The sequence below is a fragment of the Halorubrum sp. CGM4_25_10-8A genome (assembly GCF_005435025.1).
GTDB lineage: Archaea > Halobacteriota > Halobacteria > Halobacteriales > Haloferacaceae > Halorubrum > Halorubrum ezzemoulense.
This window is the reverse complement of record NZ_SGTX01000008.1, coordinates 106,884-153,917: the sequence shown is the minus strand read 5'-3', so window position 1 is coordinate 153,917 and position 47,034 is coordinate 106,884. Positions and strand designations below refer to the sequence as shown.

General features: G+C 70.8%; 50 protein-coding genes and 1 tRNA gene. 25 read left to right on the top strand and 26 right to left on the bottom strand.

Annotation, left to right across the window (positions count from 1 at the left end):
* Positions 1–627, top strand: a 627-nt coding sequence (locus EXE52_RS10630; protein WP_137703721.1) for a DUF2891 family protein, incomplete at its 5' end; no start/stop codon positions are given.
* Here EXE52_RS10630 and uppS read toward each other — a convergent pair.
* Positions 624–1,619 (bottom strand): polyprenyl diphosphate synthase, encoded by a 996-nt coding sequence (uppS, locus tag EXE52_RS10625; RefSeq protein ID WP_049931053.1) that lies wholly within the window; start codon positions 1,617–1,619, stop codon positions 624–626. The genes EXE52_RS10630 and uppS overlap by 4 nt on opposite strands.
* Positions 1,620–1,681: 62 nt before the next feature.
* Here uppS and lwrS point away from each other — a divergent pair, with 62 nt between their 5' ends.
* From lwrS to EXE52_RS10605, 4 genes are all read left to right on the top strand, one after another.
* Complete coding sequence (gene lwrS / locus EXE52_RS10620) at positions 1,682–2,065, top strand: LWR-salt protein (RefSeq protein WP_086215366.1); 384 nt, start codon at positions 1,682–1,684, stop codon at positions 2,063–2,065.
* 109 nt (positions 2,066–2,174) lie between these two features.
* Positions 2,175–2,828 (top strand): HAD family hydrolase, encoded by a 654-nt coding sequence (locus EXE52_RS10615; protein ID WP_089308584.1) that lies wholly within the window; start codon positions 2,175–2,177, stop codon positions 2,826–2,828.
* 34 nt (positions 2,829–2,862) lie between these two features.
* Complete coding sequence (locus EXE52_RS10610) at positions 2,863–3,219, top strand: helix-turn-helix transcriptional regulator (RefSeq protein ID WP_049930878.1); 357 nt, start codon at positions 2,863–2,865, stop codon at positions 3,217–3,219.
* Positions 3,220–3,244: 25 nt separating this feature from the next.
* Positions 3,245–3,790: a CopG family ribbon-helix-helix protein gene (locus tag EXE52_RS10605; RefSeq protein ID WP_049930877.1), complete on the top strand. Its 546-nt coding sequence runs from the start codon at positions 3,245–3,247 to the stop codon at positions 3,788–3,790.
* A 36-nt stretch (positions 3,791–3,826) separates the two neighbouring features.
* Here the strand turns inward: EXE52_RS10605 and EXE52_RS10600 are convergent, their stop codons facing one another.
* From EXE52_RS10600 to EXE52_RS10590, 3 genes are all read right to left on the bottom strand, one after another.
* Positions 3,827–6,064, bottom strand: a complete 2,238-nt coding sequence (locus EXE52_RS10600) for an AAA family ATPase (protein WP_089308585.1) — start codon at positions 6,062–6,064, stop codon at positions 3,827–3,829.
* A gap of 188 nt (positions 6,065–6,252) precedes the next feature.
* Positions 6,253–7,134 carry a homoserine kinase gene (locus EXE52_RS10595; protein ID WP_049930873.1) on the bottom strand — a complete coding sequence of 294 codons (882 nt, stop codon included), beginning with the start codon at positions 7,132–7,134 and terminating at the stop codon, positions 6,253–6,255.
* Between the two features lie 153 nt (positions 7,135–7,287).
* Positions 7,288–7,536 (bottom strand): hypothetical protein, encoded by a 249-nt coding sequence (locus EXE52_RS10590; protein ID WP_049930871.1) that lies wholly within the window; start codon positions 7,534–7,536, stop codon positions 7,288–7,290.
* A 125-nt stretch (positions 7,537–7,661) separates the two neighbouring features.
* Here EXE52_RS10590 and EXE52_RS10585 point away from each other — a divergent pair, with 125 nt between their 5' ends.
* From EXE52_RS10585 to EXE52_RS10575, 3 genes are all read left to right on the top strand, one after another.
* Positions 7,662–8,936: a TIGR00341 family protein gene (locus tag EXE52_RS10585; protein ID WP_049931052.1), complete on the top strand. Its 1,275-nt coding sequence runs from the start codon at positions 7,662–7,664 to the stop codon at positions 8,934–8,936.
* 154 nt (positions 8,937–9,090) lie between these two features.
* Positions 9,091–11,175 carry a formate/nitrite transporter family protein gene (locus EXE52_RS10580; RefSeq protein WP_049930869.1) on the top strand — a complete coding sequence of 695 codons (2,085 nt, stop codon included), beginning with the start codon at positions 9,091–9,093 and terminating at the stop codon, positions 11,173–11,175.
* A gap of 60 nt (positions 11,176–11,235) precedes the next feature.
* Complete coding sequence (locus tag EXE52_RS10575) at positions 11,236–11,979, top strand: SIMPL domain-containing protein (RefSeq protein ID WP_086215369.1); 744 nt, start codon at positions 11,236–11,238, stop codon at positions 11,977–11,979.
* Positions 11,980–12,031: 52 nt separating this feature from the next.
* Here EXE52_RS10575 and EXE52_RS10570 read toward each other — a convergent pair whose 3' ends face one another.
* The gene (locus tag EXE52_RS10570; RefSeq protein ID WP_049930867.1) at positions 12,032–13,015 is read right to left on the bottom strand and encodes a GTPase; all 984 of its coding nucleotides are present in this window, start codon (positions 13,013–13,015) and stop codon (positions 12,032–12,034) included.
* Between the two features lie 193 nt (positions 13,016–13,208).
* Here EXE52_RS10570 and EXE52_RS10565 point away from each other — a divergent pair, with 193 nt between their 5' ends.
* The 3 genes from EXE52_RS10565 to EXE52_RS10555 all read left to right on the top strand — a co-directional run bounded on the left by EXE52_RS10565 (position 13,209) and on the right by EXE52_RS10555 (position 15,664).
* A complete protein-coding gene (locus EXE52_RS10565) occupies positions 13,209–14,666 on the top strand; it encodes a Na+/H+ antiporter NhaC family protein (RefSeq protein ID WP_089308586.1) in 1,458 nt (485 codons plus the stop codon).
* Positions 14,667–14,733: 67 nt separating this feature from the next.
* Positions 14,734–15,234: a DUF2240 family protein gene (locus tag EXE52_RS10560; RefSeq protein ID WP_199237886.1), complete on the top strand. Its 501-nt coding sequence runs from the start codon at positions 14,734–14,736 to the stop codon at positions 15,232–15,234.
* A 1-nt stretch (position 15,235) separates the two neighbouring features.
* Complete coding sequence (locus EXE52_RS10555; RefSeq protein WP_086219681.1) at positions 15,236–15,664, top strand: hypothetical protein; 429 nt, start codon at positions 15,236–15,238, stop codon at positions 15,662–15,664.
* A 44-nt stretch (positions 15,665–15,708) separates the two neighbouring features.
* On the opposite strand, the gene EXE52_RS10550 is transcribed toward EXE52_RS10555, so the two are convergent.
* Positions 15,709–17,616, bottom strand: a complete 1,908-nt coding sequence (locus EXE52_RS10550) for a methyl-accepting chemotaxis protein (RefSeq protein WP_049930862.1) — start codon at positions 17,614–17,616, stop codon at positions 15,709–15,711.
* Positions 17,617–17,954: 338 nt separating this feature from the next.
* On the opposite strand from EXE52_RS10550, the gene EXE52_RS10545 reads away from it, so the two are divergent.
* The gene (locus EXE52_RS10545) at positions 17,955–19,250 is read left to right on the top strand and encodes a DNA double-strand break repair nuclease NurA (protein WP_089308587.1); all 1,296 of its coding nucleotides are present in this window, start codon (positions 17,955–17,957) and stop codon (positions 19,248–19,250) included.
* An 11-nt stretch (positions 19,251–19,261) separates the two neighbouring features.
* Here EXE52_RS10545 and EXE52_RS10540 read toward each other — a convergent pair whose 3' ends face one another.
* The 9 genes from EXE52_RS10540 to EXE52_RS10500 form a co-directional block, all read right to left on the bottom strand.
* Entirely contained in the window at positions 19,262–19,996 is a 735-nt protein-coding gene (locus EXE52_RS10540) for a CPBP family intramembrane glutamic endopeptidase (RefSeq protein WP_089308588.1), read from the bottom strand.
* Positions 19,997–20,076: 80 nt separating this feature from the next.
* Positions 20,077–21,363 carry a glucose-6-phosphate isomerase gene (locus tag EXE52_RS10535; protein ID WP_089308589.1) on the bottom strand — a complete coding sequence of 429 codons (1,287 nt, stop codon included), beginning with the start codon at positions 21,361–21,363 and terminating at the stop codon, positions 20,077–20,079.
* A gap of 101 nt (positions 21,364–21,464) precedes the next feature.
* Complete coding sequence (locus EXE52_RS10530; RefSeq protein ID WP_089308590.1) at positions 21,465–22,565, bottom strand: DoxX family protein; 1,101 nt, start codon at positions 22,563–22,565, stop codon at positions 21,465–21,467.
* A gap of 97 nt (positions 22,566–22,662) precedes the next feature.
* The gene (locus EXE52_RS10525) at positions 22,663–23,220 is read right to left on the bottom strand and encodes a class I SAM-dependent methyltransferase (protein WP_089308591.1); all 558 of its coding nucleotides are present in this window, start codon (positions 23,218–23,220) and stop codon (positions 22,663–22,665) included.
* A gap of 105 nt (positions 23,221–23,325) precedes the next feature.
* Positions 23,326–24,468, bottom strand: a complete 1,143-nt coding sequence (locus tag EXE52_RS10520; RefSeq protein ID WP_049930852.1) for an aminotransferase class V-fold PLP-dependent enzyme — start codon at positions 24,466–24,468, stop codon at positions 23,326–23,328.
* A gap of 85 nt (positions 24,469–24,553) precedes the next feature.
* Positions 24,554–24,895 (bottom strand): thioredoxin, encoded by a 342-nt coding sequence (gene trxA, locus EXE52_RS10515; RefSeq protein ID WP_049930851.1) that lies wholly within the window; start codon positions 24,893–24,895, stop codon positions 24,554–24,556.
* A 295-nt stretch (positions 24,896–25,190) separates the two neighbouring features.
* Positions 25,191–25,475, bottom strand: a complete 285-nt coding sequence (locus EXE52_RS10510) for a translation initiation factor eIF-1A (RefSeq protein WP_049930850.1) — start codon at positions 25,473–25,475, stop codon at positions 25,191–25,193.
* A 105-nt stretch (positions 25,476–25,580) separates the two neighbouring features.
* Positions 25,581–26,327 (bottom strand): AAA family ATPase, encoded by a 747-nt coding sequence (locus tag EXE52_RS10505; protein ID WP_049930848.1) that lies wholly within the window; start codon positions 26,325–26,327, stop codon positions 25,581–25,583.
* Between the two features lie 533 nt (positions 26,328–26,860).
* Positions 26,861–26,935: transfer RNA gene (locus EXE52_RS10500), tRNA-Val, on the bottom strand.
* A gap of 233 nt (positions 26,936–27,168) precedes the next feature.
* Between EXE52_RS10500 and EXE52_RS10495 the strand changes: the two genes are divergently transcribed.
* Positions 27,169–28,311, top strand: coding sequence for a Xaa-Pro peptidase family protein (locus EXE52_RS10495; protein WP_089308592.1), 1,143 nt, complete (start codon positions 27,169–27,171; stop codon positions 28,309–28,311).
* A gap of 59 nt (positions 28,312–28,370) precedes the next feature.
* Here the strand turns inward: EXE52_RS10495 and EXE52_RS10490 are convergent, their stop codons facing one another.
* Entirely contained in the window at positions 28,371–29,759 is a 1,389-nt protein-coding gene (locus EXE52_RS10490) for an NAD(P)/FAD-dependent oxidoreductase (RefSeq protein ID WP_089308593.1), read from the bottom strand.
* 195 nt (positions 29,760–29,954) lie between these two features.
* On the opposite strand from EXE52_RS10490, the gene EXE52_RS10485 reads away from it, so the two are divergent.
* The gene (locus EXE52_RS10485) at positions 29,955–31,310 is read left to right on the top strand and encodes a sodium-dependent transporter (RefSeq protein WP_049930843.1); all 1,356 of its coding nucleotides are present in this window, start codon (positions 29,955–29,957) and stop codon (positions 31,308–31,310) included.
* A gap of 34 nt (positions 31,311–31,344) precedes the next feature.
* Here EXE52_RS10485 and EXE52_RS10480 read toward each other — a convergent pair whose 3' ends face one another.
* From EXE52_RS10480 to EXE52_RS10465, 4 genes are all read right to left on the bottom strand, one after another.
* Positions 31,345–31,998, bottom strand: a complete 654-nt coding sequence (locus EXE52_RS10480; RefSeq protein WP_049930842.1) for an AIM24 family protein — start codon at positions 31,996–31,998, stop codon at positions 31,345–31,347.
* Between the two features lie 123 nt (positions 31,999–32,121).
* A complete protein-coding gene (locus EXE52_RS10475) occupies positions 32,122–32,787 on the bottom strand; it encodes a cytochrome c biogenesis protein CcdA (RefSeq protein WP_089308594.1) in 666 nt (221 codons plus the stop codon).
* A 16-nt stretch (positions 32,788–32,803) separates the two neighbouring features.
* A complete protein-coding gene (locus EXE52_RS10470; protein ID WP_007345106.1) occupies positions 32,804–33,349 on the bottom strand; it encodes a TlpA disulfide reductase family protein in 546 nt (181 codons plus the stop codon).
* Positions 33,346–34,041: an SCO family protein gene (locus EXE52_RS10465; protein ID WP_089308595.1), complete on the bottom strand. Its 696-nt coding sequence runs from the start codon at positions 34,039–34,041 to the stop codon at positions 33,346–33,348. Before EXE52_RS10465 ends, EXE52_RS10470 begins: the two co-directional genes overlap by 4 nt.
* A 207-nt stretch (positions 34,042–34,248) precedes the next feature.
* On the opposite strand from EXE52_RS10465, the gene EXE52_RS10460 reads away from it, so the two are divergent.
* Both EXE52_RS10460 and radB read left to right on the top strand, forming a co-directional pair.
* Positions 34,249–34,455 carry a cold-shock protein gene (locus EXE52_RS10460; protein ID WP_004595330.1) on the top strand — a complete coding sequence of 69 codons (207 nt, stop codon included), beginning with the start codon at positions 34,249–34,251 and terminating at the stop codon, positions 34,453–34,455.
* Between the two features lie 215 nt (positions 34,456–34,670).
* Positions 34,671–35,378 carry a DNA repair and recombination protein RadB gene (gene radB, locus EXE52_RS10455; protein ID WP_086219108.1) on the top strand — a complete coding sequence of 236 codons (708 nt, stop codon included), beginning with the start codon at positions 34,671–34,673 and terminating at the stop codon, positions 35,376–35,378.
* A 126-nt stretch (positions 35,379–35,504) separates the two neighbouring features.
* Here the strand turns inward: radB and EXE52_RS10450 are convergent, their stop codons facing one another.
* Positions 35,505–36,644, bottom strand: coding sequence for a CBS domain-containing protein (locus tag EXE52_RS10450; protein ID WP_049930836.1), 1,140 nt, complete (start codon positions 36,642–36,644; stop codon positions 35,505–35,507).
* Between the two features lie 126 nt (positions 36,645–36,770).
* Between EXE52_RS10450 and EXE52_RS18510 the strand changes: the two genes are divergently transcribed.
* The 3 genes from EXE52_RS18510 (at position 36,771) to EXE52_RS10440 (ending at position 38,476) form a co-directional block, all read left to right on the top strand.
* Entirely contained in the window at positions 36,771–36,911 is a 141-nt protein-coding gene (locus EXE52_RS18510) for a hypothetical protein (RefSeq protein ID WP_167373089.1), read from the top strand.
* A 57-nt stretch (positions 36,912–36,968) separates the two neighbouring features.
* The gene (locus EXE52_RS10445; protein WP_049930835.1) at positions 36,969–37,652 is read left to right on the top strand and encodes an HAD family hydrolase; all 684 of its coding nucleotides are present in this window, start codon (positions 36,969–36,971) and stop codon (positions 37,650–37,652) included.
* Between the two features lie 68 nt (positions 37,653–37,720).
* Positions 37,721–38,476: a hypothetical protein gene (locus tag EXE52_RS10440; RefSeq protein WP_049930833.1), complete on the top strand. Its 756-nt coding sequence runs from the start codon at positions 37,721–37,723 to the stop codon at positions 38,474–38,476.
* Between the two features lie 34 nt (positions 38,477–38,510).
* Here the strand turns inward: EXE52_RS10440 and EXE52_RS18745 are convergent, their stop codons facing one another.
* Complete coding sequence (locus tag EXE52_RS18745) at positions 38,511–38,798, bottom strand: hypothetical protein (RefSeq protein ID WP_241988243.1); 288 nt, start codon at positions 38,796–38,798, stop codon at positions 38,511–38,513.
* Positions 38,799–39,200: 402 nt separating this feature from the next.
* Here EXE52_RS18745 and EXE52_RS10430 point away from each other — a divergent pair, with 402 nt between their 5' ends.
* Both EXE52_RS10430 and EXE52_RS10425 read left to right on the top strand, forming a co-directional pair.
* Positions 39,201–39,977, top strand: a complete 777-nt coding sequence (locus EXE52_RS10430) for an aldo/keto reductase (RefSeq protein WP_089308596.1) — start codon at positions 39,201–39,203, stop codon at positions 39,975–39,977.
* Positions 39,978–40,070: 93 nt separating this feature from the next.
* Complete coding sequence (locus tag EXE52_RS10425; protein WP_089308597.1) at positions 40,071–40,964, top strand: tetrahydrofolate dehydrogenase/cyclohydrolase catalytic domain-containing protein; 894 nt, start codon at positions 40,071–40,073, stop codon at positions 40,962–40,964.
* Between the two features lie 67 nt (positions 40,965–41,031).
* Here the strand turns inward: EXE52_RS10425 and EXE52_RS10420 are convergent, their stop codons facing one another.
* Positions 41,032–41,589: a diadenylate cyclase gene (locus EXE52_RS10420; protein ID WP_049930827.1), complete on the bottom strand. Its 558-nt coding sequence runs from the start codon at positions 41,587–41,589 to the stop codon at positions 41,032–41,034.
* 143 nt (positions 41,590–41,732) lie between these two features.
* Entirely contained in the window at positions 41,733–43,154 is a 1,422-nt protein-coding gene (locus EXE52_RS10415; protein ID WP_089308598.1) for a bifunctional UDP-sugar hydrolase/5'-nucleotidase, read from the bottom strand.
* 276 nt (positions 43,155–43,430) lie between these two features.
* Here EXE52_RS10415 and rpl7ae point away from each other — a divergent pair, with 276 nt between their 5' ends.
* Genes rpl7ae through ndk form a run of 4 tightly spaced genes read left to right on the top strand, consistent with a single transcriptional unit; the run spans position 43,431 to position 44,698 of the window.
* Positions 43,431–43,793, top strand: a complete 363-nt coding sequence (gene rpl7ae, locus EXE52_RS10410) for a 50S ribosomal protein L7Ae (RefSeq protein WP_006112392.1) — start codon at positions 43,431–43,433, stop codon at positions 43,791–43,793.
* Between the two features lie 6 nt (positions 43,794–43,799).
* The gene (locus EXE52_RS10405; protein ID WP_004595321.1) at positions 43,800–44,024 is read left to right on the top strand and encodes a 30S ribosomal protein S28e; all 225 of its coding nucleotides are present in this window, start codon (positions 43,800–43,802) and stop codon (positions 44,022–44,024) included.
* A gap of 3 nt (positions 44,025–44,027) precedes the next feature.
* Positions 44,028–44,222: a 50S ribosomal protein L24e gene (locus EXE52_RS10400; protein ID WP_049930824.1), complete on the top strand. Its 195-nt coding sequence runs from the start codon at positions 44,028–44,030 to the stop codon at positions 44,220–44,222.
* Positions 44,219–44,698, top strand: a complete 480-nt coding sequence (ndk, locus tag EXE52_RS10395; protein WP_049930823.1) for a nucleoside-diphosphate kinase — start codon at positions 44,219–44,221, stop codon at positions 44,696–44,698. The genes EXE52_RS10400 and ndk overlap by 4 nt, the downstream gene beginning before the upstream one ends.
* A gap of 170 nt (positions 44,699–44,868) precedes the next feature.
* Here ndk and EXE52_RS10390 read toward each other — a convergent pair whose 3' ends face one another.
* Together EXE52_RS10390 and EXE52_RS10385 are read right to left on the bottom strand one after the other, a co-directional pair.
* Positions 44,869–46,122 carry a PQQ-binding-like beta-propeller repeat protein gene (locus tag EXE52_RS10390; RefSeq protein ID WP_089308599.1) on the bottom strand — a complete coding sequence of 418 codons (1,254 nt, stop codon included), beginning with the start codon at positions 46,120–46,122 and terminating at the stop codon, positions 44,869–44,871.
* Between the two features lie 103 nt (positions 46,123–46,225).
* The gene (locus EXE52_RS10385; protein ID WP_089308600.1) at positions 46,226–46,963 is read right to left on the bottom strand and encodes a carbonic anhydrase; all 738 of its coding nucleotides are present in this window, start codon (positions 46,961–46,963) and stop codon (positions 46,226–46,228) included.
* Positions 46,964–47,034 lie beyond the last annotated feature (71 nt).

The following is a 47,034-nucleotide window of genomic DNA, read 5'->3' as shown; positions in this document are numbered from 1 at the left end:
GTCCGGGAGGGGGTCCGAGAGTCGTTCCTCGGGATCGACCGCGCTCACCGCGTCGGTACGCACGGCAACACCGCGTTCGCGCTCGCCGGCGTGCTCGACTACGCGCGGGTCGTCGGCGACGCCGACCTCGAACGCGAGGCCGCGGCTGCGGCGCGCCGCCTCTACGCGGACGACACCGCCGCGGTCGTCGGCGCGGAGCCGGTCGGTTGGGACTTCGTCTCGCCCGCGCTGACCGAGGCGGACCTCATGCGCCGCGTCCTCGACCCGGACCCGTTCGCGTCGTGGCTCGACGACTTCCTCCCGGACCTCGCCGCGCCGCCGCACGACGCGCTGTGTTCGCCGGTCGACGTGGAGCCCGACGAGGGCGACGGCGCCGCGATACACCTGATCGGGCTCAACGTCTCCCGGGCGTGGTGTCTCGCCGGACTGGCCGACGCGCTCGACGGGCGGGACGGCCCGGCCGCGGACCGGCTCCGGGAGCCCCTCGACGACGCGGCGCGCCGCCACGCGGAGGCCGGGGCCGCAGACGTGCTCACCGACGACTACGCGGGGTCGCACTGGCTCTCGTCGTTCGCGCTGTACCTGCTGACGCGGAACGAGGGCGGCGTCGCGCCCGGCGCCGCCTAGTCGGCTCCCGTCGACTCGGGCCCGTCGCCGTCGATCCGACCGGCGGACTCGCCGTCGGCCGGGCCGGCTGAGTCACCGTCGGCGATGTCGAGCGCGTCGTCGGAGAGGTCGCTGCCGTCGAGCCGGGGGATCCGCTCGCGGAGCCTGGCGGCGGCGGCGCGGGCTTCGGCGAACTCCACCTCGGCGAGCGCGCGCACCAATGCGACCGCGCGCTCGGCCCGTGCGCGCTGCCACGATTCCTCGCGCGACTCGTAGGTGCGGATCGCGCGCAGGAAGTCGACCTCGGAGAACTCAGGCCAGTAGGGGGCACAGAAGTAGACGGCGGCCTCGTTGCCGTTGGCGTGCCACGGGAGGAAGTTCGAGGTGCGCTCGTCGCCGCCGGTGCGGACGATCAGGTCAACGTCGCGGATCGGGCGGTCGTACAGGCGCGACTCGACGGTCTCGACGTCGACGTCCCCGGGAGCCATCTCGCCCGCGTCCACGTCGCGGGCGATGGCGCGCGCGGCGTCGAGCAGTTCGGTCCGGCCGCCGTACGCCAGCGCGACGTTGAGCGTGAACCGGTCGTTGCCGGCGGTGCGCCGCTCCGCGTACTCGACCGCGTCGCGGACGCGCGGCGGGAGCCGGGCCACGTCGCCGATGGCGCGGACGCGGACGCCCTCATCGTGGACGCGGTCGGCGTCGGCGAACTCGCGCAGCTTGCGTTCGAGCAGGTCGAAGAGGGGTTCCAGCTCCTCGTCCGGGCGCTCGAAGTTCTCGGTGGAGAAGGCGTAGAGGGTGAGCTCCGAGACGCCGAGGTCGGCGCACCAGTCGAGGACCTGTTCGGTGGTGTCCGCGCCGGCGCGGTGTCCCTCGGGAGCGTCGTCGCCCTGCTCGCGGGCGTACCGACGGTTCCCGTCCTGGATGACGGCGACGTGGTCGGGGACGTCGTCGATCTCGCGGCGGAGGTGCCGCCGGTACGCGCGCCCGGCGAGGCCGCGGAGACGCTGCCACATGACGGGGTCCACGACGCCGAACGGTATGTAGCTTTATGAATCGGTCCGGCGACGGTCGACGCATGGAGGCCGCCTACGTCTTCCGCGTCGCCGTCCGACTCGATCCCGCGGACGCCGCCGTCGACCCGGGCCGGTTCGAGACGACGATGGAACTCCCCGCGAGCGACCCCGGTGCCGACGGGTGGCTGTTCTTCCGCGACCGGCTGTGGCGCGGCGAGGTCGGCGACGAGCCGTCGTTCCGGCGGCTGGCCGCGGAGCGCCTCGGACTGGCGGACGCCGCGAGCCTCGAGGTCGCCGCCGCCGACTTCCGCGAACTCCGCACCGACGAGGCGTACCGCGACGCGCTGACGGACGCGATCGCCGCGGACCTCGGCCGCTTCAACGCCGACTCGGTCGACGAGGTCCTCCGCAAGTACCTCGGCTCGTCGGTCCACGTCCGGGGGTGACGCGAGGGGGGGGGGGGAAGCCGGCCGCCCGGACGGCTCCGGTCGGTGTGAGCAGGGATCCCGCGCACCCGCAACGCACTTGCCCGCCCCCGGCGTACGGGTGGACCGTATGGCCGTCACCGATTACGACTTCCACCTGTTCGACCTCGACGGGACCCTCGTCGACGCCGAGTGGGAGTACACCCGAGCGGTGTTCGACCGCGTCGGCGGCCGGCTGGGCCGCGAGTTCTCGGACCGGGAGGCGCGGGTCCTCTGGAGCGGTCTCGGCGGGTCTCGCGCGGAGACGCTCCGCGGGATGGGGGTCGACCCCGAGGCGTTCTGGCCCGCGTTTCACTCCGTCGAGGATCCGGTCGCCCGCGCGGAGGCGACGTACCTCCACGACGACGCCGCGCGGCTGCTCGACCGCGTCGAGGAGGTCGGCGGGCCGACGGGGCTCGTCACCCACTGTCAGGAGTTCCTCGCCGAGCCAGTCCTCGACCGCGTCGGCCTCGACGACCGCTTCGACGCCGTCGTCTGCTGCACCGAAGAGACGGGGTGGAAGCCGTCCCCCGACCCGATCGAGACCGCGATGAGAGACCTCGGCGTCGATCCGACCCGAGGTCGCGGCTACTACGTCGGCGACGGCGAGAGCGACGTGGCGGCCGCCTGGAACGCCGGCCTCGACGCGGTCCACGTCGAGCGCGTCGGCCACGACGAGCGCGGGCGGTGCGTGCTCGGGGACCGGCGCGTGCGCCGGCTCGACGAGCTTGTCGACGCGTCGTGAGCGATTTATGCCGCCGCGGGCCGACTCGCGACACATGACGAAGTGGTTCCACAGCGGCCGCCGCCGCGACCTCTGCGCGCTCCTGTACGAACACGGGGAGCTGCGCGCGCAGTCGCTGAAGAGCCGGCTCGAATCGCACTACGACGAGCGGATCGATCCGGGATCGTTCTACGGCACGCTCTCCGCGCTCGTCGAGGCCGGCCACCTCCGCCGGCGCACCGAGGGGATCGCGGACGTGTACGCGCTCACCGAGGCGGGCGAGGCAGCCCTACTCGACCACTACGCGTGGCTCGGCGAGCGGATCGCAGGCGGCGACAGCGAGGGGACCGGAGGAGGCGGCGACCGGCCCGAGCGAGAAGCGGAACGCGGCGGCCCGGACCTCAAGGATTAACAACTTCCGCGGTATGATTTAATATATGACAGTCGTCAGCGTGTCCATGCCGGAGGAGCTGCTAGAGCGCATCGACAACTTCTCCGACGAGCACGGGTACACCGGCCGCAGCGAGGTCGTCCGCGAGGCCTCCCGGAACCTCCTCGGCGAGTTCGAGGACGCGAAGCTCGAGGACCGCGACCTCATGGCCGTCGTGACGGTGCTTTTCAACTACGAGACGACGAACGTCGAGGAGCGGATGATGCGCCTGCGCCACGAGGACGAGGGGATCGTCGCCTCGAACTTCCACAGCCACGTGGGCTCGCAGTACTGCATGGAGCTGTTCGTGTTGGAGGGCGAGCTCGCGGAGATATCGACGTTCGTGGGCAAGGTCCGCGCGACGAAAGACACGCTCACGGTCGATTACAGCGTCACCCCGGTCGACGAGTTCGGTCCCGGCGCGCTCGGAGACGCCGGCGCGCACGGCGGACACGATCACGGCGAGTCCGACGACGGGGGAACGGAGGGCAGAGAGGTGGAAGAGAAGGGGACGGAGGACGGCGCGGCCGCCGAGTCGAGCGGAGACGACTGATCGGAGACGGGACCGGCCCGCGGGACCTCGGCGCCCTCAGACGCTCTCGGGCCGGACGGACTCGAGCGCCGCGTCGAAGTCTTCCCCGGTGATACCCACCTCGTCGGCGTGGTCGTTTGCGGCCTCGCCGTGCTCGTCGGCGACGCGCTCGATGGCGCGCATCGCCGCCGCCCGCGACAGCGAGGCGATCTCGGCCCCGGAGAACCCCTCCGTCTCGTCGGCGACGCGCTCCAGGTCGACCTCGTCCGTGAGGGGCTTCCCGCGGGTGTGGACCTCCAGGATCTTGCGGCGCGCCTCGCGGTCCGGCTCCGGCACCTCGACGTGCGTCTCGAGCCGGCCGGGGCGGAGCAGCGCGGGGTCGAGCGCGTCCCGCCGGTTGGTGGCCGCGAGGACGACGAGGTTCGGGTTGTCGCTGGCCCGGTCGAGCTCCGTCAGGAGCTGGGAGACGACGCGCTCGCTCACGCCCGAGCCGTCGCCGCCCGCCGCGTCCCGGTCGGTCGCGACCGCGTCGATCTCGTCGAAGAAGACGATCGCGGGGGCCGCCTGCCGCGCGCGGTCGAACAGCTCGCGGACCGCCTTCTCCGACTCCCCGACGTACCGGTCGAGCAGCTCCGGCCCGGCGACCTGGATGAAGTTGACGCCGCTCTCGCCGGCGATGGCGCGCGCGAGCAGCGTCTTCCCGGTGCCCGGCGGGCCGTACAGCAGGACGCCGGTCGGGGGGTCGGCGCCGGCGGCGTCGAACAGCGGCCCGTACGACAGCGGCCACGTCACGGCGCGTTCGAGCTCCCCCTTGGCGTCGTCGAGGCCGCCGACGTCCGCGAAGTCGGTGGTCGGCTGCTCGGCGACGTACTCGCGCATCGCGCTCGGCTCGACGTTGGCGTGCGCCGCCTCGAAGTCCGCCTTCGTGACGGTCACGTCGTTCAGCGCCCGTGAGTCCGACTCCCGGGCGCGACGGAGCGCGGTCATCGCCGCCTCCTGCGATAGCCCCTCGATGTCGGCGCCGACGAACCCGTGCGTCCGGCCCGCGATCCGGTCCAAGTCCACGTCGTCCGCGAGCGGCATCCGGCGCGTGTGGACGTCGAGGATCTGCCGCCGCCCCGACTCGCCGGGCACGCCGATCTCGATCTCGCGGTCGAAGCGCCCGCCGCGCCGGAGGGCGGGGTCGATGGTGTCGACGCGGTTCGTCGCGCCGATGACGATCACGTCGCCACGGGCGTCGAGCCCGTCCATCAGCGAGAGCAGCTGGCCGACGACGCGGTTCTCCACGTCGCCGCCGTCGTCGCGCTTGCCCGCGATCGAGTCGATCTCGTCGAAGAAAACGATCGCGGGGGCGTCGTCGCTCGCGCGCTCGAACACCTCCCGGAGCCGCTCCTCCGACTCGCCCTTGTACTTCGACATGATCTCCGGGCCGTCGACGGTGATGAACGTCGCGTCGACCTCGTTGGCGACGGCGCGGGCGATGAGCGTCTTCCCCGTCCCCGGCGGGCCGTGGAGGAGGACCCCCTTCGGCGGGTCGACGCCGAGCCGGGTGAACACCTCCGGCTCGGAGAGCGGGAGCTCGATGGTCTCCCGGACCAGCTCCAGCTCCTCGTCCAATCCGCCGATGTCCTCGTAGGTCGCGCCTGCGGTGTGTTCCTCGGGCGGCGACCCGCCCTTCGGACGGCCGTCGTCGCCGGGCGTCTCGGTCCCCGGATTCGCCGGCCCGCTGGCGCGGTCGCTCCCCGGCGCGGCCGACGCGTCGGCGTGGTCTCCGGCGGACCCGGCGCCGTCCTTGTACTCGACGGAGACGTCCGTCGAGGCCGTGATGCGGACGGTGCCCGCCGGGTCGGTCCGAGCGACCACGAACCGGAGCCCGCCCAGTCGCTCGACGTGGACGGCCTCGCCCTCGGTGACGGGGCGGTCGCGGAGCTCGCGGGAGAGCGCCCGCTCGACCACCTCGCGGCTCACGTCCACCTCGGCGAGCCGCCCGGGCGCGGCCAGCGTCACGCGGTCGGCGTCGGCGACGTCGACGGCCGCGATCGTGACAGTATCGCCGACCTTCACGCCGGCGTTCGCACGGGTGTCGGCGTCGATGAGGACGGAGCCCTCGGCGGCGTCGGGACCGCCCGGCCACACCTTCGCGACGGCGGTGCGCTCGCCGCGCACCTCGACCGTGTCGCCGCTGAGGAGGGCGAGCCGCTTGCGGGCCGACTCGGGGAGCCTGGCGATGCCCCGGCCCGCGTCCCGCTTCTCGGCGGCACGCACCGTGAGCCGGAGCCCTGCGGTGTCGTTCATACCACTAGTTCTCGCCGGCGGCTCTTTACGCTTGTCCGGTCGCGGCGGAGCCGCGCAGTCCGGCGTGTCCGTTGGGAGGGATGGGCCGGACGAGAGGGCGCGATCGACGGCGGCTCGTCACCGTCGACTTATCGGCCGGACCACGCGCCGACCGCGTGATCCGCTGCGAGCGGGACGGCCGCCCGGGCTCACTCGTCCAGCACGGTCGTACCGCGGCCGATGCGGGTCTGGTAGGCGCGCGCCTCGATCCCGGCGCCGGCGAAGGCGTCGAGCATCTCGGCCGCGACGGCCCGGCGGTCGCGCTCGCGGCAGGCCGCGATCACCGCCGGACCGGCGCCGCTGACGGTGACGCCCGTCGCGCCGGCGTCGAAGGCGCGTTCGCGCACGTCGTCGTAGCCGGTGATCAGGCGCGCGCGCTCGGGCGTGACCACCGGATCGGTCATGCCGAGGCCGACGAGGGCCGGGTCGGAGCGACACATCCCGACCGCGAGCGTCGCCGCGTTGCCGACCGTCTCCACGAGGTCCTCCATCGAGGCGGTCTCGGGGACGACCCGGCGTGCGTCGCGGGTCGAGACCGCCACGTCGGGGAGACAGACGACCAGGGGGACCGCGGCGTCGACCGAGTGCGTGCCCTGGGCGGTCGTCACGGTGAAGCCGCCGAGGATCGAGGGCGCCACGTTGTCCGCGTGCGCGACCCCGGAGACCACCGCCTCGCCCTCGGCGGCGATCGGGACCAGCTCCTCCCGGGAGCGGCCCCTGTCGTACAGTCGGTTGAGCGCCACGGCCGCGCCCGCGGCGCTCGCGGCGGAGGAGCCGAGCCCCGACGCCGGGCGCACCCCCTTGTCGATGTGGATGCGCGCGGGGGCGTCGAGGGCCTCGACGACGGCGCCGACCGTGTTCTTGTCGGGGTCTTCCGGAATGTACTGCGCGCCGACGCCGGTGACCTCGATCGTCGTCTCGGCCGCCTTCTCGACGGTGACGACGTCGGCCGGCCGCGAGAGGGCCGCCCCGAACACGTCGAAGCCGCTCCCTAAGTTCGCGCTCGTCGCGGGGGCCCGTACCGTTACCATGGCGGGGAGTGTCCCCGGTGGGGCAAAAAGGAGCGGGATCGAACAGAAGTCGAAACCGCGGGGGAGCCGACCGAGTCCGTCTAGGGGGTCGAGAGAGCTGAGAGGAAGAGAGTTCGGCCGCGCGCGCCGCTCGACGGTCAGTTGACGCGGTTCTCAGCGCGCCATCGTCCACAGCAGTGTGCCGACGAGGACGAGCGGGATGCCGAGGAGGATGAACGTCGGCGGCATCGTCGTGTACGGGGCCATCAGGAAGATGACTCCGAACACGGCCATGATCGACGCGAGGGCCTTCTGGGACTTCAGCGGCGCGACACCCAGAAGCGAGACGACGAGCCCGAACAGTAGGACGTGCCCGAGGTGGTAGTCGAGCAGGAACGTGTCGATGACCAGCGGCGAGATCATTCTTGTCCGGAGGTGCGAGCGATTCGCGCATTAAAGTTCCGTTTCTCGTGGCCCGGGCGGGCCGCTGCGTGCCGATCTTATAAGGGCTGTCGGCGCGACCGCCGATCGTGCGACTCGTTCAGGTCATGATTCCGGCGGGCAAGCGGGCCGCTGTCGTCCGCGCGCTCGACGACGAGGGGGTCGACTACGTCGTCACCGACGAGACGAGCGGCCGGGAGTACACCGCGGTCGCGACGTTCCCGCTGCCGACCGCCGCCGTCGAGCCGGTCCTCGACCGACTCCGGGAGGCGGGGATCGACGAGAGCACGTACACCGTGATCGTCGCGGCCGAAACGGTCATCTCGCGCCGGTTCGAGGCGCTCGAAGAAGAGTACGAGGCGGACGCCGAGCGGAGCGGCGACCGCATCTCGCGGGAGGAGCTCCAGGCGAAGGCGGACGACCTCGCCTCGGGGCTCGGCACGTACGTGCTGATGACCGTCATCTCGTCGGTGATCGCCACGGCGGGGCTGCTGCTCGACTCGCCCGCCACCGTGGTCGGCTCGATGGTGATCGCGCCGCTCATTGGGCCGGCGATGTCGGCGGCGATCGGCACCGTCGTCGACGACGAGGCACTGTTCCGGCGGGGAGTGCGGATGCAGGTGATCGGCGTCGCGGTCGCAGTTATCGCGGCGACGGCGTTCGCGTTCGCGCTGCGCTCGCTCGCCTTGGTTCCGCCCGGGCTGGACCCGCTCGAACTCGCGGAGGTGTCGGAGCGACTCGCGCCGAACGTCCTCGTGTTGGTCGTCGCGGTCGGGGCCGGGATCGCGGGCATCGTCTCGCTGATGACCGGCGTCTCCGCGACGCTCGTCGGCGTGATGATCGCGGTGGCGCTCATCCCGCCCGCGGCCGCGGTCGGCATCGGAATCGCCTTCCGGATCCCGCGGCTCGTGATCGGGGCGGGCGTCATCGTCGCGGTGAACGTCCTCTCGATCAACCTCTCGGCGCTCGTGATGCTATGGTACGAGGGGTACCGCCCGCAGCGGTGGTTCCGGGAGGACGAGGCACGCGCCGCGTTCCTCAAGCGCGCCGCCGTCCTCGCGGTCGCCATCGCGCTGCTGTCGGTGTTCCTCGGCGGCGTCACCTACGAGTCGTACGTCGCCTCGACCACCGAGGCCGACATCCGCGCCGCCGCGAGCGACGAGTTGACCGCGCTGGACGCGGAGTTCGAACTCCTCGATCTGACCGTCGAGCGGACGGGAACCGTCCCGCCGCTCGAGACCGACCGGGTCGTGATCCGGGTCGGCACGCCCCCCGGCGGCACCGTCGAGGGGCTCGCGCCCGCGCTCGACGACCGGATCGAGTCGGTCGTCGGCGGCGAGGTGGAGGTCGAGGTCCGCTCGGTGACCGTCGAGCGCGCCTGAGTCCGTCTCGTTCTCCCGACCGCCCTAAGTCCGTCTCGTTTCGCCCGACCGCCCCTGAACTCGTCTCGTTTCGCCCGTCGCTGCGGTCCGCCGGTTCGCGTCCGCGTGATCGGAAGAGCAAGGGCTTTTTACCGGGCCTCCGTGGGCTCGGCCAGTGACGGATCCCACGCAATCCGACGACGATTCCATGCGAGAGGTCGTCGAGCGGTCCCGGAGCGGCGCGCCCGCGGTCGGCGAGGCCGTCCGGGACCGGTTCTCCTCCGACGAGGTGTTCCAGCGGATCATCGCGGCCGCGGACGAGGAGGTGACCTCCGGGAGCCGCGAACTCTTCTTCAGCGGGCTCGCCGCCGGGCTGGCTATCACGATCACGTTCATGCTGTACGCGTCGCTGACCGCGGCGACCGACTCTCACCCGATACTGAGCGTCCTCCTCTACCCGCTCGGGTTCATCTACATCATCATCGGCGGGTACCAGCTGTACACCGAGAACACCCTGCCGCCGGTGGCCCTGACCTTGGAGCGGCTCGCGAGCCTCCCCACGCTCCTCCGGCACTGGACGATCGTCCTCGCGGGCAACTTCGTCGGCGGCGGGATCGGCGCGGCCGTCCTCTCGTACGGCGGCGTCTTCACGGGCGACACCGTCGACGCGGCGCGGTACATCTCCGAGGGGGGATTCGGCGTCCCGTTCGTGCCGCTGTTCTTCAAGGCCGCGATGGCGGGGCTCGTCGTCGCCGGCGTCGTCTGGGTCGGCTTCGCCTCCACCGACTCCGTCAGCCGGATGCTCGTCGTCTACCTCGCGTTCCTCGCGATCCCGCTCGGCGACCTGTTCCACGTGGTCGTCTCCTTCACCGAGGTGCTGTACCTGTTCTTCCAGCACGGCATCCCGCTGTACGGCGCGGAGATCAGCCTCTTCTCCGGGCTCGTCGGCTTCGTCCTCCCGGTCCTGCTCGGGAACACCATCGGCGGGGTCGTCCTCGTCACGCTCGTCAACTACTTCCAGACCAGCGAGGAGCGCCTCGAAGAGGCGCGCTTCGAGGGCGTGAGCCGCCGCCTCACGGTCCCCGAGTGGGTGTTCGGCCGCGCGGCCGGACGCTCGTACGTCCCGATATTGGATGCCACCGAGGCGACGCTGTTCGCGGGCGAGGGGTACCGGGTCATGGTACCGATCACGAACCCCCGGACCGACGGCCCGATCGTCGACCTGGCGGCGCGGCTCGCGAGCGACCACGACGACGGCGTCGTCCACATCGTCCACGTCGTTCAGGCGCCCGAGCGCATGTCGCTGTCCACCGGGGACGCCGGGCGGCGCATCGCGGACGTCTCCGGCGAGGGGATGGCGAACCTCCGGTCGACCGCGGCCGACTACGACGTGGAGGTGTCGACCTCCACGGTCGTCTCGCACCGCTCGTTCGAGGAGGTGTTCAACATGGCGCGGCGGACCCGGCCGGACGCGGTGCTGATGGGGTGGGGCGACGACCAGCTCTGGAGCGCCGCCCGCGCCGAGCGGCCGATCGACGAGCTCACCAACCAGCTTCCCTGCGACTTCCTCATCCTCAACGAGCGCGATCTCGACACCTCGCGGATCCTCATCCCCACCTCCGGCGGCCCCGACTCCGACCTCAGCGCGGAGGTGGCGAAGGTGCTCGCCGACGCCACCGGGGCCGAGGTGACGCTGCTTCACGTGGTGGACGGGCCCGGAAACAGGGGACGGGGCGAGGCGTTCCTCGCGAACTGGGCGGCGGAACACGACCTCGACGACGCGGAGCTCGTCGTCGACGACGGCGGCGACGTGGAGGACGGCATCTGTCGGGCGGCCGCCGGAAAGACGCTGGTCATCATCGGGGCCACGGAGAAGGGGCTGCTCTCGCGGCTCGTCTCCAACTCGCTCCACCTCGACGTCATCCACGAGGTCGACGCCTCGGTGCTCCTCACAGAGCGGCCCAGCAGCCGGTCGCTGCGCGAGCGGCTGTTCGGCTCCGGCCGCCGCGCCGCAACCGTGACCGGCGGCGTCGAGCGCGAGTCGAACCGCTCCGAAGGGACGGACGTGCAGTCCGCCGCGGACCGCGGTGACGGCGGTATCGAGGGTACCAGCTCGCAGGGCGACGGCGACTCCGACGACGCGGACGCGGGCGACTCCGGAGGCGCGAGCGACGACGCGTTCATCGCGGACCACGACGACGCGGACGAGGAGATCACCGAGGACGCGGCCGGCGAGCGCGACGGCGACGACGGACGGTGACGAAAACGACTCTTTGCGTTATCTGCGGTTTATACGTGCTTTCGGACCGACTAAGCGCGTATGAACAGGCGACTGACAGCGATCGTTGGCATCGCGGCCCTCGTCGCGTTGGCCGGCTGTGCGGGGTTCGCGGGCACCGCGACCCCGACGGACGGCGACGAGGCGCAACTGGAACGGAACATCGAAGTGACGGCGACGGGCGAGGCGACCTCGGCGCCCGACCGCGCCACCCTCCGCGTCGCGGTCACCGCGACCGGGTCGGACGCCGCGGCTGTGCGCGACGAACTGGCCGCGGGCGAGGAGGATCTCCGGGCGGCGCTGACCGAGTGGGGCCTCAGCGACGACGCGATCCGGACGGAGCGGTACGACGTACAAGAGAGCTACGAGACCCGCGACGACCCGAACCGGACGCGGTACCAGGGCGTCCACCAGTACGCGATCGAACTCGACGACGTCGACGCGGTCGGCGAGGTGATCGACGTCGCGATCGACGCCGGCGCGGACGAGGTCCAGCGGATCGAGTTCGGGCTGAGCGAGGAGACCGAGCGGGAGGTCCGCGAGGAGGCGATCGCACAGGCAATGTCGAACGCCGACGCCGACGCCGCCGCGCTCGCCGACGCGAGCGGGCTCGAGGTCTCGGGGGTCTACGAGGTGTCGACCGGGCGGTCGCAGTCGCGGCCGTACGTCGCCCAGACGTACGAGTCGGCCGCGGGCGGCGACGCCGGGGCCGCGACCGCCGTCGAGAGCGGCGACGTGAGCGTGAGCGTCTCGGTGAACGTCGTGTACGAGGCGGCGCCGGCGTAGCGCCGCGAGGAGCCTTTTTTCGCGGTTCGCGACCGTCAAGCGCGTCGACCGACTACTCCCCGTCGCGGGTGGGGAGGTCGGGCTCGTAGCCGACCGCGTCGACGGCCATGTCGAGGACATCCTCGACGTTCTCGTCTTCCGTGACGCTCATCGTCGCGTCGACTGATTCCGCCTTGACGCCCTCGAAGCGGTCGTGTTTGTTCGCCACCGTGAGCAGCGGCACGGCCGCGCCGAACAGCTCGCGGGCCTCCTCGCGGAGTTCGAGCTGGACCTCGAGCGGGTAGCCGCAGTCGCCGGAGGGGTCGATGACGAAGATCACGGCGTCCGCGAGGTGTTCGAGGGCGCTCACCGCCTGCCGCTCGATGTCGTTGCGCTCGTCCGCCGGCCGGTCTAAGAGTCCGGGCGTGTCGACGATCTGGTAGCGGATGTGGTCGCGCTCGAAGTGGCCGATCTGGACGCCCTTCGTGGTGAACGGGTACTCCGCGATCTGGTTCGACGCGCGGGTGACCCGGTTGACGAACGACGACTTGCCGACGTTCGGGTAGCCGGCGACGACGACGGCCGGCTCGTCCGGGTCCACGTCCGGCAGGACCTTCAGCTGGTCCCGGGAGTCGCCGATGTAGCGCAGGTCGTCTTCGATCTGGTCCATGATGTCCGCCATGCGGGCGAACGCCTGCTTCCGGTGTTTCCGCGCGGTGTCCACGTCGGAGTTCCGGACCTTCGTCGTGTACTCGTCGCGGAGGTCCTCGATCTGGCGGCTCGCCCACATCACCTGCGAGAGCGCCTGGCGGAGGCGGTCGACGTCGACGAGTGCGTCCGCGAGCTCGTAGTAGAACGGGTCGACGTCGAAGCCGAAGTCGGGCCACGAGGTGACGACGTTCTCCAAGTTGTCCGAGAGCACGTTGCCGGCGGTCCGTAGCATCGACTCCTGCGCCTCGTGGCCGCGCTTCGCGCGCCCGGCCCGCGCCGCCCGCGAGAACGCCTTGTCGACGAGCTCCTCGGAGCGCGGAGTCGTCGGGAGGCCCTCGAATATCATGTTACCCCGGCTTCGCCGCCGACGCGTATAAGAGCGTCCGTTCGCGGACCGCCGCGACACGGCGGCACACGGGCGGACGCGGCGGGTGCCGCGGGGCCTGCCGAAGCCGCTCACCGTAAGCGGCAAGATCTATCGCTATCTATCACACGCATATTTCGAGCCATACTTATGCTTCAAAGGAATACAATCGGGCATGGCACGCTCGTTCACCCCGACGGCGTACGACGACCTGGATCCAGACCGCCGCCCGAGTCTCGCGGCGGCGCTGGTCCCGGTCCTCGCCGTCGTGGCGTTCCTCGGAATCGGCTCGGCCGTCCTCGGCCTCGACCCGCACCCGCCGCTGTTGTGGAGCATCGCCTTCGTCGGCGCGTTCGGCCTGTGGCTCGGCTACGACTGGGACGCGCTGTTCGACGGGATCGCGAACGGCCTCGTCATGGGGCTCCAGGCGCTCCTCATCATCTTCACCATCTACGGGCTGATCGCGACGTGGGTCAGCGCCGGCACGATCCCCAGCATGATGTACTACGGCCTGGAGATCTTGTCCCCGACGACGTTCCTCCCCGCGGCAGCGGTCCTCGCCGCGATCGTCGCGTTCGCCATCGGTTCCTCGTGGACCACCGTCGGGACGCTCGGCGTCGCCTTCGTGGGTATCGGCGCGGGGCTCGGCGTCCCCGCACCGATGACGGTCGGCGCGGTCCTCTCGGGCGCGTACGCCGGCGACAAGCAGTCGCCGCTCTCCGACACCACGAACCTCGCCGCCGGCGTCACCAACACCGACCTGTACGGGCACATCCGACGGATGCGGACCGGCACCGCGATCGCCTTCGGTCTCGCGGTCCTCGGCTTCGCCGCGCTCGGCCTCCGCACGAGCGGCGACATTCCCGCCGGCGAGATCGCGGCGATCCAGGGTGGTCTCACCGAGACGTACGCGGTCACCGCCGTCGCCTTCGTCCCGCTCGTCGTCACCTTCGGGCTGGCGCTGCGGGGGTACGCCGCGCTGCCGACACTCGTCGCGGGCGTGTTCGCCGGCGCGCTCACGACGATCCTCCTCCAAGGGACCGGATTCGTCGCCGCCTGGGAGATATTCATGTACGGGACCTCGCCGGAGTCGGCCTCTACGACCGTGAACGAACTCCTCGCGACCGGGGGACTCACCGGCTCCGCGTGGACGATCACGGTCGTCGTCGCCGCGCTGTCACTCGGCGGCATCTTGGAGCGCACTGGCGTCCTCGCGGTGATCGCCCACGCGTTCACCTCGTCCGTGCGGAGTCCGGGCGCGCTCGTCGCCGGAACTGGTGTCTCCGCGATCTTCATCAACGCCCTCACGGCCCAACAGTACATGAGCATCGTCCTGCCGGGCGTCACGCTCCGGAACACCTACGACGAACTCGGCCTCGACACCGACCAGCTCTCGCGCGCGGTCGAAGCGGCCGGGACGCCGACCGGCGCCCTGATGCCGTGGCACGCGGGCGCCGTCTTCATGGCGAGCGCCACGGGCGTCCCGACCATCGAGTACGCGCCGTACTACCTGTTCGCGTTCCTCTCGCCGTTTGTGCTGTTCGTTATGGCCGGGACTGGCCTCACGATCGACGCGGATCCGACCTCGGCCGACGCCGACCCGGCGGAGACCGCCGCCCCCGGCGACGACTGAGTCCCGGGATCGTCCGGTCGCCCCCGGGTTCGACACGTTTACGCGCCCGCCGGGCCGTTCGTCTCACATGAGTCTGGAGGTCGCCGTCGCCGCCCCGTTCAAGGCTCGGGCACAGGACCGGCTCGGGCAGGGGGAGTTCGTCGTCGTGCTGTCGCTGGAGCGCGAGTGGTTCTCGCCCGACCAGGCGAAGCGGCTCGTCGACGTCGCGCTCGGCCGCGGCCTGCTGGCGTCCGAGGACGGCGATCTGGTCCCGCAGTTCGACCCGGCCGAGGTGACCGTCCCGGAGGGGTTCACCCCGGACGAGTCGGTCCTCCGCGAGCAGTCCACCTTCGAGAGCGCGCTCGACGCCGTCGTCGCCGCGGGCGTCGAGAAGCAGCGCGCCGTCGCCGCGATCAACGAGCGTCAGCGGGCGCTGGCGGTCACCATCGAGGCCGCCGCGGTCCTCTACGCCCGCGAGCAGGGCGTCGCGGTCGACCGCCTCGCGGTCGACGTGCGCGAGGAGCTCGCCGCCGAGGCGGGCGACGCGGGAGGCGATCTGACCGACGCCGACGACTCGGGGGCGGCGTGAGATGGTGACGGACCGACTCGCGGACGGCGTCCGGATCGCTCAGCTCCTCGCCTCCGAGGTGACGGGGAACGAGAGCCGGCTCCGCGGGCTGACCGTCGCCGACGCCGACCCCGACGTCGAGCCGACCGCCGACGGCGCGCTGGCGTACCGGATCGTCCGCGAGCGCGACGGCTCGCCAGACGGGGACGCGTCCGCGGAGACCGACCCCGACCCGACCGTCGCCGAGGTGTACGTCCAGCCGGACCGCGCGCGGATCGAAGCGGTCGCGGCCCCGGACGCGGTCGCGGACGCGGCGAGGGAGGTCGACCTCCGCGTCCGGCCGAAGGCGGTCCGCCCGCCCCGGACGCTTGTGTTCGTGGAGGACGGCGCGGGAGTGAAGCGCGCGCTGGCGGTCCTCGAAGCTGTTCGGAGCGAGTCGGACGATAGATAGCCGGGCAGCGCCGAACCGCGGAAAAACGTCTCGTCGCCGCGCGTCTACTCGCGCTGGCCGCCGTCGCCGACCGCCGCGCTCGGGCCGGGGCCCGACGCGGGACCGGTCCCGCCGCCGGAGACGTCGAAGTCCCGGACGAGCGAGCCGAGCCGCTCCGCCTGCTCCGCGAGCGACCCGGCCGCCGTCGTCGCCTCGCTCATCGCGGTTAGCTGCTCGTCAGCGGCCTCGGCGACCGCGTCGGCCTCGTCGGCGGTCGACCCGCTGATCTCCGCGACCTCCTCGGCCATCGAGACGGTCTCCTCAGTGCTGGCCGCCTGATCGTCGGTGGCCCGGCTGATCTCGCGGATCCCCTCGTCGGTCTCCGCGGCGTTCTCCGACACCCGCGCGAACGCGTCCGCGGCGTCCTCGACGGCGTCGGCCCCGGCGGCGATGTTCTCCTCGGCGCTCCGGACCGCCTCGACGGTCCCCTCGGTCTGCGACTGCGTGGCGCCGATGAGCTCCTCGATCTCGGTGGCGGCGTCCTGCGTCTCCTCCGCGAGCTGCTTCACCTCGTCGGCGACGACCGCGAACCCGTCGCTCCCGCCGCCGCTGCCACCCGCGCGGGCGGCCTCGATGTTCGCGTTCAAGGCGAGCAGGTTCGTCTGCTCGGCGATGTCGCCGATGAGGTCGACGATCTCGCCGATGTCCTCCATCCGGTCGTCGAGCTGCTGGACGGTCCCCGCGGCCGAGTCGAGCGCCTCGCGCGACTCCTCGACGCGGCCGATCGCCGCCTCGGCGGTCTCCTCGCCCTCGTCGGCGATGTCGGCGGTCTGCTCGGCGACCGAGACGACCGTCTCGGTCGAGGAGGCGACCTCCTCGATCGTCGCCGAGAGGTCGTTCATCTCGTCGGACACCTGCCGCAGCATCTCGCGCTGCTCGTCGGCGCCCTCGGCGATCTCCGTGACCGACCGGCTGACGGCCTCGCTCCGGTCGGACGCGGTCTCGACGCCGTCGACCGTGTCCGCGCTCGCGGTCGACACGTCCTGCGCGAACGACCGCACCTCGCCCATCGCCGCGTCGATGTCCTCCATCATCTCGTTGAACGCCGCGCCGATCTGCGCCATCGCCTCGCTCTCGCTCTCCGCGTCGAGCCGGACCGTGAGGTCGCCGTCTGCCGCCCGGCCCATCGCGGCGCTGTAGTCGTCCGCCTTCGTCTCGAGGTGGCTGTTCAGCCGCTCGACCTCCTCCCGGCGCTCCTCGACCTCCGCCTTCGCCGCCTCGACGTCCTGGATCTCCGCCTGCTTCCGCTCCGCCAGTTCCAGCTGCTCGCGCGCCGCCTCGCGCGACTTCTCGATCGAGTACCAGTTGACCATCAGCGCGCTGGCCAGCGCGAGGACGAAGACCGCGTGAATGCCGCCCCAGACGATCGGGTTCTGTATCGCCGCGGTGTGGTTGTAGACGAGACTCGAATCGATGAGGCTGAACGCGCCGTGGCCGACCGCCACGTACACGACGCCGACGGCGAACGGGAGCCAGTCCTCGTACAGCGCGAGCACCCCGATAAACACGAAGAAGCTGAAGTGCGCCTCGATGTAGCCGCCCGACAGCTTGACCATCGCCATCGAGACGGTCATGAGGCTGAACGCGGAGAGCACCGTCCGCTGGCGGCGGCCGAGCCGCGACCAGCTTGCCAGCGCGCCGGTGCCGAGGATGACGGCGACGAACCCGCCGAGCATCCACAGCGGCGTCGCCGGAATCTGCGCGCCGGTGAACGACTCCGTCCCGTTGTAGAGGCCGAGCCCGATCAGCAGCGGCACCTGGACCGCGATCGAAATCAGGATGTTCCGATGCCGCGGGCTCCACATCTCCTCCGGCATCGAGGTGCCGTCCGGGATGTAGCGGATCACGTCCCGCACGCTCTCCGCCAGCCCGCCCGATCCCCCCGCGTCCACGCCGGTCGCAGTCTCTGCCATGGGCGACGATTGTCGCACGGTATAAAAACACGTCGCCTCCAGATATTATCGCTGATACCGTCTCTCAGGTCCTGAGACGCTGGTAATTAAGCCGCTGAGTGATATCGCGCTGACACAATTTACCCCACGACGTTGCCGATTGTTCGGCGATGATCGAACACGTTCGTCTCGGCGGGCGGAATGACCTCATTGAGTGACACGAACTTCACCGGACGGAACCGGTTTCACTGAGCGAACTCCCGCCGAGTGAACCCCCGCTGAGCGAACTCACGCCGGGCGCCCAGGTCGTCGACCGCGCGGCCGACGCCTTTTATATTGGTCCGGCCCGCCGTACGGTCGTGACGCTCGATCCGATCCACGTCGAGAACATCGCCCGGCTCGCGTACGGCATCGGCGGCGACGTGGACGCGACGGACCACGACGACCTCGCCGAGCGCGTCTGGCGGGAGTGGCTCCCCGAACTACGCCGCGACGGCCGGGTCGTGCTCGCGGCGCTCGGCGACCACGAGCGCCATCGGGCCGCCATCGACGACGTGGCGCTCGCCGAGCGCCCGTTCGAGGCGGTCCACGGGCTCGACTCGGGGACGATCAACCCGACGACGTTCAAGAACGGCCTCGTCGTCGACGTCGCCCACGCGGCGATGGCGAGCTCGCCGACCGACCTCGACCTCCACCGCGACCGCACCATCGTGGCCACCGTCCACGCCGGCGACTCGACCGCCGGCTTCGACAGCGAGTGGACGCGCCGCGACGAGGGCCACACCAAGCAGCGCGTCCTCCACGTCCCGCGGGTGAACCGCTACGCGGAGCGGGTCGTCCACGCGCTCGCCTTATACCTCGCGGAGGGGACCCACGCGCTCGACCATGCCGACCGGGTGGAGGACCTGCTCGTCCTCGACGGTCCCATCTACCCGAAGGAGCTGTTCACGTGGGCCGACCGCGACCCGGAGCTCGGCGCGCTCGCCCGCGAGGCGAAGCCGCGCGCGGTGATCGAGAAGTACGTCCGCCTCGTCGAGCGGTTCGTCGAGCGCGACGTGCCGCTGGCCGGCTTCGTGAAGAACCCCGCGAGCGGCACCGCCGTCCGCGCGCTCTCGCGCGCCGGCGTCGAGTCGCCGTGGCCCGACGACACCGCGCTGTTCACCCGGCTGTTGGAGCGCCGCGAGCCGTACGGGGCCGCCGGCGACGGAGAGTTCACCGACGACGACCGGGGCGCAGAGCGCGGCGCGCGGCTCCACGACGACCTCACGTTCACCACGTGGTTCCGCAGCCGCGGCGGCGCGGACGCGCCGATGGCCGCCGACGGCGACGCGCTCGGTGTCGACCGCGAGCTCGACCCCGAGCTGTACGAGCCCACGTTCATGGTCGTCTACGACCCGCGGACCGACGTGACCTACAAGCTGGAGGCGCCGTACGCGTTCACCCGCGACGCGGGGACCCGCGAACGGCTCACCCGGCAGGTGGTCGCCGAGGTGGCGGCGACCCGCGGCCCGCCGGAGCCGGTCGCGAAGGCGGACGCGCTGGCGCGCATCTCAGCCAGCGAGAAGGCGGCGCTCCGCCGGAAGTTCGAGGAGCGGCTCGGCAGCGACCAGCAGGCGACCTACGACGACCTGCGGTGGGGGAAAGAGACGTACTGAACCGGTGCCCCTCAGAGGGCCTGCGCGAGCAGCACCGCGTAGGTGACCGCGTTGTAGATGCCGTGGACCAGCCCCGGCACCACCACGTTGTCCGTCCACTCGTAGAACGCGCCGAGGACGGACCCCAACACGACCACGATACCGACGTACGCCCACTGCTCGACCGGCGTCCCCGAGACCGAGGGGAGGTGGATCAGCCCGAACGCGAGGCTCGCGATGAGCACCGCGGGGACCGCGTCGAACGCGCGGCGGACGGTGCCTTGGACGACGCCGCGGAACAGCAGCTCCTCGACCGGGCCGACCACCGCGAGCGACACCGCGATCATCGCGAGGTAGTACGGGACGGGGTCGCCGGCGGGGACGACCGCCTGATTCTGCCCGGTCGAGAGGCCGACCTGATCGAGCGCGAACAGCGCGCCGTACTGGAACGCGAAGAGGGCGATACCCCCGCCGACGATGATCGCCGCTTCGCGGGCGTCAGGGCGGGAGATCCGGGCGAGCGTCCACTGGTCGGTGATCGCGAGGTAGCCGGCGACCGCGATCGCGAACCCGACGAACTGGAGCAGCGTCTGAAGGAGCTGGTAGCCGGTCGTGCCCTCCGACACCAGCCCGAGGGAGGCGGCCAGCTCCGCGCCCGGCGCGGTGATCGCGCTCGCGACGAGGAGCGCGAACACGATCGCGAACAGGGCGCTCGCGACGCGGAACACGCGCTGGCCGACCGCCGAGGCCAAGGGGTCGTCGCTCATTACAGTGAACACGACTCGCAAGGGCTTTAGACGCACCGGAAGGGGATCGGCGCCGACGACGTCCCCACTCGCAGAGCAGATCAGTCTATTCGCAGCTCGCGCTTCTCCGCGACCGCCTCGGCCTCCTCGAAGTCGCCGCCGCCGAGCAGCCCGCGGGCCGCCTTCTTGCCCCATTCGACGGCGGGCTGGGTGAACGTCGAGACGCTCGCGAGCTCGCCGTACAGCACGCAAGCGGCCTCCATCCCGAACAGGAGTTCGCCGAGCGCGCGTTCGTCGACGCGGTCGATCTCGACCCGCACGTTGGGGACGTCGGCGGCCGCGAGGCTCGCCTCAGTCGCCTCGAACTCGGCGTCGAGCAGGCCGCCGAGCGACGAGCCGCCGAGGTACGCGAGCCCGTCGAGGTCCGTCTCGGGGATCGGCGCGTCGGCGCGCTCTGTCGGCCGGACGAGCGTCACCAGCTTGTCGGGTGGCCCGGCGCGGTACAGCTGGAGCTGGGAGTGTTGATCGGTCGCCCCGAGCGCGCGCGCCGGGGTCTGCCCCAGCCCGTCCTTCCCGAGGCTCTCGGCCCACAGTTGGGCGAACCACTCCGCGAACGTCTCCAGCGACTCGGCGTACGGCATCACGGCGTTGGTGAGCGCGCCCCGCTCCGCGAGCGCGTACGTCGCCGCCCCGTAGGCGTACGCGGGCGAGTCGTACAGCGACCCGGCGAGCGCGTCCATCCCGTCGCGGCCCCCTGCGAGGACGGCCTCGACGTCGTGGCCCTGGAGCGCGGCGACGGCGAGCCCGACCGTCGACAGCGCCGAGAAGCGCCCGGGGACGCCGTCGGGCACCGGGAGCGACGGAAGGTCGTGGCGGTCGGCCAGCCGGCGGAGGTTCCCCGACTCGCCCGTCGTGACGAGGGTGCGCTCGGTCCAGTCGACGCCCGCGTCGGCCATCGCCTCGCGGACGACGAGGAAGTTCGCGAGCGTCTCCGCGGTCGTCCCCGACTTCGACACCACGTTGACGACGGTGTTGTCGAGCGGGAGGTCGGCGAGGCGGCGCCGCGTCTCGTCGGGGTCGACGTTGTCGAGGACGTACGCGTCCACGTCGCTGTCGAGGGCGTTCGACAGCGTCGCCGCGCCGAGCGCGCTGCCACCGATCCCGACCGTCAGCACCGCCTCGGGGCGGTCGAACCCCTCGACCGCGGCGTAGATCGCGTCCGGGTCCGCGGTCTCGGGGAGCGTCAGGGCGGCGTACCCGAACTCGTCGTCGGCCATCCCGGCCGCGATCCGCTCGTGCGCGGCCGCGACGCGGTCGTCGAGTCGGTCCAGCGTTGCCGTCGTGAGCCCGGGCGTCGTCGCCAGGGCGTTGCCGAGGTCCACTCGCATACCTCCCTCACCGCGCGAGAGTAACTTAAAAGCCGGCGGGGGGTCGCGGTCGCGGCGCCCGCCCGCGGTCGTGGCCCGTCACGGACGAGCACCCGTCGCGGTCAGTCCGCCGCGACCGCCGAGTCGTCGCCGTCGAGCGCCGGCCGACCGAACCAGTAGTCGAACGCGAGCGGGCCGGAGCCGAGCGTGAACACCGCCGACGCCATCCCGAACAGCGCCACGTGCGCGAGGACGGGGTCGTCCGGGAGCCCGAACAGGGTCGTCGTGAACAGGACGAACGAGAGCGCGGCCGCGCCGCGGGTGAAGAAACCCGCGATCAGCGCGAGCCCCACGGCGACCTCGGTCACCCCCGCGCCGACGACCCACAGCCCCGGGTCGACCGGGACCACCGCCGTGAGGTCGTACTTCTCGACAACCTGGAGCGCGCTCGCGGGGTCGGCGAGCTTCTGAATGAGGCCGAGGTAGACGAACGAGACGCCCATCCCGACCCGGAGCACCGTCGGGACGTAGCGCCGCAGCGGGGCCGTCGACTCGTCGAGGAACGACTTGAGGTACTGGACGGGGTCGACCCGGCCGTAGTACGAGCCCGGCGTGCTCGCGACCGCCAGCAGCATGTCGTCGGCGCTCGGGCGGCCGCCGCCGAGGATCAGCAGCGCGAGGAACACCGGGACGTACTCCACGGCGAGGAAGACGAGGGGGTCGACCGCGAGGAACACCCACGCGTACGTCAGCAGGCCGACCGTCGCGGTGATCCGCGTCGCCAGCCCGAAGAGGGTGAAGAACCCGAGCCCGATGAACAGCACCCGGAAGAGCGGGCTCGCCCCGGTGTCGAACGCGAGCGTCGGCGCGAAGAGATACCCCTCGAAGCCGGCGCCGACGAGCGGGAGCCCGACGGCGAGGCGGAGCATCCACGGGACGAGGTCGGCGTACCCGGCGAGCTTTTCGCGGAGGACGACGATGTCGACGATCGTCGGTCGCACCCAGAGGTACGCCGCGATGCCGACGAGCCCGAGCGCTCCGGACCCCGCGAACAGCGCCGCGTTGAACGGGTCCGAGAGCACCTCGATGACGAACGCCACAGCGTCGAGCGGGTCGCCGGAGTCCTCGGTGACGTAGTCGACGTGGGCCGCGGCCGGTCGCGCGGCGAGCGTCGCGAACATGGCGAGCGCGGCGACGGCTACCGATCGGTGACGGACGGACATACCCCTCGTACGGGCTGGATACACCTAACGGTATTTCTTCACGAACGTTCGAATGCGACGGTGTGGCGGCGGTTTCGGACAGATACGGGACGGTCGTTTAGGGTGCCCGCGCGACGACGCCGAACGTTTCGGTCCGCGTCTCGGCGCGCTCGATCTCGAACCCGGCGTCGACGAGCGTTTCGCGCGCGTCGCGCGCAGCGAAGCGCTCGTCGACCGGCGGCCCGTGGTCGCCGTCGCCGTCGGCCGACCAGTCGAACACGACGAGCCGCCCGTCGGAGCGGAGGACGCGGGCGAGCTCGCCGATCGCGTCCGGACTCGCGAACTCGTGGTACGTCATCGTCGAGCACGCCCCGTCGAGTTCGCCGTCGGCGAGGGGGAGGTCCGAGACGTCGCTCGCGACGAGGTCGACGTTCTCCGGGAGCCCCTTGTCGCGGTAGTACTCGTGCATCTCCGACTGGACGTCGACGCCGTAGACGGTCTCGGCGTGTTCGGCGACGGCGTCGGTGTAGAAGCCGGTACCGCTGCCGAGGTCGGCGACGACCGCGGCGCCGACCTCGACCAGCGGGCCGATAAGCTCCTCCGCGGAGACCCATCGGTAGCGGCTCGGGCGCTCGAGTTGCGACGCCTGCTCGGCGTCGAACGTGTGGAATCCCATGGGCGGTATTGCGCGTCGAGTACTAAAACGCGTCCGGTCGAGGCGCGTGCGACTGAGCCGACGCGACCCCGCGACGTGGAACGGGACGGCGACCCGTCCCGCCGGTCACCACTCGGGTTCCAGCGCGTCGAGGAGCCGGTCGACCTCCGCCTCCGTCGAGACGGCGTGGACCGACACCCGGATCCCGTCCGGGTGCGGGAGCGACCGGACGACGATGTCCCGCTCGCCGAGTCGCTCGACGGTCGCCTCCGGGTCGTCGACGTCGATCGTCACGAGCCCGGACTCGAACGCCCGCGGGCTGAGGAGTCGATCCTCGGGGACGCCGTCCTTGAGCCGGTCGGTGAGCGCCTCGATCCGCGCCTCGATCGCGTCGAGGCCGACCGCCTCGATGGCGTCGAGCGCCTCGACGAGGCCGACGTGCGCCGCCGCCGTCGTCGTCCCGACCTCGAAGCGCCCTGCGGCCGGCTTGAACTCGATCTCGTCGCCGGTCGGGTCCTCGACGCCGCGGTAGCCGACCGCGTGGGGCGCGAGATCGGCCGCGGCGTCGCGGTCCACGTAGAGGAATCCGGCGCCCCACGGGCCGAGCGTCCACTTGTGGCCGGCCGCGGCGACCGCGTCGGCGCCCCACTCGCTCACGTCCATCGCGCCCTGCCCGGGCGACTGAACCGCGTCGACGAGGGTGAACGCGCCCGCGTCGTTCGCGACCGCAACGAGGTCGGCGACGGGGAGGCGGGTGCCGTGGGTCCACGTGATCGCGCTGAAACAGACGAGCCGGGCGTCCGCGACCGCCGCTGCGTACTCGTCGCGGTCGACGCGGCCCGCCTCCGTTTCGAGGACGCGGACTTCGACGCCCTCGCGTTCGAGGCGCTTCCACGGGAGGACGCCTGCCGGGTGTTCGAGATCGGTCCGGACGACCACGTCGCCCGGTTCCCAGTCGATCGCGCCGGCGACGCGGGTGATCCCGTCGGTCGTGCTCTCCGTCAGCGCGACCTCCTCGGGGTCGGCGCCGACGAACGCCGCGATCCGCTCGCGAACGCGGTCGTACGTCTCGAACGCGTGGCCGTACGGGTCGGTGGTCGCGGAGCCGTACTCGTGCTCCTCGATGAAGGACCCGGCCGCCTCGACGACGTACTCCGGGCTCGGCCCGTGCGCGCCGAAGTTGAAGTACGCCGCGTCGCCGAGGGCCGGGACGTCCGCGCGGAGCTCTCTCGGGGTCATACCGTCGTCGTCGAGTTGGATCGTTCTCATGGTGTCGGTTTCGGCGACTCGGGCCGCGATGGCCGGCGCGGTCCCGCGTCTCGGGTGTTCAGTGTGTGACGCCTGTCGGACCGATTCAGGCGGTGTGTTCGCCGACCGCGTCGGTCAGCGCCTGCTCGCTCTGCGCGCCGACCATACGCTCGACCGGCTCACCGTCGGCGAACACGAGCAGCGTCGGGATCCCCTGGACGCCGTACTCGCCGGCCAGGGCCTGGTGGACGTCGACGTCGACCTTCAGCACCGCCGCGTCGGTGTCGCTCGCGACCGCCTCGACGGCGGGCTCCATCATCCGGCACGGACCGCACCAGTCGGCGTAGAAGTCGACGAGAACGACATCGTTCTCGGCGACTCGGTCGTCGAACGCGTCGGCGTCGTCCAGCTGGATCGGTTCTGCGGGAGCGGCTTCTGTCGAACTCATACCACCGGGTACACGCCCGGGACTGATAACGGTTTTGGATATAGACCACAATACTACACACTACGGAGGATGAGCCGGAGCGACTCGGCCGCCCCGGCCGCTCTCGATCGGTCCCGATTCCGGCGGAATCGGTGGCCGTCGCCGTACTGACCGTATCTTTCCGCTGGCCGGTTCGGGGACCGAGACGACCCGCTGCCGGGTCGCGGCGTAATCGAGAAGAGCGGCGAGAGCATCGATCGGTGACAACACGACTGCGCGTCCGGGGCGGTCCGCTCGCCCGACGAGTCGGGCGTCGCTACTGGATGTGGCCTTCGCGGCGGAGCTGGTCGGCGTCCTCGTCATCGTACCGCCACTCGACGTTCGCCTTCTCGTCCTGCCAGTCCCACGGCTCGGCGAGGACCACGTCGCCCTCGTTGATCCACGTGCGGTACTTCATGCGGCCGGGGATCCGGCCGAGTCGTTCCTCGCCGTCGGCGCAGCGCAGTTGGACGTGGTTGCCGCCGAGGTGTTCTGTCACTACAGCGAACACTTCGTCGTCGTTGGGCATGCGGAGGTTCTTCCGCCCGGATTCTTCGCTCATACCTTCCGTTGTGCGCTCGCCCGTATAAGTGATTGGAGACGCGTGTGTGCGCCCGTCACGCGATCCGTTCGCACGACGACGGCGCCCCGGAGCGCCGGACCGAACTCACTCCGCGTCGGTGAGCGTGGTCGACCGATCGTCTCCGTCAACGGTCGAACCTTCGACGGCCGTACCTTCGCCGGTCGCGTCGCCGTCGGTCGCGTCGTACCCGGCCGCGTCACCGTCGGTCGCCCGCTCGCCGAACGCCGCGTCGACCTGCGCGAACGTCTCAGCCTCGGTCCCGGAGTTGTCGACGACGACGTGCTCCGACGCCACCTCGTCGAACAGCTCCTTGAAGTGGAGGTGGATCTCGAAGTCGGCGTCGCTGATCCCGTCTCGGCGCTCGATCCGGCGCTCGACGACCGCCTCGTCGCAGGCGACCTCGACGAGGTCGAACTCGGCCGCGGCCTCGGCGGCCGTCTCCTGGGCGTCCGCCCGGAACCGGGCATCCGCGAACGTCGCGTCGAGGACGACGGCGCCCCCGTCGTCGACGTCGTCCCGAGCGCGCGCGAGCAGTTCGGCGTAGACCGCCTCGGTCTCCGCGTCGGTGTACTCCGGGTCGTCGAACAGCTGCTTGCGTATCACGTCGGTCCGCCGGATCCGCCCGTCGACGTGGTCGGCGATCCGCTCGGCGACGGTCGTCTTGCCGACGCCGGGCAGCCCGCAGACGACGACCAGTCGCCCGGTCGACGCGCCGTCGTCGGCGACCGGGGCGGACGAGGTCGGCGACGCCGGATCGAAGGAACCCGCCGTTTCACCGCTCGAAGCGGGGGATTCGGTTCGGTCCGACGGTCGACCGCCTCGGTCACTCATCTACCGCTATTCTCCGGGGTGAGGTAAAAGAAACTTCTCATTAGCCACCCCCGACCGACGCGGTGAGGTCCCCCGGCTCGCGGCGGATCAGGACCCCTCGACGTACCGCCGGATCAAGCGTCCGTCCCGGGCCGTCCACCGATAGCCGATGGAATTAATCGAGTATCGTTGCGAGAGCAGCGACGAGCAAGGCGACGATGGTTCCGACGAGGAGGCCGGAAGCCGCGGCCATAGTCACAGAGAGGTACAGTGACAATCCGGTTACCGCCACGACCGCGACGATTACAACCGGGAGTTGTAGCGCAAATCGGGAGCCGAATTCGGAGGTGGCCTCGGATCGGAAACTTATGCTCGGAGGGAAGAATCTCTGCTCAGAAAATCTCTCCGAACGACGGGTTTGCGATCACAGTCTGATGACTCGTTCAGTGTTCAGTTAGACAGAATAACGCACTGCCTCCGCTGAACTCGTCGCTATATCGTCCGGTGATTACATCCGGGACTCCCGCCGTCGAGTGGTATCGGCCGCAAGAAAGTGGGTTGGGGCGGATTTGAACCGCCGGCCTCCTCCATGTCAAGGAGGTGTCATAACCGGACTAGACTACCAACCCGAAGGGGCTTACTGACGCGTCTCGTCGTTTCCGTGGGACGTAATTGAACCTTTCGTTTCGAACCGCCCGCGGGGCCGGCCCGGCGGCTCGATCGGGAGACAGCGCGGCGACGGTCGCGGCCCAGGCGGGTCGTCGGTCGGTGTCGACCGGACGGCGGGTACGGAGCGGTCGCACGGCGTCCGCGCGCAGACGGCTTCCGACCGGTTTTACCCGTTCGGCGACAGTCCGTCCGTATGGTCGACCTTGCCGCCCGCACGGACAGGCTGGACGCCTACCTCGCCGAGCGCGGACTCGAAGCGGTCTGGTTCGCGCGGCCGAACGGGTTCGCGTGGCTCACCGGCGGCGACAACGTCGTGGACGCCGACGCGGCGACGGGCGTCGCGGCCGCTGGCTACGACGGCGAACTCCGCGTAATCGCCGACGACATCGAGGCGGACCGGCTCGCCGACGAGGAGCTTCCGGACGCGTTCGCGGTCGAATCGTTCCCGTGGTACGCCGACTCACTCGCCGCGGCGGTCGCCGAGCGGTCGCCCGCGCCCGCCGCCGCGGACTTCGACGTGCCCGGCTTCGAGGCGGTCGACGGGAGCCGGCTCCGACAACCCCTCACCGACGACGACGTCGAGCGGTACCGCGAGCTGGGTCGGGAGGTCGCGGCCGCCGTCGAGACCGTCTGCCGGAACCTCGAACCCGACGACCCGGAGTACGAGGTCGCGGCCGGCATTGACATCTCGCTCGCCTCCCGCGACGTGGACACGCCGGTCGTCCTCGTCGGCGGCGCGGAGCGAGCGCAGGCGTTCCGCCACTACACCCCGAGCGACGCCGCGCTCGGCGACTACGCGCTCGTCTCGGTCACCGCGGAGCGGGCGGGGCTCTACGCCTCGATGACGCGGACGGTGGCCTTCGACGCGCCGGACTGGTTCGAGGAGCGACACCGCGCCGCGGCGCGCGTCGAGGCCACCGCGATCCGAGCCACCGAGGCCGCGGCGGCCGGGACGCTCGTCGGAGGAGACGGTGACGCCGCGTCCGCGGACGCCCCCGACGCCGCCGGCGACGTGTTCGAGGCGATCCGAGAGGCGTACGACGCGGTCGGCTTCGCCGACGAATGGGAGAAGCACCACCAGGGCGGCGCGGCCGGGTTCGCGGGCCGAGAGTGGATAGCGACGCCCGACGGCGACGAGCCCGTCCGGTGGCCGATGGGCTACGCGTGGAATCCGACGGTCCGAGGAACGAAAAGCGAGGACACGCACCTCGTCGCGCCGGACCTGACGGAGCGGCTCACGAAGACCGGTCGGTGGCCGACCCACGAGACCGAACCGGTTGACGTGGCGGGGATCGACGCGGAGCCGGTGGAGCTGGCGGCGCCCGTGATCCGGTAGCGGGACCGGTCTCGTCGGGGGGCAGCGCTGCCGGCGACGCGGTCGACGGCGTCCGCGGGTCAGTACACGTACTCGCTCTCGTCGATGCCGACGTACCCCTTCTTCACCCGGCGCTTGTTCCACTTGTAACCGGCCAGCAGCTTGAGCGACTCCCACCCGGAGCGGTACGGCTGCGAGAGGAGGTCGTCGCCGGTCTCGGCGGCGAGCATCGCGTCGGCCGCGCCGATGACGCGGTCCCAGTCGGCGGGCTCGTACTCCGCGACCATGTCGGCCATCGTCACGTTGCGGACGACCTCGTCGCCGATCGCTTCCTTCCAGCGGCGGTTATACGAGGCCAAGTCGCCCTCGGCGGCGAGTTCGCCCGCGATCGCGCCGGTTCGGACCGCGACGTGATCGCCGCCCTCGTGGAACGCCGACGTGGTCCCCATCGCGCCGCCCGCGACCGCGATGCCGGCCTCCACGGGTGAGTCGATCGGCCGGGTAGACGAGATCGGGTACGTCTCCGTCCCGCCCCGCTTGCCCGCGTCCTCGACGAGCGGGAACTCCTCCTCGATGTCGTACTCCTCGCCGTACTGCCACTCCAAGAGTCGGCGGATGTACTCGCCGCCCTGCGGGATCGACTCGTCGTCCTCGCGGAGGAGGGCGTACTCCGAGGCGTCGATCTCGTCCATGTCGAGGCCGATCGGCATCGTCAGCCCGACCCGGCAGACGCGGTCCGCGTTCGGGAAGATCCACGGGTACGCGGTCTCGCCCGGCATCACGCCCCACCAGAAGACGAGCGCGTCCTCGACCTCCTCGAACACGTCTTCGGGAACGCGCCGATACTCCTGATACGCGATGTGGTTGGCGGTCCGGGAGGCCAAGCGCTCGGAGGCCTGCGCGTCCGCGGGCAGGTACTCGTCGAGGACGCGGTTCGTCACCGTCCGCTGCGGGCCGTCGGTGAGAACGACGAAGTCGGCGCCGACGGTGCCGCCGTCCGCGATTTCGAGCGTGTGGCGCGGGTCGCCGTCGGCGGGGCCCACCGAGAGGTCAGTGTCGACGCCGCGAACGGAGGTCCCGACGCGGTACTCGGCCCCGGCCTCCTCGGCTCGGTCGCGGAGCCAGTCGTCGAACCGCGCCCGCTGGAAGGTGTAGCCGAACTTGTCGTACGAGGAGTCGATGCCGGTGGAAGTGAGCGTCGCCGACTCGTCGGGCCCCCGGAACTCGGCGCGGTTCAGCTCGCGTTGAATTACTCCGTCGTCGAACTCGTCGGGGTGGATCCCCATGATGTCCACCCAGTAGTCCAAGATCCCGGCCGCGTCGGTCGAGTCGGGACCGAGGCCGTCGCGGTCGGCCCGGGGGACCCCTTTCTCGACGACCAAGGCGTCCGCCCCGCCGGTCGCGGCCGCGTGCGCCGCGGACGACCCGGCCGGCCCGCCGCCCACGATCGCGACATCTACGCGTTCCATACCTCGTGAGGTCCCTGTCCGGCTATTAAATTCACGGTCCCCGATGCGGGTCCGACCGGCCGACGTGTCGACGGACGCACGGCGGCGAACGTTCGTTTCCGGGCCGGTGACCGATTGATCATGTTCGATTATCAGCAGTAAGCGGCCCAGAGAGACACGTTTTTATCGGGGAGAGGGATTTCATCCAGCACACCAATGGCACGCGAGACGTGGGCGACGCGGGCGGGGTTCATCCTCGCCGCGGTCGGGAGCGCGGTCGGGCTAGGGAACATCTGGCGGTTCCCGTTCATCACCGGCCAGTACGGCGGATCGTCGTTTCTGATCACCTACCTCGCGTTCGTCGCGCTGATCGGGTTCCCGGCGATCCTCGTGGAGTTCGTCATCGGGCGCCGCACCGACCGGAACCCAGTCGGGGCGCTTCGGGAACTGGGCAGCGGCGTCTGGTCGTCCGCCGGCTGGCTGTTCGTCGTCACCGGCTTCATCATCCTCTCGTACTACAGCGTCGTCGCGGGGTGGTTCCTGCGCTACACGCTCATCGGGATCACAGAGGGGTTCACCGTCGCCGACCCGGCGGCCGCGGACGCGCTGTACGAGTCGGTCTCGACCGGGCTCGACACCCTCCTCTTCCACGCCATGTTCATGCTGCTCGTCGTCGGGATCATCGCCGCCGGCGTCAGGCGGGGGATCGAACTGAGCGTGAAGGTGATGGTGCCGGCCATACTCGTCCTGCTCGTCGGACTGGCCGCGTACGGGTTCACCCTCGACGGCGCGAGCGCGGCGTACGCCTACTACCTCTCGCCCGACTTCGCCACAATCGCCGCGAACTGGACTGAGATCCTCCCCGCCGCCGCCGGACAGGCGTTCTTCACGCTGTCGCTCGGGATGGGCGTGATGATAACGTACGCCTCCTACCTCGGCGAGGACCGGAACCTCGCGGCCGACGCCGGGATCATTGCGGCGCTGGACACGCTCGTCGCCGTCCTCGTCGGCTTCGTCGTCTTCCCCGTCCTCTTTTCGATCGGGATCGAACCGGGCGCCGGCGGCCCGCGGACGATCTTTGTGAGCCTCACCGCCGCGTTCGCGGGCATTCCCGGCGGCCGGATCCTCGGCGTCGTCTTCTTCGGCATGGTCGGGATCGCCGCGCTCTCCTCCGCGATCAGTATCCTCGAGGTGCTCGTCTCCTACCTCATCGACGAGGTCGGCGTCGCCCGGGTGCCCGCGTCGGCCGCGCTCGGAGCCGCCGTCTTCCTGCTCGGCGTCCCGGTCACGATCGACTCGATCTTCCTCGGCCTGTACGACGGGCTCGCGGACGGGATCCTGCTCGTCCTCGGCTCGCTTCTGCTCGCGCTGTTCGTCGGCTGGGTGATCCCGGACGTCGGCCGCGAGGAGCTCAGAAAGGGGATCGCTGACGGCGCCGGCCTCGACGCAGTCTGGATCTGGGCGGTCCGGGTCCCGATCCTGATCGTCGTGGTCGTCGTGCTGTACCTCGGCGTCGTCGACTACGTCGGCTTCCTCACCGGCGACTTCGCCGGCTGGCTGGCGGCGCGATAGCCCCGGGCTACCGGGCTGACTTCCCGTCGCCGCCTCAGACGTGTTCCTCGCGCGGCTGGACCACGACGAACCCCTCGCCGCCGAAGCGCATCTGGTAGCGCTCGCCCGACTCCTGGCCGATCATGTCCGAGAGGCTGCGGTTGACCTCCACGTCCGGCGACGTGCCGCTCCACGCGACGGTCGCGCTCGGGTCGGTCGACACCGGCGGTTCGAGGACGATCGGGTCGCCGTGGGTGGTGATCGCGACGTAGCCCGGCCCCTCGAGGTAGACGTTGCTGAAGCCCCCGGCGAGCGCGCCGGCGAGGCTGTCGATCGTGTTGATCTCGTAGGAGAGCGACTCCTCGAAGGCGAGCACGTCCTCGCCGTTGACCGTGATCGACTCGCCGGCGTCGAGCTCGACGACTTGGACCTTCTTGCCGTCGTCGGCGAAGTAAACGTGGCCCTGCCCCTCGACGGCCATGATCGGCGTTCCTTCGCTCGTAGCGGCCTCCTTGAGGAACCCGGTGATACCGCCCTCCGCGGAGGCCTTCCCGGTGAAGGACACGTCGCCCGTGAACGCCACCATCGAGCCGGCCTTCGCCATGACGGTGCCGTCGACGTCGACGTCTAGGGTGTAGCTGTTCTCGCGCTGGAACGGTTCCGCGCTGTCGGTCGGTGCGTTCGCGGCGGTGAACTCGTCTAGGTTCATAGTACGGGGACCGAACCGATCGGTTCGGCTGTACGGAAGTTCCGCTGTATCGATTAAGAATCTACGGGACCCGTTTCGGGGAGCGAGACGCGGCCCGTCCGTGTTCGGGAGACGAGTCCGGCCTCAGTACACGACCAGCGAGAGGTACAGCTGGCCGGTCCCCGCGACGATCATCACGGCGCCCGCGATCCGCTTCAGCAGTCCCGCGTGGTTCATCACCCGGTTGGCGTTGCTGACGAGACCGACGCCCGTCGCGACGGTCGTCGCGGCCATCAGGACGGCGACGGTGCCGGCGTAGACGCCGAGGAGGAGTACCGCCGTCTCGGACGGGAGCGCGATCGCCCGGGCGACGACGCTGAGAAACACCGGGGCCACACAGCCGGCGCCGGCCAGCGCGTACCCCGCGCCGAAGACGCCGAACCCAAACACGCTCGACCGCCGCTCCGGCAGCGGCACGGATATCGACGGCGCGCGCCCGGAGACCACGAGCAGTCCGAAGGCGATCAGCAGCCCGCCGACGAGCGTCTCGAACACCGTGATGTTCGACAGCGTCGAGTAGCCGATCCGGACGGTCGCGCCCGCGAGCAGCGCGAACGTCGCTAACACGCCGACCGCGGCCGCGATCCCTCGAGCCCCCGCCCCGACGACGGACGCGGAGTCGGCGTCGACGGAGTTCACGTAGAAGCCCACGTATCCCGGCAGGAGCGGGTACGCGCACGGCGAGAAGAACGTTGTCACACCCGCGGTCACGGCCAGCGGGACGTTTGTCGCAAGCGAGACGTCGGTCATGAGTCGGGTCGCCCCGTCATCCGTCGAGCGCCTGCCGTATACCCTCGATGAACTCCTCGGTGGTGTGGGTCCCGGACGTGGCCCAGCGGACGCGCCCGGAGGCGTCGACGGCGCGCGCGCTCGGGTAGCTTCCGACGTTGAGTCGCGCCGCGAGTTCGGCGGAGACGTCGGCGGCGACGAGCCAGTCGCCGTCGTTCTCCCGCCACCAGTCGGCCACCGTCTCCTCGCTGACCGCCTCACCGACGGGCTCCGTCGTCACCGACACGAACAGCACCTCGTCGCCGATCCGATCGTGCGCCTCCGCGAGGGCCGGCATCTGCTCGGCGCAGGGCGGACACCACGTCCCGAAGAAGTCGACGAACGTCGGTCGGTCCGGGGCGGGCAGCGTCACCTCGCCATCGCGGCTCCCCGGCGCGTCGACCGTGTCGAGCGTTATCGGCTCGACGAGTTCGGGCGCGTCGCTGCCACCGAGCGCGTCCGGTACCCCGCCGGTCGCGACGGCCCCCGCGCCGCCGAGGACGCCGACGCTCGCGAGCCCCGCCAGGAGGTGCCGTCGCCTCACGCCGTGACCACCCGTCGGAAGTCGTCGACGATCCGTTCGACGTCGGTGGCCGGCCCGCGCGGGTACGCCCGCTCGACGATACCCCGCTTGTTGACCAGCAGGATGAGCCCGTAGTGCGGGAACGCGTACTCTAGGTTCTCGTACTGCTCGCCGTCCGTCTTCTCGATCTTGAGTCCGAAGTTCTCGTCCATCAGCTCCACGCCCGCCTCGTAGCTCTCCGGGCGGAGGAAGTGCCAGTTCCCGGCGTCGAGGTCGACGCCGCGCTGCCCGGCGTACTCGCGGAGCACGTCCGCCGTGTCGCGCTCCGGGTCGAAGGTGAGCGGGAGGAACGCGGCCTCGTCGCCGAACCCCTCTTCGGCGGCGACCTCCTGCGCGCGCCGCAGCCGGAGGATGAGCGCGGGACAGACGCCGTCGGGGCAGTTGGTGTAGAAGGACGTCCACAGGAACGCGCGTTCGCCCTCGAACTGCGTCGTCGATATCTCCTCGCCCGCGATCGGGTCGGGAACGGTGAACTCGGGCATCTCGTCGCCGTGGATCGGGTGGACCGGCTCGCCGCGATTCTGTTCCGGCGGGCCGAGGATCGTCCCGTCGTCGCCGGAGTCGCCGAGGACGCCGGCGCAGCCGGCCGTGGCGGTCGCGCCGGCGGCGGTTCCGGTGGCGGCGAGCGATCGGAGGAAGTGGCGGCGCTCCATGTCGTTGCCCGAACTACGTAGTCGCTCGTAAATGAACCCCGCGGCTGGTTGCGCGCGGTGAACACTACCGCGACCGCCGCAGACCGGCGAGACGTCCCTGAGAGACGGCCGTACACGGAACATCCCCGATAGACGAACGTCCGGAACCTCCGTGGTACCGTGGCCCTCGCAAGGGTTATCCCCAAACGGGCTGTACGTTTATTCGCAATGGCAAACGGTAAGGTTGATTTCTTCAACGACACTGGCGGCTACGGTTTCATCTCGACTGACGACGGCGACCTCGACGACGACGAAGACGTGTTCTTCCACATGGAAGACGTCGGCGGCCCGGACCTCGAGGAGGGTCAGGAAGTGGAATTCGACATCGAATCGTCCCCCAAGGGACCCCGCGCGACGAACCTCGTCCGCAACTAACCCCCACGTAGCGGACGGCGCGTCCGCACGCACTACCGGATTTCGGCCGTCGTTCGACGCGAATGGCGCCTATCTCCGTTTCTCTCACACTTATCACACCCCGACGAGCGCCGGCTCTCTCCGACGGGGAGTGACTCATTTCGACGTTGGACGGCGCTCTCCCGACGGCGACGCGATCGACCGTTTAAATACGAGCGCGGGCGGATCACTTCACAGTGAGCGATCCGATCCCGACCGGCTGTCGCCCGGTCGACGAGCTGTTGGGCGGCGGCTTCGAGCGCGGCGTCGTCACGCAGGTGTACGGGCCGCCGGCCGCCGGGAAGACGAACCTCGCGCTCGCGGCCGCGGTGGAGGTCGCGGCCGGCGGCGACCGCGCCCTCTACGTCGACACCGAGGGGCTCTCGATCGATCGGTTCGAGCAGCTGGCCGCGGGCCGCGCCGACGACCCGGACACCGACGAGACGGTCGATTCGATCGCCTCGCGGCTCGTGATCTCCGAGGCGTACGACTTCGACGACCAGCGCGAGGCGGTGCGCGACGCCGAGGAGCTCGCCGAGGAGGTCGAGCTGATCGTGTTGGACTCCGCGACGGGCTTCTACCGGCTGGAGCGCGCCGGTGACACCGAGGGCGGCGAGTCGCTTCGGAAGGTCGCGAAGCAGGTGACGCACCTCCTCTCGTTAGCCCGCCGTCACGACATCGCTGTGATCATCACGAACCAGGTGTTCACCGACCCGGACGGCGACCGCGACCGCGCGCTCGGCGGGAACACCCTCAACCACTGGACCGGGGCCATCCTGCGCGTCGACCGGTACCGCGGTGGGAACCGCCGTGCCACCCTCGAGAAGCACCGGTCGAAGCCGGCCGGCGACACCGCGACCTTCCGGATCGTCGGCGACGGACTCGCCGAGGGCTCGGACGCGTGATCGGCGGGGAAGAATGAGACGCAGCGACGGAAACGCACGCCGGAGACGGTCCCGTCCCGGCGGTGCGGTCGGGGTCTGTCGACGGCGACGCGAAGCGCGCGTCCGCCGTCGCGGGTCGCTACCGACTTAGAGGTCGCCGAGCTTCCGGAGGAGCTGGCCGCGGTATTCTTCGTCAGCGTTGACGCCCTTGATCTCCAAGACGTTCCGCTCCAGCTTGTCGAGCGCGACGTGGAAGGCGTGTTCGGCGCCGTACCCCTCGCCGGAGCCGCCGACCTGACCCTCGTTGGTGCGGAGGCGGATCTGACACTGGATCAGGGGCGTGCCGCGGAGCTTCTCCTTGTGCGCGTGGAGTCGGACGTGCGCGTGGATGACGTGCATGTCCGCGTACTTGTCGGCGACCTGCTCGATGGACTCAACGATGTGTTCGCGGGAGGTCCCCTCCAACAGGTCGACGTTGGTGATCTGGACGTCCATCGAATCCTGTTCGGTGAACGTGAGCGCGCGCAGCACGTCGGTCTTCGTCACCATCCCGGCGACGGTGTCGACGCCCTCGGGCGTGACGACGAGCCCGGAGACGTCGTTGTCGAACATGCGCTCGACGACCGCCTGGGCGGTCTCGGCGTTCCGCGCGGTGACGACGGGGCTCGACATGATGTCGTAGACGGGGATGTCGAGCATCCGGTCGATGTCGCCCGCGCGGTCGCCGCTGCCCTGTCGCTCTTGGTCGCGGACGACGAACTCCACGATGTCGTTCGTGGTGACGACGCCGACGAGGTCGCCGTCGTCGCCGAGGACCGGCAGTCGGGAGACGCCGTTCTCGCGGAGGCGGTTGATGGCGCGCCCGACGCTCTCAGTCTCACCGATGCCGATCACGTCCTCGGTGGCGATCTGGCCGACGGTGATCGCGTCGAGGCTGTCGAGGACGGCCTCGAGGATCTGGTCGACCGTGACGATACCGAAGAGCTTCTCGCCCTCGTAGACGGGCGCGATCTTCACGTCGCCCTCGACGAGGAGCCGGGCGGTCTCGCGGACGTCCTCGTGACGGTCGACGGAGGGCGCCGGCTTCATCACCGCCGACACCTTCGTGTCGTCCTCCATGCGCGAGCGCATGAGCTGTTTCTCCCCGACGACCCCGGCGTACTCGCCGTCCTCGACGACGACGATCCCCTTCGGGTTCTCTCGCTCGAAGATAGAACGGACCTTGGCGAGACGCTCGTCGACGTCGACCTCGACGTATTCCGGCACTGCGATATCAGAGATGTTCATGGTCCGTTCTGAGAGTTCGACGGGACGGGTATTGAAAGTGCGGGAGTTATCGCGCTCGCCGGGGGCGGTCGTCGGCCGCGCGCAATCCGCCTGAAGGTATTTGAGCGTCGACGGCGAAGCGATCCCGTGAGGTTCTCGACCGCGCTGATCGCCGTCGGCGTCGCGCTGATCGTGATCCCGCTCCCGGTACCGATCCCCTTCGTCGGCGTGATCGTCGGTGCGCTGGCGCTGCTCGCCGGGCTCTTCCTCCGGCTCTTCGGCGTCTGAGGCACCGACCGGCCGACGTGTGAAACCTTTTTGCCCGTTACCCACCCACGGCGATGCGTGTACGACGCCGTCGTCTTCGACAACGACGGGGTGTTGGTCGGGCGGACGCCGTTCGACACGCTCCGCGAGGCCGCCTGGGACGCCTTCGTGAGCCTCGGCGTCGAGGACCCGGACCTCGCCCACGTCGACGACGTCGCCGTCGGGGTCGACCCCGCCACCCTGGCCGACATCTGCGAGCGCTACGGCGTCGACCCGGCGGAGTTCTGGCGGGTCAGAGACGAGGTCGCGTCGGCGGCGCAGATCGACGCCGCCCGGGAGGGACAGAAGACGCCGTACGACGACGTGGACGTCGTCCGCGCGCTGGACGCCTCCCTCGGCGTCGTCTCCTCGAACCAGCAGGCGACCGTCGACGCGCTCTTGGACCACTTCGGGCTCGCGGACCACTTCGAGGTCGCGTACGGCCGCGACCCCTCGGTGGCCAGCCTCTCGCGGAAGAAGCCCTCGCCGTACTACATCGAGCGCGCCCTCGAGGACCTCGGCGCCGAGACGGCGCTGTTCGTCGGCGACAACGAGTCGGACGTGCGCGCGGCCGACAACGCGGGAATTGACTCCGCGTTCCTCCGCCGCCCTCACCGCCGGTCGACCGAACTGGACTGCCACCCGACCTACGAGATCGACGACCTCCACGACCTCGTGAGCATCTGCGGGCGAGCGCCGCCCGACGCCGACGGCGGGATCTGATTCGGCGTGTGACTCGCGACGGCCGCGCGATCAAAACGGACATGTGATCGGTCCCCGAAGCGCGAGCGATGCCCTCGCCCTCCGCGAGTCAGCCCCTCGACACAGACGCATCGGACGTGCGGTCCGTCGTCGCTCGCTACCGCCGGGCGGAGCGCGCCGTCGGCTGGACCCTCGCGCTGCTCGTCGTCGTCGCGTTTCTCGCGGCGGTCGTCGCCATCTCGTTCTGGCCCGGCGTGGCGGTCGGCGCCGTCATCGTCGTCGCGCTCCGCGTGCCCGTGTTTCGACGGCGCGGCTCGACTCGCCTCCGGACGGACGCGTCGCCCGGAGCGGTCGTCCGGCGGTTCGGGTCGGCGAGACCGCCGAACCTCGCGTTCCAGTGGGGCGTCGCCGACGAGGTCCGGAGCGCCGCCGACACGGCAGCGTCGACCGACGCCGCTACCGACAGAAGCGCGCCCGGGACGGACGCGACCTACGAGTTCTCGTACCTCCTCGGCCTCAAGTCGGTCGAGCTCGACCTCTCCGTCGACGTGAGCGGGAGGGACGCGGTCGACGACGCCGCGGTCGGCGAGAGCGATTCCGACCACCCGCCGGTCGCGACGGTCGAGATAGAGGGGACGGCGGACGGTCGGCCGTGGGCCTCGTACGCGGCGACGGTCCGCGAGACGACCGACGGCGGGACCGTCGTCGACCTCGAACTGCGACCGACGCGCCGGTTCGGCCTCCGGCGGCTCCCGCAGGGGCGGGTCGCCGAGCGGTACTACGCCGAGGCGCTCGCCGCGCAGGGGTACGAGGTCGTCGAGCGGTCGGTGTCGATGACGCGGTGAACCCCGATAGGACAACGGGACGAGCCGTCACGGTTCACGCGACGAGTTCCGTCTCGGGCGCGTCGACGACGGTCCGAGAGACGCTGTCGGCGTCGTCGGCACCGCGCAGGTCGACGCCGCGAAGGCGGAGCGCGAGCGCCGCGTCGTTCCGGGCCGCGGGCGACCGCGGTCGGAAGGCCGTCTCGACCGCGTCGCCGTCTTCGTCCTCGTGAACGACGACCACGTCGCCGTCCCTGAACTCGGCGCGCCGGACATCTCGCAGCGGTATCTCCGTCCGCGCGTTCCGGACAGCCGAGACGCAAACCCCGGCGAACCCGGTCACGAGCCCGAACGCGGCGATCCCGCCACCAGTCCCGCCGCTGCCGACCCACTCCAGTAGCGTCCCGAGCGCGGCGATAGCGGCGGCGACCGCCGACCCCGAAACGTCGCGACCGACGGAAGGCGCTCGGCCGTTCGCGAGGGCCCGGGGCGACCGCGACGCGTCCCGCGGCCGTCGGGAGCGACCACGCGCCGGTCCGGCTCATGCGGCGTCGGCGCCGACCACCGACGCGCCGCGCGAGCGCTGGAGGGCGGGTCGACGACTGTGTAAGGGGAAGGGAAACATGGGCGTCCGTACGAGGGCCGGGCTCGTAACTGCTGGCGTCAACTCACGGCCGCGAGCGCGGCCCCGCCGTCCAGCTCACACGGCGAGAGCCTTTAGTTCCCGTCCCGCGCACGTCGCGACATGGACCTCCCGCCGGTCGGTCTCGGAACGATGGGGATCGACGATCCGGGTGCGGTCGCGACGGCGCTCTCCGTCGGCTACCGCCACCTCGACACCGCTCGGATCTACGACAACGAGGCGGTCGTGGGCGACGGGCTCGCCGCCGGGCTGGCCGACGGCGACCTCGACCGCGGCGACGTGACCGTCGCGACGAAGCTCTGGACAGACGACCTCGCGGCCGGCGCGGTCGCGCCCGCGGCCCGCGAGAGCGCGGACCGGCTCGGCGTCGACGCGATAGACCTGCTGTACGTTCACCGCCCTCGCGGCGACTACGACCCCGAGACGACGCTGCCCGCCATCGACCGCGTGGGCGACGACGGACTCGTGCGGAACGTCGGCGTCTCGAACTTCGAGGTCGCGGACCTCGACCGCGCGATCGAGGTTCTCGGACGGCCGCCCGCGGCCCACCAGACCGAACTCCACCCGCTGTTCCTCCGACCCGAGCTACTCGGTCACGCCCGCGAACACGGGTATCCGGTCGTCGCCTACTCGCCGCTCGCTGGCGGTCGGGTGCGCGAGATCGACGCCGTCGCCGCGGTCGCCGAGGCGCACGACGCGACGCCCGAGGCGGTCGCGATCGCGTGGGCGGCCGCGAAGGAGCCGGTGGTGACGATCCCGAAGGCGTCGAGCGAGGCCCACCTCCGCGCCAACCTCGCGGCGGCCGACCTCGAACTGACCGACGCGGAGGTCGCCGCGATCGACGCCGTCGAGCGCGAGGAAGAGCTGTTCCCGGAGTAGTTGATCCACATATGCGTATAACCTGAGAGTTATGGGAGACTCGATACGCATGATCCCGGTTCACTTTTACCGCGGGGACGACGAGAATCGCTCATGACGGAGATCATCGACGGGGAGGCGGTCGCGGCGGACGTGCGAGACGCGGTCGCCGACGAGGTGTCGCGGCTGTCCGACTCCGGGGTCGAGCCGGGCCTCGCCACGGTGCTGATGAGCGACGACCCCGCCAGCGAGACGTACGTCTCGATGAAACAGCGCGACTGCGAGGAGGTGGGCATCGAGAGCTTCCATGTCGAGATCGACGCGGACGCGCCCGCCGAGCGGCTGTACGAGACGATCGACGACCTCAACGACCGCGACGACGTTCACGGGATATTGGTCCAGCTCCCGCTCCCGGACCACGTGGACAAGCGGACCGTCCTCCGGCGGATCGCCCCCGAGAAGGACGTTGACGGCTTCCACCCGGAGAACGTCGGCCGCCTCGTCGCGGGCGACGCCCGGTTCAAGCCCTGTACCCCCCACGGCGTCCAGAAGCTGCTCGCCGCCTACGACGTGGAGACGGAGGGCGCGGACGCGGTCGTCGTCGGCCGCTCCGACATCGTCGGCAAGCCGATGGCGAACCTGCTGATACAGAAGTCCCCGACCGGCAACGCGACGACGACCGTCTGCCACTCCCGAACCGAAGACCTAGAGGGGGAACTGGCCGACGCGGACATCGTCGTCGCGGCCGCCGGCATCCCCGAGTTCGTCGACGGCTCAAGCCTCAAAGAGGGCGTGACCGTGATCGACGTGGGGATCAACCGCGTCGACGCCGACACCGAGAAGGGGTACGAGCTGGTGGGCGACGTGGACTACGAGTCGGCGGAAGAAGTCGCGGGCGCTATCACGCCGGTCCCCGGCGGCGTCGGGCCGATGACGCGCGCGATGTTGCTGTACAACACGGTGAAGGCGGCCGGACTCCAGCGCGACGTCGAGGTCGACCTCGAGTAGCCGGGGCGGCGACGGACGCGCGCGGTCCCGCCGAAACCTCGCGGTCGTCGCTCGGTGGGGCGTCTGCCTACGTCTCGGGTCGCCACCGCCCCCCGATCTCGTCGCGAGGGTAGTCCTGGTACGTACCGTTCAGGAACGTCGTAACGCGTCCGTCCTCCTCGCTGAGCGTGATTCCCCAGAGGACGTCGTCGCGGAGCGACGTCTCCAAGGCGCTCATGTGTTTGGTCCCCATCCAGCCGGGGAACTCGAGGCCGTCGACGTCTTCGATCTCGCCGCGAGAGGGGTTCCGGACCCGCACCATCTGTCGCTGAACGGTACCGTCGCCGGTCACGATGACGGCCCCGTCTCGACTGAACGCCACGTCCCGGGCGACCTTCGTGAACGTATCACGCGACTCCGTGACAACGCGGCACCGGTCGACCGGCCACTCGTTGTCGCCGAGGGGGTCGGTGTAGTCGGCGAAGTTCACCTCGGCGACGATGAGGACGTAGAGACTGGGACCGCTCACGTACTGTTCGCCCCAGCCGTCGAATTCCATGCTCAGCGATTCGGCGGTGTACCTGATGTGATCCATCAGCTTCTGGCTCGTCGCGTACTTCCCGAGCACCTCGTCAAGCGCGTCCATGTGCTATATGTACACACGAAACAAACAGTGTTAAACTCTCTCTCGGTGACCCGACCGAACCTACCGGGGCCGTGACGCCGGACTCGCCGCTTCGAGACGCGATCCGACACTCGCATCCCGACCGCCCGCCCGTCGCCGCTCGTTCAGTCGTCGTCCGCCGCGGGGGCCCGGTTCCGGATCTCGATCCGTCCCTCAATTTCGGGGGCGATCCCGTGTTCGCGGGCGTAAGCGGCCAACACCTCGTACTGGATGTCCGCCTCGTCGACCCGATGACGCTGGCCGAGCGTCGGGTACTCGTGTTCGGAGTGGAGCAGGTACTCCGAGACGGCGACCGTGTAGCGCGCGTCCGGGTCGATGGGCTCGCCCCCGACGGTGGCTTCTAAGACCAGTTCGGCGTCGTCGTCCCAGACGACCCGGGCGTTCGAGACGTGGCCGTGCCACCAGTCGTCCTCGCCGAAGTCCACGTCGGGGGCGGCCATCTCGCGGAACACGTCGCTGAGCTCCGCGCCGGTGACCGACGCGAGCGCCACCGGCTCCTCGAACGGGATCAGGCTGATCAGGTCGGCCTTCGTCACGTCGCCCGTCCACGGGTCGCCCTGGCGGAGCCCGCCCGCGTTCGACAGCCCCACGTCGGCGTCGTGGACCCACCGGAACGCGTCCGCGACGAAGTTGCCGACGCGGCACTCCCCGCCGTGGACCACGTCGCCGGACCGCTCGATCGGTCGGTCGACGGTGTCGACGGTCTCGTCGAGGTCGGCCGCGGCCATCCGCTCGGCGAGCGCGTCGGCGAGCCCCGGCGCGGGGTCGGCCCCGTCGGGCTCGTGGAGCGTCGCGGCCGGCGGCTCGGAATCGAGGTCGATCTCGGCCACCGCCTCGCCGTTGACGCCGGGTCGGACGAGCAGGGTATCGTCGACGACCTCGTTCCGACGGCTGTGGACGTGGCCGCCGGCGACCGCGTCGACGTCGAGCTCGCGGGCGAGGTCGTCGTCGCCCGCGCCGAGGTGCGAGAGGACGACGACGTGATTGAGGCCCTCGTCGCCGCCTCCGCCTCTCTCGCGCTCGGCGACCGCGGCGCGCATCTCGGCCAGCGCGTCGCGCGCGGCCGAGACGGGGTCGTCGAACGAGAGGTCGGCGGCCATGGGGTTAAGCGAGTCCGTCGCGGGGTCGGTGACGCCGACGAACCCGACCGTCTCGCCGTCGACCTCGCGGGTTGCCCACGGGACGACGCCCTCGTCGCGGCCGAACGGCTCGCCGGCCTCGCCGCGGACGTTCGCGGAGACGAACGTCGCGGGCGAGTCGGCGACGAGGCCGCGGAGCGGGTCGGGACCGTAGTCGAACTCGTGGTTGCCGAACGTGTCGAGGGCGGTGTCAGTCACCTCGTAGAAGTCGAGGACCTGCCTGCCCGTCGCGACCAGCGAGAGGACGCCCGGCGCGGTCGTGTCGCCGGTGCCGACGACCGCGGCGTCGGGGCCCGAGAGCGCTCGGATCCGGCCGGCGAGGCGCGCCGCTCGCTCGGGGGCGTCGAAGACGTTCTCGATGTCGGAGTAGTGAACGAGGCGGACCATTCGTCGAGTCGACTGAGGGGCGAGCGACGCATAAAAAGCGCGGAGTGTCGCCGGGTCCGCCGCGGGCGGTGCGACGGCGACCGCGGTACGGCCGGTCCTGCCCGCGATCTCGCCCCGTGACTCCCGCTCGCACACGCGCGAGACATTGAAAGCGCTTTTATGGATGTCCTGACTACCACGGGGCACAGCCTCTGTGGGGTTGATGATGTGCCGTTCCGTTAGGGACCGACCACGGGACGGGCACGCGAGCCCGCACGGAGGATAGGTGAACAACATATGCCCGTTTACGTAGACTACGACACCCCGGCGGACCTCGCGGAGCGATCCCTCGAAGCGCTCGAGGTCGCCCGAGACACCGGTACCGTGAAGAAAGGAACCAACGAGACCACCAAGGCCGTCGAGCGCGGCAACGCGGACCTCGTCATCGTCGCCGAGGACGTCTCCCCCGAGGAGATCGTGATGCACCTCCCCGAGCTCGCCGAGGAGAAGGGGATCCCCGTCGCCTTCGTCGACACGCAGGACGAGGTCGGCCAAGCCGCCGGCCTCGAGGTCGGCTCGGCCGCCGCCGCCGTCGTCGACGCCGGCGACGCCGACGACGATGTCGAGGACATCGGCGAGAAGGTCGCGGAGCTCCGATAACCTCCCATGAGCGCAGAAGAGGGCACCGGCGACTCGACGACCGCGGAGGTCATCGAGGTCGTCGGCAAGACCGGGATGCACGGCGAGGCCATGCAGGTCAAGTGCCGCATCCAGGAGGGATCGAACCAGGGCCGGATCATCACCCGGAACGTCCTGGGTCCCGTCCGTCTGGGCGACGTGCTCCAGCTGCGGGAGACCCAGCGCGACGCCGACTCCATCGGAGGCCGATAACCAATGGTCGAGACACGCACCTGCGATTACAGCGGTGAGGAGATCGAGCCCGGCACGGGCACGATGTACGTGAAGAAGGACGGACAGATCCTCCACTTCGTCGACTCGAAGGCGGAGAAGAACTACTTCCTCGGCCGCGAGGCGCGCGACGTCGAGTGGACCGAGGAGGGTCACCGGGCCGGAGGCGACGAGCAGTGAGCCACCACGACGAGCGCACCTTCGTGATGGTGAAGCCCGACGGCGTCCAGCGCGGTCTCATCGGCGAGATCGTCTCCCGCTTCGAGGAGCGCGGGCTCAAGCTCGTCGCCGGGAAGTTCGTCCAGCTCGACGAGGATCTCGCGAAGAACCATTACGGTGAACACGAGGACAAGCCGTTCTTCGACGGCCTCGTCGAGTTCATTACCTCCGGCCCCGTCTTCGCGATGGTGTGGGAGGGCGCGGACGCGACCCGGCAGGTCCGCGCGATGGTCGGCGAGACCGACCCCGCCGAGTCCGCCCCGGGCACGATCCGCGGCGACTTCGGCTTAGACCTCGGCCACAACGTGATCCACGCGTCGGACCACGAGGACGAGGGCGCGAACGAGCGCGAGATCGACCTGTTCTTCGACGACGAGGAGCTCGTCGACTACGACCTCGACACCGCCGCGTGGGTGTACGAGGACGAATCTCACTGACGCGACTGCTCGCGGAGCGTCTACCGTTTCTCCGCTGTCCGATCCCGCACAGAGCTACCGCTCACGCGACACACCGCGTTTCCGGTGAATATTCGCGCTGAGTGCGGCGCAGTCGGTTGGTTTTGCTCTGCCTTGCCGGCATAAACTGCCGCCGAGCGCCGCTCCCGGAATCACGTGTCGACCGCGATCGCGGTCCCGTCGTCCGCGACGACGATCACCTCGTCACCGCCGTCGCCGGTGACGTCGGCGAACAGGGGACCGCCGTACGCGACGACCTCGGCGGGACCGCCCCGGGCGGTCACCTCGCCCTGTTGGGTCATCGCGAGGGCCTCGCCGTCGCGGTTGACCACCACGGGCGCGAGTTCGCCGTCGCCGTCGACGTCGCCCATGCGCGGCTCGTTGATCCGGGTCGAGGCACCGTACTGCTGTTTCCAGACGACCTCGCCGTCGAGGAGGTCGACGGCCCAGACGCTCCCGGAGCCGCCGACGTACACCCGTCCGGGGTCCGCATCGCCGATCGCGACCGGGAGATCCTGAAGGCCGACCTCGTACCGGTCCGAGCCGTCGCTCGTCTCCAGCGTCTCGATGTTCCCGTTGGCGCCGCCGAGCGCGAGTACTGGCCCGTCCCGGCTGTCCGCCGCGTTCCAGCTCAGCGGATTCACGGTCGGCTCGGTCGTCCATCGCGTCCCGCCGCTCGCGTCGAGCATGTGGACCGTCGCGGGGGCGCCCGCGGTCGTCAGCACCGCGAGTCCGCCCCGCTCGTCGGCCTCAGCGTCCGGTTCGACGATGAGCGGTCGGCGGCTGATCTCGCCCGCCAGCGAGGCCTCGGCGACCGAGTCGCCCGCGGCGTCGACGACCCGAACGCCCCCGTCGGTCGTGACCGCGGCCACCTCCCGACTTCCGTCGCCGGTGAGGTCGCCGATCGCGGGGCGGACCCCGCTCGGACCGCCGAGGTCGACCGCGAACCGCTCCGTCCCGTCGGCGGCGTCGAGGACGACGAGCTCCCCCGGCGCCGTCGTGAGCGCGACGACCGGGTCGCCGGCGAGGGTGCCCGCGGTGAGCCCGCTGACGCCGACCGGGCCGTCGCCGTCGGAGCCGTTCGTGTCGCCGGCGTCCCCGCCGCCGCGCTCCGCGTCCGGGCCGGAGACCGGGACCGACCAAGGCGTCTCGTCGGTCCCGACGGCCGTCGCGCGGACGACCCGCGACCCGTCCTCGGCCGCGGGGCGGAAGAGGAGCGGCTCGCCGTCGACGGTCGCGACCGCCGCGCCGCTGCCGTCGTCGCCGGGCGCCGGCCCGGACTCCCAGACGATCGTCGTCTCGGTGGTGGCGTCGTCGACGCCGACGAACGCGAACAGCGCCACGCCCACCCCGGTCGCGCCGCCGGCCAGCAGGATCAGCGTCGCGAACAGGACGCGTCGGTCCATTTGAACCCCATTCGGGCGTCGCCGTAAAACGGTTGTCGGATGCGATCCCCTCGCCCTTGGCGTCCCGGTGCCTCCCGATCTCGGCGGCTTGGAGCCCCTCGCGCTACAGGAGTGTCACCACGTGGTCGTCGTGCGACGCGCCGACGAGGTCGCGCAGCGCCGCCGGGTCGCGCTCGCCGTCGGCGTTGACGAGGTAGGCGACGCCGTCACGGTCGCCGTAGACGCCGTGGAGATCGTACACGAAGCCGTACACGGTCGCGTCGGCCGCCTCGTCGCTGCCGCGGGCGAACGCGACCTGCTCGTGAACGTTGTACTCGACGAGCCGGTCGCGGACCGAGACACCGGCATCGCTCTCGGCGTCCTCGTCGGTCGTGCCATCGACCGCCTCGCCGTCACCCTCGCCGACGACGGCCGGGTCGTCGAGCCCGGCCTCGACGATCGGCAGCAGCGCCTCGACGGCGGCGCGGACGCCCGGTTCGGCCGGGAACTCGCCGGTGCGCGCCGCCGCGAGCGCGGCGCCGACCGCGCCGCACCCGGTGTGGCCGACCACGGCGAGGACCTCGGTGTGGGTGTGCCGGAGCGGGTACGCCACGCTCCCGTCGAGGACGCGCTCGCCGTCAACGAGCGCGCTCACGCTGTTGCCGATGGCGCCGGAGGTGAAGAGGAACCCCGGCTCGTCGACGGCGAACATCCCCTCCTGTGACACGCGCGAGTCGGAACAGCAGACGGAGACCACGCCGGGGCGCTGGCCGTCGCGGTGGCTGTCGAAAACGTCGGGAGTGAGAGCGGCGACGTGGTCGTCGTTGCGGCCGAGGAGGTCGGCGAGTATCCGGCGGTCCATACCGTCCCGCCCGGCCGCGGGCACAAAAAACGCCGTGGCGCGGGGGTGCTTCTGACGGAGTCCTCCTGCCC

What these genes read in the sequence shown, in the direction of transcription:
- EXE52_RS10485 (WP_049930843.1), top strand. Translation starts at nt 29,955, where the DNA reads ATGGCACGCGAGACGTGGGCGACGCGGGCGGGGTTCATCCTCGCCGCG.
- EXE52_RS10425 (WP_089308597.1), top strand. Translation starts at nt 40,071, where the DNA reads ATGACGGAGATCATCGACGGGGAGGCGGTCGCGGCGGACGTGCGAGAC.
- rpl7ae (WP_006112392.1), top strand. Translation starts at nt 43,431, where the DNA reads ATGCCCGTTTACGTAGACTACGACACCCCGGCGGACCTCGCGGAGCGA.
- EXE52_RS10530 (WP_089308590.1), bottom strand. Translation starts at nt 22,565, where the DNA reads ATGTCCGTCCGTCACCGATCGGTAGCCGTCGCCGCGCTCGCCATGTTC.
- EXE52_RS10585 (WP_049931052.1), top strand. Translation starts at nt 7,662, where the DNA reads ATGATTCCGGCGGGCAAGCGGGCCGCTGTCGTCCGCGCGCTCGACGAC.
- trxA (WP_049930851.1), bottom strand. Translation starts at nt 24,895, where the DNA reads ATGAGTTCGACAGAAGCCGCTCCCGCAGAACCGATCCAGCTGGACGAC.
- EXE52_RS10505 (WP_049930848.1), bottom strand. Translation starts at nt 26,327, where the DNA reads ATGAGTGACCGAGGCGGTCGACCGTCGGACCGAACCGAATCCCCCGCT.
- EXE52_RS10560 (WP_199237886.1), top strand. Translation starts at nt 14,734, where the DNA reads ATGAGTCTGGAGGTCGCCGTCGCCGCCCCGTTCAAGGCTCGGGCACAG.
- EXE52_RS10415 (WP_089308598.1), bottom strand. Translation starts at nt 43,154, where the DNA reads ATGGTCCGCCTCGTTCACTACTCCGACATCGAGAACGTCTTCGACGCC.
- EXE52_RS10420 (WP_049930827.1), bottom strand. Translation starts at nt 41,589, where the DNA reads ATGGACGCGCTTGACGAGGTGCTCGGGAAGTACGCGACGAGCCAGAAG.
- EXE52_RS10460 (WP_004595330.1), top strand. Translation starts at nt 34,249, where the DNA reads ATGGCAAACGGTAAGGTTGATTTCTTCAACGACACTGGCGGCTACGGT.
- EXE52_RS10570 (WP_049930867.1), bottom strand. Translation starts at nt 13,015, where the DNA reads ATGATATTCGAGGGCCTCCCGACGACTCCGCGCTCCGAGGAGCTCGTC.
- uppS (WP_049931053.1), bottom strand. Translation starts at nt 1,619, where the DNA reads ATGTGGCAGCGTCTCCGCGGCCTCGCCGGGCGCGCGTACCGGCGGCAC.
- EXE52_RS10540 (WP_089308588.1), bottom strand. Translation starts at nt 19,996, where the DNA reads ATGAGCGACGACCCCTTGGCCTCGGCGGTCGGCCAGCGCGTGTTCCGC.
- EXE52_RS10610 (WP_049930878.1), top strand. Translation starts at nt 2,863, where the DNA reads ATGACGAAGTGGTTCCACAGCGGCCGCCGCCGCGACCTCTGCGCGCTC.
- EXE52_RS10400 (WP_049930824.1), top strand. Translation starts at nt 44,028, where the DNA reads ATGGTCGAGACACGCACCTGCGATTACAGCGGTGAGGAGATCGAGCCC.
- EXE52_RS10565 (WP_089308586.1), top strand. Translation starts at nt 13,209, where the DNA reads ATGGCACGCTCGTTCACCCCGACGGCGTACGACGACCTGGATCCAGAC.
- EXE52_RS10405 (WP_004595321.1), top strand. Translation starts at nt 43,800, where the DNA reads ATGAGCGCAGAAGAGGGCACCGGCGACTCGACGACCGCGGAGGTCATC.
- EXE52_RS10555 (WP_086219681.1), top strand. Translation starts at nt 15,236, where the DNA reads ATGGTGACGGACCGACTCGCGGACGGCGTCCGGATCGCTCAGCTCCTC.
- EXE52_RS10465 (WP_089308595.1), bottom strand. Translation starts at nt 34,041, where the DNA reads ATGGAGCGCCGCCACTTCCTCCGATCGCTCGCCGCCACCGGAACCGCC.
- EXE52_RS10385 (WP_089308600.1), bottom strand. Translation starts at nt 46,963, where the DNA reads ATGGACCGCCGGATACTCGCCGACCTCCTCGGCCGCAACGACGACCAC.
- EXE52_RS10595 (WP_049930873.1), bottom strand. Translation starts at nt 7,134, where the DNA reads ATGGTAACGGTACGGGCCCCCGCGACGAGCGCGAACTTAGGGAGCGGC.
- EXE52_RS10490 (WP_089308593.1), bottom strand. Translation starts at nt 29,759, where the DNA reads ATGGAACGCGTAGATGTCGCGATCGTGGGCGGCGGGCCGGCCGGGTCG.
- EXE52_RS10495 (WP_089308592.1), top strand. Translation starts at nt 27,169, where the DNA reads ATGGTCGACCTTGCCGCCCGCACGGACAGGCTGGACGCCTACCTCGCC.
- EXE52_RS10525 (WP_089308591.1), bottom strand. Translation starts at nt 23,220, where the DNA reads ATGGGATTCCACACGTTCGACGCCGAGCAGGCGTCGCAACTCGAGCGC.
- EXE52_RS10590 (WP_049930871.1), bottom strand. Translation starts at nt 7,536, where the DNA reads ATGATCTCGCCGCTGGTCATCGACACGTTCCTGCTCGACTACCACCTC.
- EXE52_RS10450 (WP_049930836.1), bottom strand. Translation starts at nt 36,644, where the DNA reads ATGAACATCTCTGATATCGCAGTGCCGGAATACGTCGAGGTCGACGTC.
- EXE52_RS10440 (WP_049930833.1), top strand. Translation starts at nt 37,721, where the DNA reads ATGCCCTCGCCCTCCGCGAGTCAGCCCCTCGACACAGACGCATCGGAC.
- EXE52_RS10575 (WP_086215369.1), top strand. Translation starts at nt 11,236, where the DNA reads ATGAACAGGCGACTGACAGCGATCGTTGGCATCGCGGCCCTCGTCGCG.
- EXE52_RS10480 (WP_049930842.1), bottom strand. Translation starts at nt 31,998, where the DNA reads ATGAACCTAGACGAGTTCACCGCCGCGAACGCACCGACCGACAGCGCG.
- EXE52_RS10510 (WP_049930850.1), bottom strand. Translation starts at nt 25,475, where the DNA reads ATGAGCGAAGAATCCGGGCGGAAGAACCTCCGCATGCCCAACGACGAC.
- EXE52_RS10520 (WP_049930852.1), bottom strand. Translation starts at nt 24,468, where the DNA reads ATGAGAACGATCCAACTCGACGACGACGGTATGACCCCGAGAGAGCTC.
- EXE52_RS10475 (WP_089308594.1), bottom strand. Translation starts at nt 32,787, where the DNA reads ATGACCGACGTCTCGCTTGCGACAAACGTCCCGCTGGCCGTGACCGCG.
- EXE52_RS10605 (WP_049930877.1), top strand. Translation starts at nt 3,245, where the DNA reads ATGACAGTCGTCAGCGTGTCCATGCCGGAGGAGCTGCTAGAGCGCATC.
- EXE52_RS10430 (WP_089308596.1), top strand. Translation starts at nt 39,201, where the DNA reads ATGGACCTCCCGCCGGTCGGTCTCGGAACGATGGGGATCGACGATCCG.
- EXE52_RS10390 (WP_089308599.1), bottom strand. Translation starts at nt 46,122, where the DNA reads ATGGACCGACGCGTCCTGTTCGCGACGCTGATCCTGCTGGCCGGCGGC.
- EXE52_RS10535 (WP_089308589.1), bottom strand. Translation starts at nt 21,363, where the DNA reads ATGCGAGTGGACCTCGGCAACGCCCTGGCGACGACGCCCGGGCTCACG.
- lwrS (WP_086215366.1), top strand. Translation starts at nt 1,682, where the DNA reads ATGGAGGCCGCCTACGTCTTCCGCGTCGCCGTCCGACTCGATCCCGCG.
- EXE52_RS10615 (WP_089308584.1), top strand. Translation starts at nt 2,175, where the DNA reads ATGGCCGTCACCGATTACGACTTCCACCTGTTCGACCTCGACGGGACC.
- EXE52_RS10550 (WP_049930862.1), bottom strand. Translation starts at nt 17,616, where the DNA reads ATGGCAGAGACTGCGACCGGCGTGGACGCGGGGGGATCGGGCGGGCTG.
- EXE52_RS10600 (WP_089308585.1), bottom strand. Translation starts at nt 6,064, where the DNA reads ATGAACGACACCGCAGGGCTCCGGCTCACGGTGCGTGCCGCCGAGAAG.